General features: G+C 72.6%; 57 protein-coding genes and 2 tRNA genes (2 of these 59 cut by a window edge). 24 read left to right on the top strand and 35 right to left on the bottom strand.

Annotated features, from left to right (window positions below; all coding sequences use genetic code 11):
- The 3 genes from AOM05_RS08045 to AOM05_RS08055 form a co-directional block, all read right to left on the bottom strand.
- Positions 1 to 353: the beginning of a sugar phosphate isomerase/epimerase family protein gene (locus AOM05_RS08045; protein WP_062521083.1), read on the bottom strand. Its footprint begins 541 nt before the window's first position; the window shows 353 of its 894 coding nt (coding positions 1-353); the start codon lies at positions 351 to 353; its stop codon lies beyond the left edge, outside the window.
- 119 nt (positions 354 to 472) lie between these two features.
- On the bottom strand, positions 473 to 1,198 hold the full coding sequence (locus tag AOM05_RS08050; protein ID WP_062521084.1) for a hemerythrin domain-containing protein: 726 nt from the start codon (positions 1,196 to 1,198) through the stop codon (positions 473 to 475).
- Positions 1,199 to 1,361: 163 nt separating this feature from the next.
- Positions 1,362 to 1,865, bottom strand: coding sequence for a GNAT family N-acetyltransferase (locus tag AOM05_RS08055; RefSeq protein WP_062521086.1), 504 nt, complete (start codon positions 1,863 to 1,865; stop codon positions 1,362 to 1,364).
- A 68-nt stretch (positions 1,866 to 1,933) separates the two neighbouring features.
- Here AOM05_RS08055 and AOM05_RS08060 point away from each other — a divergent pair, with 68 nt between their 5' ends.
- Positions 1,934 to 2,818, top strand: a complete 885-nt coding sequence (locus AOM05_RS08060; protein ID WP_062521088.1) for a LysR family transcriptional regulator — start codon at positions 1,934 to 1,936, stop codon at positions 2,816 to 2,818.
- A gap of 93 nt (positions 2,819 to 2,911) precedes the next feature.
- On the opposite strand, the gene AOM05_RS08065 is transcribed toward AOM05_RS08060, so the two are convergent.
- The gene (locus AOM05_RS08065) at positions 2,912 to 3,892 is read right to left on the bottom strand and encodes a Gfo/Idh/MocA family protein (protein WP_062521090.1); all 981 of its coding nucleotides are present in this window, start codon (positions 3,890 to 3,892) and stop codon (positions 2,912 to 2,914) included.
- A complete protein-coding gene (locus tag AOM05_RS08070) occupies positions 3,889 to 4,512 on the bottom strand; it encodes a TetR/AcrR family transcriptional regulator (protein WP_169746736.1) in 624 nt (207 codons plus the stop codon). The genes AOM05_RS08065 and AOM05_RS08070 overlap by 4 nt, the downstream gene beginning before the upstream one ends.
- Before the next feature lie 162 nt (positions 4,513 to 4,674).
- Between AOM05_RS08070 and AOM05_RS08075 the strand changes: the two genes are divergently transcribed.
- Entirely contained in the window at positions 4,675 to 6,138 is a 1,464-nt protein-coding gene (locus AOM05_RS08075) for an MFS transporter (RefSeq protein WP_062521093.1), read from the top strand.
- Positions 6,139 to 6,185: 47 nt separating this feature from the next.
- A complete protein-coding gene (locus tag AOM05_RS08080) occupies positions 6,186 to 8,201 on the top strand; it encodes a tannase/feruloyl esterase family alpha/beta hydrolase (RefSeq protein ID WP_082097371.1) in 2,016 nt (671 codons plus the stop codon).
- An 86-nt stretch (positions 8,202 to 8,287) separates the two neighbouring features.
- Here AOM05_RS08080 and AOM05_RS08085 read toward each other — a convergent pair.
- Positions 8,288 to 8,361, bottom strand: a tRNA-Ile gene (locus AOM05_RS08085).
- A gap of 170 nt (positions 8,362 to 8,531) precedes the next feature.
- On the opposite strand from AOM05_RS08085, the gene AOM05_RS08090 reads away from it, so the two are divergent.
- A complete protein-coding gene (locus AOM05_RS08090) occupies positions 8,532 to 8,732 on the top strand; it encodes a CsbD family protein (RefSeq protein WP_062521095.1) in 201 nt (66 codons plus the stop codon).
- An 87-nt stretch (positions 8,733 to 8,819) separates the two neighbouring features.
- Positions 8,820 to 8,895: transfer RNA gene (locus tag AOM05_RS08095), tRNA-Asn, on the top strand.
- A gap of 66 nt (positions 8,896 to 8,961) precedes the next feature.
- Here the strand turns inward: AOM05_RS08095 and AOM05_RS08100 are convergent.
- The 3 genes from AOM05_RS08100 to dnaG all read right to left on the bottom strand — a co-directional run bounded on the left by AOM05_RS08100 (position 8,962) and on the right by dnaG (position 11,926).
- A complete protein-coding gene (locus AOM05_RS08100; protein WP_062521097.1) occupies positions 8,962 to 9,399 on the bottom strand; it encodes a hypothetical protein in 438 nt (145 codons plus the stop codon).
- Between the two features lie 39 nt (positions 9,400 to 9,438).
- On the bottom strand, positions 9,439 to 9,873 hold the full coding sequence (locus tag AOM05_RS08105; protein WP_062521099.1) for a VOC family protein: 435 nt from the start codon (positions 9,871 to 9,873) through the stop codon (positions 9,439 to 9,441).
- Between the two features lie 73 nt (positions 9,874 to 9,946).
- Positions 9,947 to 11,926 (bottom strand): DNA primase, encoded by a 1,980-nt coding sequence (dnaG, locus tag AOM05_RS08110; RefSeq protein ID WP_062521494.1) that lies wholly within the window; start codon positions 11,924 to 11,926, stop codon positions 9,947 to 9,949.
- 113 nt (positions 11,927 to 12,039) lie between these two features.
- Here dnaG and AOM05_RS08115 point away from each other — a divergent pair, with 113 nt between their 5' ends.
- The 4 genes from AOM05_RS08115 to AOM05_RS08130 are packed head-to-tail and all read left to right on the top strand — an operon-like array spanning position 12,040 to position 14,325.
- Positions 12,040 to 12,495 (top strand): DUF6941 family protein, encoded by a 456-nt coding sequence (locus AOM05_RS08115; RefSeq protein WP_156155814.1) that lies wholly within the window; start codon positions 12,040 to 12,042, stop codon positions 12,493 to 12,495.
- Positions 12,495 to 12,917 carry a hypothetical protein gene (locus AOM05_RS08120; RefSeq protein ID WP_062521101.1) on the top strand — a complete coding sequence of 141 codons (423 nt, stop codon included), beginning with the start codon at positions 12,495 to 12,497 and terminating at the stop codon, positions 12,915 to 12,917. The genes AOM05_RS08115 and AOM05_RS08120 overlap by 1 nt, the downstream gene beginning before the upstream one ends.
- Positions 12,914 to 13,339 carry a hypothetical protein gene (locus AOM05_RS08125; RefSeq protein WP_062521103.1) on the top strand — a complete coding sequence of 142 codons (426 nt, stop codon included), beginning with the start codon at positions 12,914 to 12,916 and terminating at the stop codon, positions 13,337 to 13,339. Before AOM05_RS08120 ends, AOM05_RS08125 begins: the two co-directional genes overlap by 4 nt.
- Positions 13,336 to 14,325 carry a DUF368 domain-containing protein gene (locus AOM05_RS08130; protein ID WP_062521105.1) on the top strand — a complete coding sequence of 330 codons (990 nt, stop codon included), beginning with the start codon at positions 13,336 to 13,338 and terminating at the stop codon, positions 14,323 to 14,325. The genes AOM05_RS08125 and AOM05_RS08130 overlap by 4 nt, the downstream gene beginning before the upstream one ends.
- Before the next feature lie 4 nt (positions 14,326 to 14,329).
- On the opposite strand, the gene AOM05_RS08135 is transcribed toward AOM05_RS08130, so the two are convergent.
- The 5 genes from AOM05_RS08135 to AOM05_RS08155 form a co-directional block, all read right to left on the bottom strand.
- A complete protein-coding gene (locus AOM05_RS08135) occupies positions 14,330 to 15,598 on the bottom strand; it encodes a deoxyguanosinetriphosphate triphosphohydrolase (protein ID WP_062521108.1) in 1,269 nt (422 codons plus the stop codon).
- Positions 15,599 to 15,648: 50 nt separating this feature from the next.
- Complete coding sequence (locus AOM05_RS08140; RefSeq protein ID WP_062521110.1) at positions 15,649 to 16,224, bottom strand: dihydrofolate reductase family protein; 576 nt, start codon at positions 16,222 to 16,224, stop codon at positions 15,649 to 15,651.
- Positions 16,225 to 16,283: 59 nt separating this feature from the next.
- On the bottom strand, positions 16,284 to 17,447 hold the full coding sequence (gene dusB / locus AOM05_RS08145) for a tRNA dihydrouridine synthase DusB (RefSeq protein ID WP_369401116.1): 1,164 nt from the start codon (positions 17,445 to 17,447) through the stop codon (positions 16,284 to 16,286).
- Positions 17,448 to 17,900: 453 nt separating this feature from the next.
- Positions 17,901 to 19,100: a YibE/F family protein gene (locus tag AOM05_RS08150; RefSeq protein WP_062521114.1), complete on the bottom strand. Its 1,200-nt coding sequence runs from the start codon at positions 19,098 to 19,100 to the stop codon at positions 17,901 to 17,903.
- Positions 19,101 to 19,135: 35 nt separating this feature from the next.
- Positions 19,136 to 20,521, bottom strand: coding sequence for a glycine--tRNA ligase (locus AOM05_RS08155; protein ID WP_062521116.1), 1,386 nt, complete (start codon positions 20,519 to 20,521; stop codon positions 19,136 to 19,138).
- Between the two features lie 166 nt (positions 20,522 to 20,687).
- Between AOM05_RS08155 and AOM05_RS08160 the strand changes: the two genes are divergently transcribed.
- Genes AOM05_RS08160 through AOM05_RS08180 form a run of 5 tightly spaced genes read left to right on the top strand, consistent with a single transcriptional unit; the run spans position 20,688 to position 24,222 of the window.
- Positions 20,688 to 21,626, top strand: coding sequence for a metal ABC transporter substrate-binding protein (locus AOM05_RS08160; RefSeq protein WP_062521118.1), 939 nt, complete (start codon positions 20,688 to 20,690; stop codon positions 21,624 to 21,626).
- A complete protein-coding gene (locus AOM05_RS08165; RefSeq protein WP_062521120.1) occupies positions 21,619 to 22,443 on the top strand; it encodes a metal ABC transporter ATP-binding protein in 825 nt (274 codons plus the stop codon). Before AOM05_RS08160 ends, AOM05_RS08165 begins: the two co-directional genes overlap by 8 nt.
- Positions 22,440 to 23,273: a metal ABC transporter permease gene (locus AOM05_RS08170; RefSeq protein WP_267127698.1), complete on the top strand. Its 834-nt coding sequence runs from the start codon at positions 22,440 to 22,442 to the stop codon at positions 23,271 to 23,273. Before AOM05_RS08165 ends, AOM05_RS08170 begins: the two co-directional genes overlap by 4 nt.
- A complete protein-coding gene (locus tag AOM05_RS08175; RefSeq protein WP_369401117.1) occupies positions 23,270 to 23,686 on the top strand; it encodes a Fur family transcriptional regulator in 417 nt (138 codons plus the stop codon). The genes AOM05_RS08170 and AOM05_RS08175 overlap by 4 nt, the downstream gene beginning before the upstream one ends.
- A gap of 8 nt (positions 23,687 to 23,694) precedes the next feature.
- A complete protein-coding gene (locus tag AOM05_RS08180) occupies positions 23,695 to 24,222 on the top strand; it encodes a DedA family protein (RefSeq protein WP_228373239.1) in 528 nt (175 codons plus the stop codon).
- A gap of 6 nt (positions 24,223 to 24,228) precedes the next feature.
- Here AOM05_RS08180 and AOM05_RS08185 read toward each other — a convergent pair whose 3' ends face one another.
- Genes AOM05_RS08185 through AOM05_RS08195 form a run of 3 tightly spaced genes read right to left on the bottom strand, consistent with a single transcriptional unit; the run spans position 24,229 to position 26,476 of the window.
- Positions 24,229 to 24,981, bottom strand: a complete 753-nt coding sequence (locus tag AOM05_RS08185) for an isoprenyl transferase (protein ID WP_082097403.1) — start codon at positions 24,979 to 24,981, stop codon at positions 24,229 to 24,231.
- Between the two features lie 52 nt (positions 24,982 to 25,033).
- Positions 25,034 to 25,765 (bottom strand): DNA repair protein RecO, encoded by a 732-nt coding sequence (recO, locus tag AOM05_RS08190; protein WP_062521123.1) that lies wholly within the window; start codon positions 25,763 to 25,765, stop codon positions 25,034 to 25,036.
- Positions 25,766 to 25,783: 18 nt separating this feature from the next.
- Positions 25,784 to 26,476, bottom strand: a complete 693-nt coding sequence (locus AOM05_RS08195; protein ID WP_062521125.1) for a TetR/AcrR family transcriptional regulator C-terminal domain-containing protein — start codon at positions 26,474 to 26,476, stop codon at positions 25,784 to 25,786.
- A gap of 100 nt (positions 26,477 to 26,576) precedes the next feature.
- Here AOM05_RS08195 and AOM05_RS08200 point away from each other — a divergent pair, with 100 nt between their 5' ends.
- Complete coding sequence (locus AOM05_RS08200) at positions 26,577 to 27,584, top strand: NAD(P)-dependent alcohol dehydrogenase (protein WP_062521128.1); 1,008 nt, start codon at positions 26,577 to 26,579, stop codon at positions 27,582 to 27,584.
- 43 nt (positions 27,585 to 27,627) lie between these two features.
- Positions 27,628 to 28,392: a DUF4386 domain-containing protein gene (locus AOM05_RS08205; RefSeq protein WP_062521130.1), complete on the top strand. Its 765-nt coding sequence runs from the start codon at positions 27,628 to 27,630 to the stop codon at positions 28,390 to 28,392.
- 98 nt (positions 28,393 to 28,490) lie between these two features.
- Here the strand turns inward: AOM05_RS08205 and AOM05_RS08210 are convergent, their stop codons facing one another.
- Positions 28,491 to 29,027 (bottom strand): hypothetical protein, encoded by a 537-nt coding sequence (locus AOM05_RS08210; protein ID WP_156165113.1) that lies wholly within the window; start codon positions 29,025 to 29,027, stop codon positions 28,491 to 28,493.
- Positions 29,024 to 30,763 (bottom strand): 2-isopropylmalate synthase, encoded by a 1,740-nt coding sequence (leuA, locus tag AOM05_RS08215; RefSeq protein WP_062521135.1) that lies wholly within the window; start codon positions 30,761 to 30,763, stop codon positions 29,024 to 29,026. Before leuA ends, AOM05_RS08210 begins: the two co-directional genes overlap by 4 nt.
- Before the next feature lie 412 nt (positions 30,764 to 31,175).
- Between leuA and AOM05_RS08220 the strand changes: the two genes are divergently transcribed.
- Complete coding sequence (locus AOM05_RS08220; RefSeq protein ID WP_062521137.1) at positions 31,176 to 31,523, top strand: helix-turn-helix transcriptional regulator; 348 nt, start codon at positions 31,176 to 31,178, stop codon at positions 31,521 to 31,523.
- The gene (locus AOM05_RS08225; protein ID WP_062521142.1) at positions 31,504 to 32,745 is read left to right on the top strand and encodes a type II toxin-antitoxin system HipA family toxin; all 1,242 of its coding nucleotides are present in this window, start codon (positions 31,504 to 31,506) and stop codon (positions 32,743 to 32,745) included. Before AOM05_RS08220 ends, AOM05_RS08225 begins: the two co-directional genes overlap by 20 nt.
- A gap of 30 nt (positions 32,746 to 32,775) precedes the next feature.
- Here the strand turns inward: AOM05_RS08225 and era are convergent, their stop codons facing one another.
- The 8 genes from era to hrcA are packed head-to-tail and all read right to left on the bottom strand — an operon-like array spanning position 32,776 to position 39,756.
- Positions 32,776 to 33,678, bottom strand: coding sequence for a GTPase Era (gene era, locus AOM05_RS08230; protein WP_062521144.1), 903 nt, complete (start codon positions 33,676 to 33,678; stop codon positions 32,776 to 32,778).
- Positions 33,668 to 34,987, bottom strand: coding sequence for a hemolysin family protein (locus AOM05_RS08235; RefSeq protein WP_062521146.1), 1,320 nt, complete (start codon positions 34,985 to 34,987; stop codon positions 33,668 to 33,670). Before AOM05_RS08235 ends, era begins: the two co-directional genes overlap by 11 nt.
- The gene (ybeY, locus tag AOM05_RS08240; protein ID WP_062521148.1) at positions 34,984 to 35,433 is read right to left on the bottom strand and encodes an rRNA maturation RNase YbeY; all 450 of its coding nucleotides are present in this window, start codon (positions 35,431 to 35,433) and stop codon (positions 34,984 to 34,986) included. The genes AOM05_RS08235 and ybeY overlap by 4 nt, the downstream gene beginning before the upstream one ends.
- Complete coding sequence (locus AOM05_RS08245) at positions 35,430 to 36,512, bottom strand: PhoH family protein (protein ID WP_187327462.1); 1,083 nt, start codon at positions 36,510 to 36,512, stop codon at positions 35,430 to 35,432. The genes ybeY and AOM05_RS08245 overlap by 4 nt, the downstream gene beginning before the upstream one ends.
- On the bottom strand, positions 36,497 to 36,841 hold the full coding sequence (locus AOM05_RS08250) for a histidine triad nucleotide-binding protein (RefSeq protein WP_062521150.1): 345 nt from the start codon (positions 36,839 to 36,841) through the stop codon (positions 36,497 to 36,499). The genes AOM05_RS08245 and AOM05_RS08250 overlap by 16 nt, the downstream gene beginning before the upstream one ends.
- Positions 36,838 to 37,611 (bottom strand): 16S rRNA (uracil(1498)-N(3))-methyltransferase, encoded by a 774-nt coding sequence (locus tag AOM05_RS08255; protein ID WP_062521153.1) that lies wholly within the window; start codon positions 37,609 to 37,611, stop codon positions 36,838 to 36,840. The genes AOM05_RS08250 and AOM05_RS08255 overlap by 4 nt, the downstream gene beginning before the upstream one ends.
- Before the next feature lie 3 nt (positions 37,612 to 37,614).
- Positions 37,615 to 38,748: a molecular chaperone DnaJ gene (gene dnaJ / locus AOM05_RS08260; RefSeq protein ID WP_062521155.1), complete on the bottom strand. Its 1,134-nt coding sequence runs from the start codon at positions 38,746 to 38,748 to the stop codon at positions 37,615 to 37,617.
- Positions 38,749 to 39,756: a heat-inducible transcriptional repressor HrcA gene (gene hrcA, locus AOM05_RS08265; protein ID WP_062521157.1), complete on the bottom strand. Its 1,008-nt coding sequence runs from the start codon at positions 39,754 to 39,756 to the stop codon at positions 38,749 to 38,751.
- Positions 39,757 to 39,977: 221 nt separating this feature from the next.
- Between hrcA and AOM05_RS08270 the strand changes: the two genes are divergently transcribed.
- Complete coding sequence (locus AOM05_RS08270; protein ID WP_082097372.1) at positions 39,978 to 40,370, top strand: DUF4870 domain-containing protein; 393 nt, start codon at positions 39,978 to 39,980, stop codon at positions 40,368 to 40,370.
- 82 nt (positions 40,371 to 40,452) lie between these two features.
- The gene (locus tag AOM05_RS08275) at positions 40,453 to 40,935 is read left to right on the top strand and encodes a DUF4870 domain-containing protein (RefSeq protein WP_062521161.1); all 483 of its coding nucleotides are present in this window, start codon (positions 40,453 to 40,455) and stop codon (positions 40,933 to 40,935) included.
- Between the two features lie 60 nt (positions 40,936 to 40,995).
- Here the strand turns inward: AOM05_RS08275 and AOM05_RS08280 are convergent, their stop codons facing one another.
- From AOM05_RS08280 to lepA, 3 genes are all read right to left on the bottom strand, one after another.
- Positions 40,996 to 42,999 (bottom strand): acyltransferase family protein, encoded by a 2,004-nt coding sequence (locus tag AOM05_RS08280; RefSeq protein ID WP_369401119.1) that lies wholly within the window; start codon positions 42,997 to 42,999, stop codon positions 40,996 to 40,998.
- Between the two features lie 86 nt (positions 43,000 to 43,085).
- A complete protein-coding gene (hemW, locus tag AOM05_RS08285; RefSeq protein ID WP_082097374.1) occupies positions 43,086 to 44,270 on the bottom strand; it encodes a radical SAM family heme chaperone HemW in 1,185 nt (394 codons plus the stop codon).
- Positions 44,271 to 44,321: 51 nt separating this feature from the next.
- On the bottom strand, positions 44,322 to 46,175 hold the full coding sequence (lepA, locus tag AOM05_RS08290) for a translation elongation factor 4 (protein ID WP_439644560.1): 1,854 nt from the start codon (positions 46,173 to 46,175) through the stop codon (positions 44,322 to 44,324).
- Positions 46,176 to 46,337: 162 nt separating this feature from the next.
- Between lepA and AOM05_RS08295 the strand changes: the two genes are divergently transcribed.
- From AOM05_RS08295 to rpsT, 3 genes are all read left to right on the top strand, one after another.
- Complete coding sequence (locus AOM05_RS08295) at positions 46,338 to 48,050, top strand: putative bifunctional diguanylate cyclase/phosphodiesterase (protein ID WP_156165115.1); 1,713 nt, start codon at positions 46,338 to 46,340, stop codon at positions 48,048 to 48,050.
- Positions 48,047 to 48,547 carry a type II toxin-antitoxin system PemK/MazF family toxin gene (locus AOM05_RS08300; RefSeq protein ID WP_062521170.1) on the top strand — a complete coding sequence of 167 codons (501 nt, stop codon included), beginning with the start codon at positions 48,047 to 48,049 and terminating at the stop codon, positions 48,545 to 48,547. The genes AOM05_RS08295 and AOM05_RS08300 overlap by 4 nt, the downstream gene beginning before the upstream one ends.
- A 76-nt stretch (positions 48,548 to 48,623) precedes the next feature.
- Positions 48,624 to 48,884, top strand: coding sequence for a 30S ribosomal protein S20 (gene rpsT / locus AOM05_RS08305; RefSeq protein WP_062289062.1), 261 nt, complete (start codon positions 48,624 to 48,626; stop codon positions 48,882 to 48,884).
- 309 nt (positions 48,885 to 49,193) lie between these two features.
- Here the strand turns inward: rpsT and holA are convergent, their stop codons facing one another.
- The 3 genes from holA to AOM05_RS08320 are packed head-to-tail and all read right to left on the bottom strand — an operon-like array spanning position 49,194 to position 53,192.
- Positions 49,194 to 50,174, bottom strand: coding sequence for a DNA polymerase III subunit delta (holA, locus tag AOM05_RS08310; protein WP_062521173.1), 981 nt, complete (start codon positions 50,172 to 50,174; stop codon positions 49,194 to 49,196).
- A gap of 5 nt (positions 50,175 to 50,179) precedes the next feature.
- A complete protein-coding gene (locus AOM05_RS08315; protein ID WP_062521175.1) occupies positions 50,180 to 52,465 on the bottom strand; it encodes a ComEC/Rec2 family competence protein in 2,286 nt (761 codons plus the stop codon).
- 4 nt (positions 52,466 to 52,469) lie between these two features.
- Positions 52,470 to 53,192 (bottom strand): ComEA family DNA-binding protein, encoded by a 723-nt coding sequence (locus AOM05_RS08320; RefSeq protein ID WP_062521177.1) that lies wholly within the window; start codon positions 53,190 to 53,192, stop codon positions 52,470 to 52,472.
- 156 nt (positions 53,193 to 53,348) lie between these two features.
- Here AOM05_RS08320 and AOM05_RS08325 point away from each other — a divergent pair, with 156 nt between their 5' ends.
- Complete coding sequence (locus AOM05_RS08325) at positions 53,349 to 53,909, top strand: hypothetical protein (protein WP_062521179.1); 561 nt, start codon at positions 53,349 to 53,351, stop codon at positions 53,907 to 53,909.
- A gap of 7 nt (positions 53,910 to 53,916) precedes the next feature.
- Here AOM05_RS08325 and AOM05_RS08330 read toward each other — a convergent pair whose 3' ends face one another.
- Positions 53,917 to 54,768, bottom strand: a complete 852-nt coding sequence (locus tag AOM05_RS08330) for a DegV family protein (RefSeq protein ID WP_062521182.1) — start codon at positions 54,766 to 54,768, stop codon at positions 53,917 to 53,919.
- Between the two features lie 49 nt (positions 54,769 to 54,817).
- Positions 54,818 to 56,016, bottom strand: partial view of a leucine--tRNA ligase gene (gene leuS / locus AOM05_RS08335; protein WP_062521505.1) — the end only. 1,288 nt of this gene lie beyond the right edge of the window; only the last 1,199 of its 2,487 coding nucleotides appear in the window; its start codon lies beyond the right edge, outside the window — the gene reads right to left on this strand; the stop codon is at positions 54,818 to 54,820.

Here is a 56,016-nt window from a genome sequence, read left to right on the forward strand (position 1 = left end):
TCGTCGGTCGTGTCCATCGTCACCGAGGTGTGGAGCGAGCTGGCCTCGAGGCCGTACGTGTCGAGCAGCGCGCGGTACTCCTCCGCGTCGAGCCCCTGGAAGCCCGTGTAGTCCACGGGCTCGACGTTGCGGAAGCCCGCCTCCGCGAGCCGGGCGAGCACCTCCTCCTGGCGGGACTGCGCCGCATCGTCCTCGCCGAAGCCGATGTAGTGGAAGAAGGTGAACATCTGGACGCTGATCTCGTCGTCCGGGATGGACGATGCGCCGGTCACCTCGGTGGGCGCCGTGCCACCGGGCGGCGGCGACGCCGTACAGGCGGTGAGCATGATCGCGGCGGCGAGCACGGACCCCATCAAGGCGCCGCGGTTCGTGCGGCTCTGCGTGCTGCGCAACCTGGCGGCGCTCCTCCCTGCGAGGTCCGCTCGCGGACCTTGAACTGGCAGGCGCCAATCTACGGCCTGTGCCGACGGCCTCAGATCGTGTCGGGGATGGGGCGTCCCGGGAACAGCGTCGCGTACTGCTTGCGGTACATGCGCTTGCCGACCAGGCGGTACGCGACCCGCGCGAACGCCGGGGCCTCCTTGAAGAACTCCCTCTGGTCCTCGATCGGGTTCGCAGCGAGGATCATGCCGAGATAGGCGATGACCACCTTCTTCTCGAACTGGTCGAAGCCGTGCGCGGCGAGCTGTTCGAACTCCTCGTTGGTGAGGACGCGGTCGACCGCCGGCATCACCTCGGTGACCTCGCGCCGCAGGTGGACCTTGAGCCGTGCGGACAGCCGCTCGTAGTGCTGGGCGAGCTCCTCTCCCACCGCCGGGTCGGCCGTGGCGGTCCAACGCTCGCGGATCGGGGCGATCTGGTCGAGCATCGTCTTGACCTCGGCGTGCTGCGCGAGCATCTGGTCGACGTGCAGCGCGCAGGCCGGCGCACGCTCGCGCAGCTGCGGGTACATGAGCTGGTCCTCGCCCTCGTGGTGCACGTGGAGGACCTTGTCGATGTTGGCGAGCACCTCGCCGACGTAACGGGACCGCTCGGTGTCACCCGCCGCAGCCGAGCGCGCGAGCCCGGGCGCCTCGTCGTAGGACCACAGGAACACGCGGTGGATGCGCCGCATCGCCGCGGTGCCGGTGCACAGGACGGGACCATCAGGGACCGGTGCCGCGACCTCGCCCGGCTCCATGGTGAAGAAGTCCGACATCCGAGCCCCCCGGGTCGCCATGCCTACCGGGGCCGCGTCGCCCCCTCAGACGAGGCTACGACCGGCGACGAGGCGCGGCAACGCGAGCGGCAGGCCTGCGTGCCGACGCCTCGGCGCCGGGACGATGCGAGGGCTGGCTCGCCGTGCCCGTCAGGGTCGGGCGTCAGGCCAGGTCGAGCGCCATCGCCACGTCGGCCCGGGCATACGGCCCGGGCTCGTACTCGTCGTGGCCCAGGTGGCGGAAGCCGAGCTCCTCGTAGAGGTGCACGGCGGCATCCAGCTTCCGGTTGCTCTCCAGCTCGATGCGCACCGCGCCCAGCGCGCGCGCCCGCTCGATCGCGGCCAGGAGCAGGCGCCGTCCGGTGCCGTGCCCGCGGTGCCGGGGGTCCACGGCCATCTTCACGATCTCGACCACGCCGTCGTGGGTGCGGGCGATGCCGACGCAGCCGACCACCGCATCGTCCTTCCTCGCCACGAGGACGGCACCGCCGGGCTCCACGAGCTGCCCGACCGGGTCCTCGAGCTGACGGCGGTCCTCGTCCTCGAGCGCGAAGATCTCGGTGATCCACTGCTCGTTGAGCTCGCGGAAGGCCCGCGCGTCCGCGGGGGTGCGAAGGTCGTCGAGGACCACGGGGACGGTGCTGCCGGGGAGGGTTGGAGTGTTCACCCCTTCAGTGTGGGCGGCCCATCCAGTCACGTCCAATAGCGATATGCGCGGATTGATAATCTGAGTGCATGGATAATGCGCCCGACGTCGACCTGCGCCTGTTGCGGTCGTTCGTGGCCGTGGCCGAGGAGCTCCACTTCGGTCGCGCCGCCGAGCGCCTGCACATCGCACAGCCTGCGCTCTCGCAGCAGGTACGCCGGCTCGAACGCGAGCTCGGCGTGGCGCTGCTCACCCGCACCTCGCGCAGCGTCGCAGTCACGCCGGCCGGCGCGGTGCTGGCCGACCGCGCGCGCACCCTGCTCGGACTCGTCCGCGACGATCTCGAGGAGGCCATGCGTGTCGGACGCGGCGAGCAGGGTCGGCTCGACGTCGGATTCGTCAGCTCGGCGCTGCCGTTGGGACCCATCCGGCTGGTGCAGGCGTTCCGGGCGTCCTACCCGCGCGTGAAGGTCGAGCTGACCGAGGGCTACTCCGCACAGCTGCTCGATCTGCTGGCCCGCGGGGCGCTCGACCTGGCCGTGGTCCGCGACCCCGACCCGCGCGACGACATGCACTACGAGGTCTTCCACTCGGAGCCGTTCGTGGCCGCCGTGCCTGCCGACCACCGCTTCGCCGGGAGGAGCTCCGTGCGCGGTCCGGAGTTGGCCGGCGACCCGTTCGTGTTCTTCCGCGCATCGGCCGGCCGCGTCGCCACCGAGCGCAACCTCGCCCCGGTCGTCGAGGGCGGCCAGGTGCCGCACATCGCCCAGATCGGCTCGACGTGGGCCACGATCCTCCATCTCGTGGGCGCTGGGATGGGCGTTACCGTCGCCCCCGAGAGCGCGCTCGGCGGGGCGCCCGATGGCGTGGTCGCGCTGCCGCTCGAGGGCTCCGGCCACCGTAGCGAACTCGCGTGGGCGATGCGCGCGGGCGACGACCGCCCGATGCTGCGCAACTTCGTCGCAAGCGCCTGAGGCGCAGCCCAAGCGCCACGACGCCTCGGACGGAGGTCACGACTCGAAACTGACACGAGGCACCACGGGGACCTGCGGGCCCCGATTCGTTGCTTAACCCAGCGCGAGCCCCGCGGCCGAGTAGGTCGACCGGAGGGCCTCAGCCTGGGCGACAGCGGCGCTCGCATCGGCTGGGTTGGGCCCGCCGCGGGTGGCATCGCGGAACGCCTCGAGCTGGAACACATAACTGGTGCGCCGGGTCACCTGCTCGACGCGGCGCCCCTCACCCGACCGCACGACGATGCGCCCCTTCATCTGCGGGTGATATGGCCAAGCCATGTCGACACTGCCGGCGGTGCCCACCACGCGCAGGTGCGCCTCGATGAGGCGCCGCGACCACATCGAGGACACGATCCCACCCTCAACCCCTCCCGCGAAGGCCAGCCGAGCCTCCACCAGGCGATCCACGTCGCCGCGCAGCCACGCTCGCGCATCGTCCACCGCCTCGACCTCGCCCAGCAGGTCACGGAGCAGTCGCATCGGGTAGTAGCCGACGTCGAGCAGCCCGCCGCCGCCGAGCGCCGCGTTCCAGCGGATGTCCGACCGCTTCGGTATCGGCACGCAGAACGTCGCCCGGGCGCGGACGACGCGACCGATCTCCCCCGATGCGAGGATGCCGCGCAGGGCGGTCAGGTGCGGGTGGAAGCCCGTGTGGTACGCCTCGGTGACCGTCACGGGCAGTCCCTGGACCGCTGCGGCGACCTCGCGCGAAGCGGTCACCGACGACGTGAACGGCTTCTCGCACAGCACGTGCTTCCCCGCCTCCGCGGCGCGCACGGTCCACTCGCCGTGGAGCGCGGCGGGTAGCGGGATGTAGACGGCATCCACATCGGGTGAGTCGAGAACCTCCTGGTAGGACCCCAGCACGGTGCCGATCGCGGCGCGGGCCGCTACCGCCTCGGCTCGCGCGCGATCCCGCGCCGCGATCGCCGTCACCTGCACGTCGGCGACCTCGCGCACGGGGGCGAGCAGCGCATCGTCCAGAATGCGTGCGGCGCCCAGGACGCCGATGCGCAGCCGCGCGGACCCGCTCACGTCATCTCGTCGCGGCGTGCGGCGATGCGCAGCGCCTGGCCCACCTCGCGGGCCAGATCGAAGCTGGGGTCGATCAGCCACTGGGTCTCGAGGCCTTCCCACAGCGCGACCAGCTGTCGCCCGAAGCGCTCGGGATCCACGTCGGGGTGCGCGTAGCCGGCACGCTTGAGGGCGCCCAGGTAGAGCGCGTAGTTCGCGGCGGCGATCCGTTGGTGGTCGCGGACGTACGCGTTGGCGGGGTGCTCGGGGTCGACGGCCGCGGCACGGACCTCGGCGTAAAGGCGTCGCACATGCATCGAGCCCATGCCCGAGCGCACGAATGCGACCAGCTGTTCCTCGACGGCCTCGACCGGGACGGTGAGCACACCCGGGCCGGCGGCGATCTCGCGTGCGCTCACCACCGCATCGGCTCGGTCCAGAGCCGCCATGAACAGGTGGTCCTTCGACGGGAAGTGGTACAGCACCTGCGCCTCGGTGAGGCCGGCGCGCTCGGCCACATCGGTGAAAGAGACCTCGCGATGCCCACGCTCCTCCACCAGCGCGAGCGTCGCGTCCGCGATCGCCTCCAGGCGCCCGCGGGTCTTCGCGTAGGGTCCGCGCTTGGCCGCCGTGCTGCTCACGCCTGCAGTGTACGAGGGCGGACACCATGCGCCGCCAGGCCGACACGCATGCGGGAGGCGAGTTGACACGAGCCAATTTCTAGCGCACTATTTTTTCGATGCGGCAGCCGTCGCAGGGCCTCGCGCCATCGTCGGCGCGACACACATGCTCAAAGGAGAGACATGGCCACCACCGACGCCGTCGAGCCCACCACTTCAGCCGATGCGATCGCCGGCGAGGAAGCACAGGTCCTTGCCCCCGAGGCGCCCGGGATGTCCGAACGGCTCAACGGCGGCAAGCCCTTCCGGAAGTACCTGCTGTGGTACGGCCTCGCGGGTGCCGCCATCACCGCGACGTGGGGCGCTCTCGCGGGCGTGGCGATGCCCAACCACGTGCAGCTGATCGAGATGGCGAACTTCTTCACCGGCGCGGACGCGGGTCTGGACCTTGCGGCGCTGACGGACCTCAAAGCGCAGGTCGACGCCGGCACCGTCACCGCGACCGCCGAGCACGCCCGCCAGCTCGACCTCCTCGCGCAGTTCGAGGCGGCGCGCGCTCAGAGCCTCGCGCTCGTGTCCTCCGTCGGTGTGCTGGTGACCATGTTCGTGCAGCCCATCGCGGGCTACCTCTCGGACCGCACCCGCACCCGCTGGGGTCGCCGCGCCCCGTGGATCGCCGCGGGCGCCGTCATCGGTTCAATCGCACTGGCGGCGATGCGCTTCTCCCCCACCATCGGCGCGCTGATCCTCGCGTGGGCCGTCGCGCAGGCCACCATCAACCTCGCGCAGGGGCCGCTCAACACCACCGTCGCGGACCGCGTGACCGCCGGTAAGGTCGGCACGGCGTCCGCGGTCACGGGCCTGGGCATGATGGTCGGCGGCGTCGCCGGCGGCGTGGGTGCGGGTGTCGCGTTCGCCGCTCTTGGCCTGAACGTGTACTTCCCGTTCGCCATCGCCGTCGCCGCGTTCGCCCTGATCTTCGTGCTGGTCGCTCGCGATCGATCCTCACTCGACCTCGAGGTCGAGCCCGTGCGCCTGGGCCGGTTCTTCGCATCGTTCGTGCTTCCCCTGAAGGACGCCGACTACCGCTGGGTGTGGATCGCCAAGGTGATCATGGCCTTCGGCTACGCCACCTCGACCGCGTTCTCGATCTACATGCTGCAGAGCTACGTCCAGCCGGCGCTCAGCCAGCAGGAGGCCACGCTGATGGCCCCCATGCTGGCGCTCGTGGGGCTGCCCGGCACCATCGTTGCGATGATCGTCGCGGGCCGGTGGTCCGACAGGATCCAGCGCCGCAAGCCCTTCGTGTTCTGGTCCTCCGTCGCCATGGCCGCCAGCTTCCTGCTGCCCCTGCTGTGGCCCGCCGTCCCCGCCATGTTCCTCCAGGCGATCATCGCGGGCCTCGCGTTCGGCACCTTCCTGGTGGTCGATCAGGCGCTGTTCATCGCCGTCATCCCCGACCACAAGGAGGCCGGGCGCGACCTCGGCGTAGCCGCGATGGGCGGCAACCTCGGCCAGGCGCTCGGCCCCATGATCGGCGCGCAGATAGTCGTCATCACCGCCGGCTACCGGATGGTCTGGGTCGCCGCGATCGTCCTCGTCGCCCTCGCGGCCCTGGCCATCCTCCCCGTCAAGCGAGCCCGCTGACTCCCCACCCGACCACCGCATCGTCCCCCTTCACCCCAGGAGACCCCATGCTCAGCACGCTGGCCCCGTCCCCCGCCCTCGACGGCCACGGAACGCCGTACATCGACATCGACGAGCAGCGCACCGATCCCGCCCCGCACCGCTACCTGCACGGCGGCTTCGAAGGCTCCGGGACCCGCTTCTCGCTGTACCTGCCGCCCGCCGATCTCTACCGCGGCCGGTTCTTCCAGCACATCACCCCCGTGGCACAGAGCGAGAACCTCGCTCAGACCGCCACCGGTGAGGAGGACCGGATCACGTTCGCCTCGGAGTCCGGCGCCGCGTACCTCGAGACCAACGGCGGCGGGCACACGTTCCAGCAGGGGGACGATGCGGACCCCACCTTCGGCGCCTACCGCGCCAACGCGGCGTGCGCCGAGGTCGCGAAGCACCTGCTCCGCGAGGCCTACGGAGACCACCGCGTCTACTCCTACTCGTACGGCGGCTCCGGTGGCGCGTTCCGCACCATCGGCGGCGCCGAGAACACCCGCGGGGTCTGGGACGGCTACGTCCCCTACGTGCCCGGCACCCCCATGGCGATGCCCAACGTGTTCGGCGTGCGCCTGCACGCCATGCGTGTCCTGGGTGACGCCCTCGACGGCGTGGACGACGCCCTGGCCCCGGGCGGATCGGGCGACCCGTACGCCCACCTCACCGACGAGGAGGCGGCGGCCTACACCGAGGCCACCCGGCTGGGCTTCCCGCCCCGGTCCTGGTTCGCGCACCGCACCATGGGCGGCCACGCGTTCTCCGTGGTCTTCCCCGCGCTCGGGTTCCTCGACCCGACCTACTTCGACGACTTCTGGACCTTGCCCGGCTACGAGGGCGCCGACCCGTCCTCGAGCGTCCACCGCGACCGCGTGATCCACCCCTGCGAGGTGGCCACGACGCTCACGCGCGCCGACCTGCCCGGGGCACCCGAGGACCGCCACGCGCCCCGCGAGGGCGGGGTCGACGAGTCCTTCCAGCAGCTCGGCGGCGCCGAGGTGGTCGCGATCCGGCTGTCGGAACCGGTGCCGGAGCCCGGGCTGCGGGGCCTCGCGGAGCTCGTGGTGGAGTCCGGTGCCGCAGGCGGCGCACGCCTGGTGCTCGCCTCCGTGGTGGGCGACATCGCCCTGCTCGACTCGGGCGCCAATCCCGACGCCCTCGCGGCCCTGTCCCCGGGCGACCGCATCGTCGTGGACAACTCGAACGTCCTCGCCGCCCAGACCTACCACCGCCACCAGGTCCCGCCCGCCGGCACCTACCCGGCATGGGACCAGTTCCGCGACGCCGCCGGCGAACCCCTGTACCCGCAGCGACCCATGGTGTTGGGCCCGCTGCTCGCGGCCGGTGCCGTGGGGGCCCTGCCCACCGGCGACTTCGACGGCCGCATGATCATGGTCGCCTGTCTCATGGACCGCGAGGCGTTCCCCTGGCAGGCCGACTGGTACCGCCAGCAGGTCGCCGCGCAGCTCGGCGATTCGACGGACTCGCGGTATCGCCTCTGGTACATCGACCACGCCACCCACGGCGACGACGAACTGCAGGCCGAGCCCGAGCGCACCGTCTCCTACCTGGGCGCCCTCCACCACGCCGTGCGCGCGCTCGCCGCATGGGTCGAGGATGGCATCGAACCCGAGGCCTCCACGCAGTACGAGGTGGTCGACGCACAGGTGATCGTGCCCGCTGATGCCCGTGACCGGCTCGGCATCCAGGCCACGGTCACGCTCACCGTCGGCGGCGCGACCCGCGCCGACGTCTCCCCCGGCACCGAGATGGCCGTCGCCCTGACCGCGGCCGCACCTCCGGGCGCGTCGCGCATCGTCCAGGTCGAATGGGACCTCGACGGCGACGGCACCTTCGAGACCGTCGAGGCCGTGGACGCGCGCACCGAGATCGCGCTCACACGGACCGCCATCGCACCCGACGCCAGCACCCGGTTCATCGCCGCCCGCGTCACCGTCCAATGCGAGGGCGATCCCTCACTGCGGTTCGGCCGCCTTGCGAACCTGGCCCGCGCACGGGTGGTGGTTGCCGACTGACCGGCATCAGATCACTCAAAGCTTGGGGTGGCGCGCGGGCCAGAGGTTGCGTCACCGCCCCTCGATCGCCGAGTGCGCACTAGCGGTGGGCCAGGCGGGGCTCGAACCCGCGACCGATGGATTATGAGTCCACTGCTCTGACCTGCTGAGCTACTGGCCCGCGACCTCCGAGGAGGCCGCCGGACAGTCTACCGGCGCGCGCACCGGCGACCCGCGAGCCACCCCGCACACCCACCGCACGGCACACCCGAGGGAATGCCTCGCCAACTATCCACCTTGTACCAAGGGTGACCGCGACCGCGGTCCGTGACGAGTCGATGTGGAGGAGTCATGAGCATGAACGACCGTGCGAGCAACGCCGCCGAGGACCTCAAGGGCAAGGCCAAGGAAGGCGCCGGCAAGGCGACCGGCGACGAGCAGCTCGAGGCCGAGGGCAAGATCGACCAGCTCAAGGCCGGAGCGAAGGACAAGGTGGAGGACGCGAAGGACGCCGTCGCCGCCAAGTTCAACCGGGCCACCGACGAGCACTGATAGGCCCCGTCAGCACCACGACGAGCGCGGAGCGGATGCGAGGTGGTCACCGGACCCCTCCGGGATCCGGTACAGTATTCCTCGCATTCCTCCGTAGCTCAATTGGCAGAGCAGCCGACTGTTAATCGGCAGGTTACTGGTTCGAGTCCAGTCGGGGGAGCCACCGGCCCGGTCCTCATCGAGGACCGGGCCTTCTGCGTTCCCGGGGTCCCGCGGGACGATGCACGGGTCACCGGAGCGCCGTCCCCGGCTCCTCTCCCCACCCGTAGGCGAAGCGGTCGACGCACGCGTCCAGCGCGTCCGCGGCCGCGTTGCGGTACGCGAGGAGCAGCAGCCGCCGCTCCTGCCTCTCGGCGCGGTTGAGCCGCGGTTCGCTCATCCCGCCCCAGATCAGCAGCGCACCACCAGCGATGAACATGAGCGCATTCCCGAAGACCGCGGCGTACGTCAGCGTCAGCGGCGCGACCAGGATCAGCAGCGGCGACCGCGCCCACCAGGCGCGCAGCAGCCCGGCCTCGCGCATGATCCGCGTCACCGCGCGGCGCCCGTGCCGCATCAGCGACGCCAGCTGGATGTCACGCATCACCCTGGTGGTGGGCATGAAGGCGCCCGTGAGCGCGGCGACATCGTGCCGCGCCCGCGCCTGAACCGCGCGCTCCGCGTCCACCCTTCGGACGCTACCCCGCCCGCGCGCGGCGCACCAGGGCTAGGACGCCCCGGACCCCAGCACCACCGACCCGTCCGGCTCCGGTGGCGAGAACGGGTTCATCGCGAGCTCCCAGACGTGCCCGTCCGGATCCGCGACGTAGCCGCTGTACCCGCCCCAGAACACCTTCTCCGGACGCTTGAGCAGCGTCGCGCCGGCCGCGAGCGCGTCCTCGAACACCGCGTCCACCTCGGCCTCGGTCGGGTAGTTCTGCGCGAGCGTCATCGCGCCCACGCCGAGCGCGGCTCCGGGTCGCCCCTGGTCCTTCGCGAGGTCCGCGAGCCCGAACAGCCCGATCACCGTCCCGTTGGCCTGGAAGAACACGATGTCCTCCTGGGCCTGCGCGGCCTCCCAGCCCCATGCCTCGTAGAACGCGCGTGCACGCGCCAGGTCCGCGACGCCCAGCGTCACGAACGACACCCGTGGTGATGCCATGCCAGCCTCCCGAGATCGACCTCTCAGCAGGCTACGCGGACGCTCCGACAGCGGCCTCCGACAACGTGCGGAGTCACTCCACCTCGCGCAGCTGCCGCCGCCGCCCCTCGAGACGGATGATCTCCGCGAACGCCTCGTTCGCCGCATCGGTCCCGGCCCCCGCGCGCTGCATCCGCCCCCGCAGGTCCGCGGTGGTGCGCGTGATCGCAAGGTCGAGCATCCGCGCGAGCACGGACCGTGCATAGACCCCGATCTCGGCCGGCTTGTCGTGCGGCAGCGGCGTCACCGCGAGCTGCGACACCAGCGTCCCGAGGTCCGGCCCGGCCTGCTCCTCCACGGCACCCACCCAGTCGGGACCGGCACCAGCGGGCCCACCGGCGGCGAGCACCGCGTCGAAGATCTGCCCGTACTGCGGCGCCGTGAAGGACGCGCGCGTGAGCTCCGCCACGATCCCCATGGTCATCGCGTCCGCCGCGATCGCCGCGGGCGCCTGCAGCAGCACCCCGAGCGACAGCGCCTCCGCGCGCACCACCGGGTCGCGCGGGTTGGGCCGGGACGCGACCACGGTCGCGATCTGCCCGGTCTCGGGATCCATGGGCGGCGGGCCGTCGTCGGGACGATGCGCGGGCTGGCCCTGTCCCGGACGTCCCGCGGGCGCGCCCCCGAGCTGGGAGCCGCGGCCACCGCCCGACCCCGCACCGCCGCGCTCCCCCGCCCGCGACACCGCGCGCAGCACATCGGCCGGCTCCATGCCCAGCCACCCCGCGAGCCGGCGCGCGTACTCCGGCCGGATCGCGCGGTCACGGATCTGCGCGACGATCGGCGCCGCAGTCCGCAGCGCGGCCACGCGACCCTCGGGGGTCTCGAGGTCGTGCGCCGCGAGCGACGCCTTTATGACGAACTCGAACAGCGGCGCGCGCCGCTCCATCAGCCGCCTCACGGCCTCGTCGCCGTCGCGCTGCCGGATGTCGCACGGGTCGAGCCCCTCGGGGTCCACCGCGACGAACGTCTGCGCGAGGAACTGCTGGTCGAGCGCGAAGGACTTCAGCGCCGCATTCTGGCCGGCCTCGTCGCCATCGAACGTGAAGATCACCTTCGCACCCGTGGACCCCACCTTGAGCTGGGTCCCGCCCGTGTCGCCCATGAGGCGGCGCACCACCTTGACGTGGTCCTCGCCGAACGCCGTGCCGCAGGTCGCGACGGCGTTGGTCACGCCCGCGAGGTGGCACGCCATCACGTCGGTGTAGCCCTCGACCACCACGGTGGTGCGCTCCGAGCGGATGCCGCCCTTCGCGAGGTCGATGCCGTACAGCACGTGGCTCTTCTTGTAGATCTGCGTCTCGGGGGTGTTGAGGTACTTGGGCCCCTGGTCGTCCTCGTGAAGGCGGCGGGCACCGAAGCCGATGACGTCCCCGGTGACCTCGCGGATGGGCCACACCAGGCGGCCGCGGAAGCGGTCGTACACCCCACGCTGCCCCTCGGACACCAGGCCGGACGCCTTGAGCTCGGGCTCGGTGAAGCCCTTCGAGCGAAGGTGGTCGGTGAGATGCGACCAGCCCTGCGGCGCGTAGCCGCATCCGAAGGTCGCCGCCGCCGCGCTGTCGAAGCCGCGCTCGCGCAGGAAGTCGCGCGCGATCCGCGCCTCGGGCGACTCGAGCTGCGCCACGAAGTACTCGGCGGCCACGCGGTGCGCCTCGAGCAGGCGGCGGCGCATGCTCGCCCCTGACTCGGAACCGCGGCGCCCGCCCGCCTCGTAGCGCAGCGTCACGCCCGCGCGGTCGGCGAGGTACTCGACGGCCTCGGCGAACGGCAGCCCGTCCATCCGCATCACGAACTCGATGACGTCGCCGCCCTCGCCGCACCCGAAGCAGTGCCAGCGGCCCGCCGCCGGGCGCACGTGGAAGGAGGGCGAACGCTCGTCGTGGAACGGGCACAGCCCCTTGAGGGAACCGACGCCGGCGGACTTCAGCGCGACGTGCTGGCCCACGATCTCCTCGATGGGCGCGCGCTCGCGGACCGCCGCGATGTCGTCCCTGTTGATCGTGCCCGCCACGCGCACAGACTACCGGCGCACCCCACCCGGCCCGCGCATCGTCCACATGCCAGGTGAGAGCCTGTCACCCGGTCGCGCTACGCTTGAGCAGCACCCCACGAAAGGACGCTGTTGTGAGAGTGGACGCATTCCTCGCCGATTCGGCCGAGGTCGTGCAGAACAAGATCTACGCGCTCGGCGCGGGGTGGAACATCATCTTCGTGCGCGGCTTCCCGGCCGTGCACCGTCGCCTCTCGGTCGGCGCCGTGGTGCACGTCCCCTTCACGGAGACCAACCGCACCCACCAGTTCGAGCTCAAGCTCCTCACCGAGGACGGCGTCGAGTACCCGATCGGCGTCCGCCCCGACGCCGAGGGCAAGCCGGCCCCCGTGCGCGCCATGGGCGGCGAGTTCACCGTGGGCCGCCCCGCCCACCTGGTCGACGGCGACGAGCAGGTCGCGAGCTTCGCCTTCACCATCGACGGCCTCCGGTTCGACAAGCCGCGCCTGTTCTCCTGGGTGATCAGCGTGGACGGCGAGGAGATGACCCGCCTTCCCATGCGCGTCCAGCAGGCGGCTCAGCAGGCGTAGTGGAGCTGTACACGGGGGCGGTCCACCCCCTGGTCCTCGTCGTGTCCGCGCTCCTCGCGCTCACCGGCCTGGCCACGCTCGCGTGGCCACCCGCCCACCGCGTGCTGCGGTGGATGATCCCGGTGACGTACGTGGCGGTGCTCGCGCACGCGGCGACCGTGGTGGTGCTGCTGATCTCGGGCACCGACGCGGACCTGCTCCTCGCGGGCGGCTACCTCATCGCGTCCGTCGCGCTCCTGGCACTGCTGGGGATAGGGCGGCTCGGCACGCCCGAGGCCGCCGCCGCGGATCCGGACCCCAACCGTCCCGTCCTGTCCCCCACCCAGATCGCGCGCGTCGACGCGGCGGCCGCCGTGATCGTCGCGATCGCGCTCGCCGTGGTCGCGTGGCGCATCTACGTCATCATGGAGGCCGCGGCGTGAACCCCATCGCCCGCATCTCGCTGATCGTCGCGTACGCCGTGCTGGCGCTCGCAGCGCTCGGCCGCTCGAGCTACCAGATCTCCACCAAGCTGTCCGAGGCGCCGGTCCCCTACCTGGTCTCCGGCCTGTCCGCCCTGCTCTACGCCGTGATCGCGGTCGCGCTGTGGAAGCGCTGGGCCGGCGTCGCGCTCGTGGGCACCGCGCTCGAGCTCGCCGGCGTGCTGATCGTCGGCACGCTCGGCTACGTCGAGTCCTCGTGGTGGCCCGACGAGACGGTGTGGACCGGCTACGGCTCCGCGTACGGCTGGGTGCCGCTCGCGCTGCCCGCGATCGCGCTCGCCCTGCTGCTGCGCGAGCGTCGCGCGCGCAGGGACGATGCCCCGGTCACCCCCGCGGCACCCTCGCCCGAGAGCGCGGCGTGACCCACGCATCGTCCCCGGTCGAGGCCGGCGAGCCGCAGGCCCGCCGCACCCCGACGCTGATCGCGCTCGACGTGGTCCGCGGCGCCGCGATCGGCACCGCCGAGACCGTGCCGGGCGTGAGCGGCGGCACCGTCGCGCTCATGACCGGCGTCTACGAGACGCTGCTCACCTCCGCAGGGCACCTCATCGCGGGCGTGCGGGCGCCCGTCGCGGACGGCCTCCGCGGGCGAGGCCTCGCGCACGCCCGCGACCAGTTCGCGCGCGTGCGCTGGGGCGTGATCCTGCCGATCGGCATCGGGATGGTCGCGGCGCTGCTCACCATGGCCCACGTCATGGAGGGCCTGCTCGAGGACCACCCCGAGACCATGCGCGGCCTGTTCCTGGGCCTGGTGCTCGCGTCGCTTGCGGTGCCGTTCCGCCACTCGCGCGCCTCGGCCGCCCGCACCGGTCACACCGGCGCGTGGACGGGACGCGAGTGGCTCATCGCCGTGGTCGCGACGGTGGCGGTCGGGATCATCGTGTCGCTGCCCGCCGGCAACCTCTCCCCCGAGCCGTACATCCTGGTCCCCGCGGGCGCGCTGGCCGTGTCCGCGCTGGTGCTGCCCGGCCTGTCGGGATCCTTCCTGCTCCTCACGCTCGGCCTCTACGAACCCACCATCGCGGCGCTCAACGACCGCGACCTCGGCTACCTCGCGTGGTTCGCGATCGGCCTGGTGATCGGGCTCGTCACCATCGTCAAGCTGCTGCAGTGGCTGCTCGAGCACCACCGCCGCCTCACCCTGGTGATCCTCACCGGCGTGATGGCCGGCTCGCTGCTCGCGCTGTGGCCGTGGCAGGACGCGGACGGCGCGCGCATCGCCCCCACCGCGCCGGTGCTCGCGCCCGTGCTCGCGATGGTCGCCGGCGCGGCGCTGGTCGCCGCGGTCCTGGTCGCGGAGCACCGGGTGCTCGCGCGCCGCGAGGGTGCCGAGGCCACCGAGGCCTGAGAGGCTACGACTTCCGCCGCGCGACGTAACGGTGGTGCCAGTCGTACGCCGACTTGTCGGTGAGCGACGCGATCTGGTCGATCACCACCCGCTTGCGCGCCGCATCGTCCCCCGCCTCCCGGTGCATGGCCGCGAAGTGGGGCTCGAGTGCCTCGTCCCCCAGCTCGACCAGCGCGCCCACCAGGTCGGCGAGCCGCTGGCGCTGCTGGCGGTACGCGGGCTTGCGCTCGCGCGGCGCCATGAGGAAGTGGACGGCGATGCCCTTGAGCATGAGGATCTCGTCCGCGAGGTGCTCGGGGATCACCAGGCGCGCGTGGTGGCGCGTGAGCGCGCCGTCGCCGTACTCCGCGCGCGTGGCCTCCCCCACCGTGCCGACCACGCGGCCGATCAGCTGGCTGGTCATGTCCTTGAGGGTCGCGAGCGCGCGGTGCGAGCCGTCGTACTCGTCCATCCACCACGGCTCGGAGCGCAGCCGGTCGAGCGCGGCGAGCAGCGCGTCGGGCTCCCCTCGGCCGTACCACTCGCGGGCGTGGTCGGCGATCTCGCGGGCCCGCGCGGGATCGCGCAGCACGCCCAGCGACACGGTGTGGTGGACCACGGAGTCCTCAACGTCGTGCACCGAGTACGCGATATCGTCGGCGAGGTCCATCACCTGCGCCTCGAAGCTCTGCGCGCGGTCGGGCGCGCCCTCGCGGAGCCACCTGAACACCGGGACGTCGTCGTCGTAGACGCCGAACTTCCTGGTGGGGCTGCCGTCCGCGCGGGTGGGCGTCGCGTCCTCGGTCCACGGGTACTTCACCGCCGCGTCCAGCACGGCGCGCGTGAGGTTGAGGCCCACGCTCTGCCCGGTGACGGGGTCGTAGGTCTTGGTCTCGAGGCGGGCGAGGATCCGCAGCGTCTGCGCGTTGCCCTCGAAGCCGCCGATGTCGCGCGACACCTCGTCGAGCGCGCGCTCGCCGTTGTGCCCGAACGGCGGGTGGCCAAGGTCGTGCGCGAGGCACGCGGCGTCCACCACGTCGGGATCGCAGCCGAGCATCTTGCCCAGGCTGCGGCCCACCTGCGCCACCTCGAGCGTGTGGGTGAGGCGCGTGCGCACGAAGTCCCCGGTGCCAGCGCCCAGGATCTGCGTCTTCGCGCCCAGCCGCCGCAGGGCGCTGGAGTGGACTATCCGGGCGCGGTCGCGCTCGAACGGTGTGCGCTGCGCCTGCTTGGGGGGCTCGGAGACGTAGCGCTGCACGTCCGCTGCGGCGTAGCCGTCGGGTAGGGCGCTCACGCGTCGACTCTAGCGGGGACGATGCGGTGGTCCGGTGACCCCGGGCGGCGTCAGCGGTCCGCGGCCGGGCAGGAGAGGTGGATCTGGACGAAGCCGTCGCCGAACCTCACCACGTGCTCGGCGGTGAGCTCCGCGGGCGCGGCCATGCCGCCGAACAGCGAGGTCCCCTGACCGAGGACGGTGGGGACCACGGTCACCACGAGCTCGTCGAGCACCCGCGAGGCGAGCGCGTCGCGGACCATGGTCGCGCCGTCGACGTAGACGTCCTTGCGCCCGGCGAGCTCCCGCGCCTGGTCGACGATCTCGGCGATGGTGCCGCGCGCCGCCGCCACCGCGGGGTTCGGGTGCTCGAGCGGGCGGTGCGTCGCGACCAGCATGGGCAGATCACGGTACGGCCAGTCGGGGAAGCCCGTGACGATGTCGAACGTGCGCCTGCCCATGACGATGCAGCCCACCCGGTCGAGGAAGTCGCCGAAGTGGAGGGCGTCGTCATCCGAGGAGCTCCACGGCTCGTCCGCGACGGGCGGCGCGCCCTCGGCACGCGGCTCGAGCCAGTCGAGGCCGTCGCCCGGCGCGGCGACCATCCCGTCCAGCGACATCGCGAGGTAGGCACGCACCCGGGTCATGATCACACGCTAGATCACGAGTGCGAGGTTTGTCCGGTGCGATTTGTCACACCGTGCGATCAGCCTCCGGAGACGCTGAGCTCGGCCTCGCGCAGCCGCGCCTCGAGGTCGGGGGTGATGTCCTGGGTGTCGAGCCAGCCGTCCGGGCACGCGGGCACGCGGGGCGAGCCCTGGCGGCCGCGCGGACCCTCCGCCTCGGCACCCGGGTAGCCGGCGTCGAGGTCGAGCGTGTCGAGGATCTCGCGCAGCTCGGCGAGCGTCGAGATCAGGCCGAGCGCACGGCGGGTCTCCCCCCCGACCGGGTAGCCCTTGAGGTACCAGGACATGTGCTTGCGGAGCTCGCGCATGCCCTTGTCCTCGTCGTCGTCGAAGTGGCGGATCATCAGCTCGCCGTGGCGGTAGATGGCGTCCGCGACCGTGCGCAGGCCCGGCTTGACCCGGTCCTCGCGGCCCTCGAACGCGGCCTGCAGGTCGGCGAACAGCCATGGACGGCCCATGCAGCCGCGGCCCACGACCACTCCGTCGCAGCCGGTCTGCTCAACCATGCGCAGCGCGTCCTCGGCCTGCCAGATGTCGCCGTTGCCCAGGACCGGGATGGTGGTGATGGCGTCCTTGAGGCGCGCGATCGCCTCCCAGTCGGCGGTGCCGGAGTAGTACTCGGCGGCGGTGCGGGCGTGCAGCGCGACGGCGGCGACGCCCTGCTTCTCCGCGGTGCGAGCCGCATCGAGGTAGGTGAGGTGGTCCTCGTCGACGCCCTTGCGCATCTTCACGGTGACCGGGATGTCGAACTTGGACGCCTCGCGGACGGCCGCCTTGACGATGTCCTTGAACAGGTCGCGCTTCCACGGCAGCACCGCGCCGCCGCCCTTGCGGGTGACCTTGGGCACCGGGCAGCCGAAGTTCATGTCGATGTGGTCGGCGCGGTCCTCCTCGGCGATCATCCTGACCGCCGCGCCGATGGTCGCGGGGTCGACGCCGTAGACCTGGACCGAGCGCGGGGTCTCGTCCGGGTCGTGGGCGATGATGCGCAGCGACTCGGGGGTGCGCTCGACCAGGGCGCGGGACGTCACCATCTCGGCGACGTAGAGGCCGCCGCCGTGCTCGCGGCACAGGCGGCGGAACGCGGCGTTGGTGACGCCCGCCATGGGCGCGAGCACCACGGGGGTGTCGACCTCGAGCGGGCCGATGCGCAGCGGCGGGAGGAGGCGGGTGGTCGAAGACATGGGGTCCATTGTCTCAGGTGGGGTGCGTGGGGCCAGCGCGTGCAGTCCTCCCCGACCGGCCTCCACACGGATCTCCCGATCCGGGCCGATTCGCCTGCAACTCGCGTCGCATCGCCCGACCAGCTCAGGTGCAGTTGCAGAATCCGTGTGGAACGCGGTCACGGGCGCGCTGGAAGTGCGGCGCGAGATGCGGAGCGGATGACGGACGCTCTCGCGCCCGGGCCGCTGAGGGAAAGCCCGGGCGCGAGGCGCCGCGGCGCAGCGACCAGGCGCGCAGCCACGACGTGCAAGGAGGGACGGGAGCACTCGGCCCTCTTCCCCCAGGGACGCTTCCGCGCCCCGAATGCCCGCCACGACAAGCGTGCGGCCCGCACGCACGGCGAGTCAAGAGGAATACGACAAAAGGGGCGAAATCAGCACGATTCCTTCATTTCCCACGTGTTCTGCCGGGATTCAGGCCGTCGACGGCTCCCCTGGGTCCGCAACCGGCGCCTCGTCGCGCGACCCGGCCGTCGCATCGTCCCCCGCCTCTCCCCCGATCCCGACGATCAGCGCGCCGATCGCGGTGGTGAGCGGCACCGCGAGCACCAGCCCGATGGAGCCCACCAGGGTCCGCACCACCTCGCCGGCGATCTCGGAGGACGTGATGGCGGTGGAGAGCGGGCTGTCGTAGACCGCGATGAGCATGATGAGCGGCAGGGAGGCGCCCACGTACGCGAACGCGATGGTGTAGACCGTCGAGGCGATGTGGTCGCGACCGATCCGCATGCCGCGGCGGAACAGCTGCCACGGCCCGAGGTCGGAGCGCGCGGCGCCCAGCTCCCACACGGCGGACGCCTGGGTGATGGTGACGTCGTTGAGGACGCCCAGGCCGGCGATCATGAGCCCGCAGAGCGCCAGGCCGGAGAGCGACAGGCGGCCCTCGAGGAAGTCGAGGTTGACCTCGGCCTCGGAGGGGACGCCGGGGATCTGCGCCGCGGACACGGCCCACGTGCCCAGCAGCGCCGTCATGAGCAGGCCCGCGATGGTGCCGAGGTACGCGGTGGTGGTGCGGGCGTTGGGCCCGTGCGCGACGTAGAGCAGCACGAACAGCGCGCCGGCGGACGTCACCAGCCCCACGATCGCGGGGTTGGCGCCGTCGAACAGCGCGGGCACCGTGTAGAACCCGATGATCCCGAACGCGAGCACCAGGCCCACCAGCGCGCCGAGCCCCCGCCACCACGCGACGGCGAGGACCAGCACCACGTAGACGATCAGCAGCGCCAGGATGGGCGGGTCGCGTTGGAAGTCGGAGAACACCAGCGGCTGGTCGGGCGCGACCTCCACCGCGACCACCGTGTCGCCGGCCTCGAGCTCGAGCGCGCGGTTGCCGGTGGGCGACATGTCGCGCTCGCCCTCCCACCCCTCGGTGGTGACGTCGACCACGGACGCACCCGTCGCATCGTCCACCGAGACCACGACGCCCTCGACCCGGGTGGCGTCCTCGTAGAGGAGGCTCTCCGACCCGAGCACGTCCCACGAGGACGGCCAGGTGAGGTACGCGCCCACGGCGACCGCCGCGACCACGCCGGCCACGAGCGCCCAGAGCAGGCGCGTGGTGGCGGGCGTGGCCGCGGGACGGTGCTCGGTCAGGTGCGAGTGGCCGGCGCCCATGGGGTGCGTTCCGGTGACCGGGACGGGTCCGGGCCTCAGGCGCCGATCAGGCGCTGCGCGAGGTAGCCCGACACCTGCGAGAGCGACACGCGCTCCTGCTGCATGGTGTCGCGGTCACGGATGGTGACGGCCTGGTCGTCGAGCGTGTCGAAGTCGATGGTGATGCAGTAGGGCGTGCCCACCTCGTCCTGGCGGCGGTAGCGCTTGCCGATCGACTGCGTGACGTCGACGTCGATGTTCCACGCGCCGCGCAGCTCCTTGGCGAGGGCCTCGGCGGTGGGGACCAGGTCCGCGGACTTCGACAGCGGCAGCACCGCGGCCTTGATGGGCGCGAGGCGGTGATCGAGGCGCAGGACCGTGCGGGTCTCGGTGCCGCCCTTCGCGGTCGCGACCTCCTCCTCCTGGTACGCCTCGACGAGGAACGCCATGAGGCTGCGCGAGAGGCCCGCGGCGGGCTCGATGACGTACGGCACGAAGCGCTCGTTGGTGGCCGGGTCGAGGTAGGACAGGTCCTTGCCGGAGTGCTTCGCGTGGGTGCTCAGGTCGAAGTCGGTGCGGTTCGCGATGCCCTCGAGCTCGCCCCACTCGGAGCCCTGGAACCCGAAGCGGTACTCGATGTCCGTGGTGCCCTTGGAGTAGTGCGACAGCTTCTCCTGCGGGTGCGCGTAGAGGCGCAGGTTGTCGTCGGAGATGCCGAGGTCCGTGTACCAGGCCTTACGGGTGTCGATCCAGTGCTGGTGCCACTCCTCGTCCGTGCCGGGCACCACGAAGAACTCCATCTCCATCTGCTCGAACTCGCGGGTGCGGAAGATGAAGTTGCCGGGCGTGATCTCGTTGCGGAACGACTTGCCGACCTGCGCGATGCCGAACGGCGGCTTCTGGCGCGCGGTGCGCATGACGTTCTCGAAGTTGACGAAGATGCCCTGCGCGGTCTCGGGGCGCAGGTAGTGCAGGCCGGACTCGTCCGACGCGGCGCCCAGGTAGGTGCGCAGCAGTCCGTTGAACATCTTGGGCTCGGTCCACTGGCCGCGGGTGCCGCAGGCGGCGCAGGCGATGTCGGCGAGACCGTTCTCCGCGGGGCGGCCCTTCTTCTCCTCGAACTCCTCGAGCAGGTGGTCCTCGCGGTAGCGCTTGTGGCAGCTGAGGCACTCGATCAGCGGGTCGACGAACGCGGCGATGTGACCCGAGGCCTCCCACACCTGCGGGGGCAGGATCACGGACGAGTCGAGGCCCACGATGTCGTCACGCGAGGTGACCATCGCGCGCCACCACTGGCGCTTGATGTTCTCCTTGAGCTCGACGCCCAGCGGCCCGTAGTCCCACGCGGAGCGCGTGCCTCCGTAGATCTCGCCGCAGGGGAACACGAAGCCGCGGCGCTTCGCGAGCGAGATGACGTTGTCGAGACGGCTGGGTGCGGCCACGTGATGCTCCTTGGGAGGGGGTCGGAATCGCTCGCGCAAGTCTAGCGGCGAACCTTCCGGGGACGATGCGCCGGCCGGGTGGGGGGACGATGCGCGGGCGGGCTCGCCTCACCCCGGGACCTTCGCCTTATCGACAATGATTATCAATTGCAGTACAGTGGCGGCCATGCCACTGATCTCCCGTCGCACCGGCACGCTCGTCGCGGCCGCCACCGTGTCCACCCTCGCGCTCGCCGGCTGCTCGGCCGAGCCGCTGATCGGCGGCGAGTCCGCGAACCCGGACGCCGCGCTCACCGTCGCGGCGGCGTTCTACCCTCTCGAGTACGTCGCGCAGCACGTGGGTGGCGACCTGGTGTCGATCGTGTCGATGACCCCCAAGGGCGTCGAGGCGCACGACGTCGAGCTCTCCCCCAACACGGTGCGGCAGCTCGACGCCGCGGACCTCGCGCTCTACCTGTCCGACTTCCAGCCGGCGGTCGACGACGCGATCGCGAGCACCGGCGTCGAGGCGCTCGACGCCTCCGCCACCGTCGAGCTGCATGCGGCCGGCGAGCACGCGGAGGAGGAGGGCGAGGAGGACCACGACCACGGCGCCACGGACCCGCACTTCTGGCTCGACCCCCACCTGCTCGCCGAGTACGGCGACGCCGTGGGCGCCGCCTTCGCCGCGGCGGACCCCGCGAACGCGGACACGTACACCGCCAACGCCGAGGCGCTGCACGCCGAGCTCGAGGGCCTCGAGGAGGACTTCTCCACGGGCCTCGCGCAGTGCGAGCGCGACACCATCATCGTGAGCCACGAGGCCTTCGGATACCTCACCGAGGCGTTCGGACTCCACCAGGAGGGCATCGCGGGCCTCGACCCCGACACCGAGCCCTCCCCCGCTCGCATCCTCGAGATCAAGGACGTCATCGACCAGACCGGCGCGACCACCGTGTTCACCGAGAGCCTGGTGAGCGCCTCCGTCGCCGAGTCGCTCGCCGCGGACGTGGGCGTCGAGACCGCGGTGCTCGACCCGGTGGAGAACGTCGCGGACGGCGACGACTACATTGCTGTCATGACCAGGAACCTCGCAGCGCTGGAGGCTGCGCTCGGCTGTGAGTGATCCCGCCGAGATCCGTGACGTCCCGCCCTCGCTGGTCGAGGCGCGGGACGTCCGCGTCTCCCTGCAGGGCACCGAGATCCTCCACGGCGTCTCCCTCACCGCCCAGCCGGGCGAGGTGGTCGCGCTCATGGGCGGCAACGGCTCGGGCAAGTCGACCTTCGTGCGCTCGATCGTGGGCGCCGTGCCCACCCAGGCGGGGACCATCCGCCTGTTCGGCCGCCCGGCCACCGCATCGTCCCGCGCCCACCTGGGCTACGTGCCCCAGCGCATCAGCGCCGCCGGCGGCGTGTCCGCGACCGCGCTCGAGGTGGTGACGTCCGGGCTGCTCGGCAGCCGCGACGGCGCCGACCGCGTGGGCGCCCGCCTCCGCGGCCTCCTCCCTCCCCGCGACGCCCACGCGCGCGCCCGCGCGGCGCTGCGGTCCGTGGGCATCGAGGACCTGGCCAAGCGCGACGTGTCGCGCCTGTCCGGCGGCCAGCAGCAGCGCGTGCTCATCGCCCGCGCGCTGGTGCGCAAGCCGCGGCTGCTCATCCTCGACGAGCCGATGGCCGGCGTCGACCTCGAGTCGCAGGTCGCGTTCTCCCACACCGTGGGCCACCTCAAGCACGATGGCGTGGGCCTCGTGATCGTGCTCCACGAGCTGGGCGCCCTCGCCCGCCACATCGACCGCGCGGTGGTGCTCGAGCGCGGCTGCGTCACGTACGACGGCCCGCCGCCCAAGGACCTGGGCGTGCACGCCCTCCCCGGCCACGACCACGACCACCCGCACACGGACCCGCCCGCGCGCGACGGCGGCATCGGATTGGAGGGGCCGTGAACCTCCTCGCGGAACCGCTCATCCAGCGCATGCTGCTGGTGGGCCTCCTGGTGGGCCTCGCCGCGCCCGTGATGGGCACGTACCTGGTGCAGCGCAAGATGGCGCTGCTCGGCGACGGGATCGGCCACGTCGCGCTCGCCGGCGTCGCCGCCGGCTGGCTCGCCGGCAGCCTGTTCGACCTCGCGCAGCAGGACGCCCTGGCCATCCCCGGCGCGGTGCTGTTCGCGATCATCGGCGCGGTGCTCATCGAGCGCATGCGCTCGCGCGGCGCCGCCGCGGACGTGGTGATGGCGATCCTGTTCTACGGCGGCATCGCCGGCGGCGTGCTGCTCATCGGGCTGGCCGGCGGCTCGAACGCCAACCTGCTGGGCTACCTGTTCGGCTCCATCTCGACCGTGACGTGGGGCGACGTGTGGATGAGCGTCGCGCTCGCCGCCGTGATCCTGCTGGTCGGGATCGGGCTGCGCACCGCGCTGTTCGCCGTCACCCACGACCAGGAGTTCGCCCGGTCCACGGGCCTGCCCGTCGAGGCGCTCAACATGGTGGTCGCGGTGCTCGCCGCCGTCACCATCACCGTCGCGATGCGCGTGGTGGGCGTGCTGCTGGTGAGCGCGCTCATGATCGTGCCCGTCGCGATCGCGCAGCTCATCACCCGCTCCTTCGCCCGCACCATGCACCTCGCCATGGGGATCGGCGCGGCGCTCACGCTCACCGGCATCTGGATCACCGTGTTCTACGACGTCCAGCCGGGCGCGCTCATCGTCACGCTCGGCGTGCTGGTCTACGGGGCGGTCGCCTCGATCACCACCCTCGCGAGGAGGGGCACGTGAACGCCGCCGACGCGCCGCGCCCCCGGATGACGCGCCAGCGGCGCGAGATCCTCGACGCGCTCGACCTGAGCGAGTTCCGCTCCGCGCAGGCCTGGCATGAGCGCCTCCGCTCCGAGGGCTCCACCATCGGCCTCGCGACCGTCTACCGCGCGCTCCAGTCGCTCGCGGAGTCGGGCGAGGTCGACGCCGTGGTCGCCGAGTCGGGAGAGACCCTCTACCGCCGCTGCGAGGCCGGCGAGGAGCACCACCACCACCTCCGCTGCCGCGTGTGCGGCAAGGCCGTCGAGATCGACGTGCCCGACTTCGAGGCGTTCGCCGCCGCGATCGGCCGCGAGCACGGCTACGGCGACATCCTCCACACGATCGAGCTCACCGGGGTGTGCCCCGAGTGCGCCGCGCGGGCCGGGGCCTGATGCCCGGCGTGCCGTCGTTCATCTCGGACGGCCCGTGGTGGTGGCTGTACCTGTTCCTGTGCGGCGTGGTGTTCCTCCGCACGCAGGCCACGTACTGGATCGCGCGCTGGGCGCGCACCGGCGCCGACGCGGTGGCCGACCGCGCCGAGGAGCACCACAGCCCCCGCGCCCGCCTCGCGCGCCGCTTCTCCGGCCCCGGCATGGAGAAGGCCCGCGAATTCTCCGAGCGCTGGGGCTGGTTCGCGATCCCGCTGTCCTTCCTCACGTTCGGCATCCAGACGCTCGTCAACGGCGCGGCCGGCTACTCGCGCATGCGCTGGGACCTCTACACGCTGGCGATGATCCCCGGCTGCCTCCTGTGGGCGACCGTGTACACGCTGGTGGGGCTGTCGCTGTGGAGCGCGTGGACGCAGTCGCCGTGGCTGCTCGCGGGCGGCGCGCTCGGGATCGTCGCGCTCGCGTTCGGTCTCAACTGGTGGCGGAGGCGACGTCGCCCGGCCCAGCCGGCCGACGCATCGTCCCCCTACGCGTCCTGACCGCCGCTACGCCGCCCCGAAGCGGCGGTTGCGGCGCGCGTACTCCTCGATCGCGGCCCACAGGTGCGTGCGGTCGACGTCCGGCCACAGCGTGTCGCTGAACACGTACTCCGCGTAGGCCGCCTGCCACGGCAGGAAGTTGCTCGACCGCTGCTCGCCGCTGGAGCGCCAGAACAGGTCGACATCCGGCATGTCGGGCTCGTCGAGATGCGCCGCGAGGGTCTTCTCGGTGACCTTCGCCGGGTCGAGCTCCCCCGCCGCGACCTTCATCGCGATCGCCTTGGCCGCGTCGGCGATCTCCGCGCGGCCGCCGTAGTTGACGCACATCGTCAGCGTCAGCGTGGAGTTGTCGCGCGTGAGCTCCTCGGCCTTCTCGAGCTCCGTGATGACCGAGCGCCACAGCTTCGGGCGGCGGCCGGCCCAGCGGACGCGGACGCCCCAGCTGTGCATCTCGTCGCGGCGGCGGCGGATGACGTCGCGGTTGAATCCCATGAGGAAGCGGACCTCGTCGGGGCTGCGCTTCCAGTTCTCCGTGCTGAACGCGTACGCGGAGATGTGCGTGACGCCGATCTCGATCGCGCCCGCGACCACGTCCAGCAGGGACGCCTCGCCGCGCTCGTGCCCGGCGGTGCGCGGCAGCCCGCGCTCCTTGGCCCAGCGCCCGTTGCCGTCCATCACCACGGCCACGTGCTTGGGGACCGCGGCCTGGGGCAGGGCGGGCGGGGTCGCGCCCGAGGCGTGCTTGAAGGGAGGCTGCACTGTCACGGTCGCCAGCCTATCGGCGGACGATGCGCGGGCCGGGCGGGCGCGGTCAGGTCCGGTCCACGTGGCCCAGGCTGCGCACCTTCCGCTCGAGGTGGAACTGCGTGTACGCGGCGATGAGGCCGGCGGCGTCGCGGCGGTTGCGGGTCTCGGAGGCGTCCGCGGTGGGCCAGTCGCCCGAGAGCAGGGCCTCGAGCAGGGAGAACGTCTCGGGCGCGGGGGCGGCGGCGCCGGGCGGGCGGCAGCTCTCGCACACGGCCCCTCCCCCGCCCACCACGAACGCGCGGTGCGGCCCGGGCCTGCCGCAGCTCGCGCAGTCGGAGAAGCTGGGCTCGTACCCCGCGAGGGACAGCGAGCGCAGCAGGAAGCTGTCGAGCACCAGGCCAGGCTCATGCTCGCGGCGGCTGAGCGCGCCCAGCGCGCCGTGCAGCAGGCGGTACTGCTCCCACGCGGGCTCGCGCTCGTGGTCGACCAGCTTGTCCGCGGTCTCCACCATCGCGGTCGCGGCGGTGAACATCGCGTAGTCCTCCGCGATGCGCCGCGCGTAGGGCTCCTTGGTCTCCACCTGGCTCACGATGTCGAGGTTGCGGCCCTCGTACAGCTGGACGTCGACCAGCATGAACGGCTCCATGCGTGAGCCGATGCGGCTCGAGGTGCGGCGCACGCCCTTCGCGACGGCGCGCACCTTGCCGTGCCGACGCGTGAGCATGGTGACGATCCGGTCGGCCTCACCCAGCTTGTGGGTGCGGAGGACGATCGCGTCGTCACGGTAGAGGGGCACGGTCCATTGTCGCCCGCGTCAGGCGCGCTCCTCGCGCGCGGCACGCTCGAGCCCGTCGAGGATGAGGTCGAGGCCGTAGTCGAACGAGGCGCCGAACGAGTAGTCCGGACGCATCGCGTGCTCGACCGTGAAGCGCACGAGCGTCGGGTAGAGCTCCGGGTCGAACGCGGCGGAGACCTTCGCGGCGACCTCCGCCGACTCCTCGCCGCCCTGGACCGGCAGGTTCGCCTCCTGGATCGCGAAGCCGTAGATGAAGCTGTCGAGCACCGCGTAGGCGTGGGCCATCAGGGGGATCGAGAGGCCGCCGCGTGCGAGGGTCGCGAGCACGGCCTCGTGGTGCGCGAGGAGCGAGGGCCCGGGGTGGCGGCGGGACTCGAGCAGCGGCACGGACCAGGGACGCCGCGCGAGCACCTCGCGTGCGGAGCGGCAGCGGACGCGGATCGCGTCGCGCCACTCCAGGTCCTCGGGCGGCAGCTCCATCTCCGCGAACACCTGGTCCGCGATCCCGTCGAGCAGCGCCTCCTTGCCTGCGACGTGGTGGTACAGCGTCATCGGCTTGGTGCCCAGATCCTCCGCGAGCGCGCGGATGGTCAGCGCCTCGAGGCCGTCGCGGTCGGCGAGCGCCATCGCGGCAGCGAGCACCCGCTCGCGTGACAGCCGAGGCCTGCGGGCCGCAGCATCGTCCCTGGTCACCAAGTCTTCCGTCGCCATCCTCGCTCCAGCCCTTGCGCTTCGTACTAAGTACGCCTACGGTCGAGCATAGCAAGTCGTACTAAGTACGAATTGCCACGACACGAGCAGGAGAACCGACATGACCGCCACCGTCCCCACCTCCACCGCCACCACGCAGGCCGCAGTCCAGCGCACTTACGCCGGACCCGAGGCCATCCGCGTCGAGACCGTCGAGCGCCCCGCGCCCGGACCCGGCGAGGTGCTCGTCGAGGTCCACGCCGCCGGGGTCGACCGCGGCGTCTGGCACCTCGCGACCGGCCGCCCGCTGATCATGCGTCTCATGGGCTTCGGGCTCACGCGCCCGCGCCAGCCGATCGCCGGCTCGGACGTCGCCGGCGTGGTCGTCGAGATCGGCGAGGGCGTCACCCGCTTCGCCGCGGGCGACCAGGTCCTGGGCACCGCGACCGGGTCCTTCGCCGAGCACACGATCGCCAAGGAGGACCAGCTGGTCCGCAAGCCCGAGGCGATGAGCTTCGCCGCGGCCGCTGTGGTACCCGCCTCGGGCGTCACCGCCCTGAAGGCCGTCGAGCGCGCCGGGATCGAGCCCGGAGGCCGGGTCCTGGTGCTCGGCGCCTCCGGCGGCGTAGGGTCGTACGCGGTCCAGCTCGCGGTCGCGGCGGGCGCCCGGGTCACCGGCGTCGCCAGCGCGACCAAGGCGGACCTGGTCCGCGAGCTCGGCGCCGCCGAGGTGATCGACTACCGCGCCACCGACGTCACCGCGCTCGCCACCACCTACGACGCGATCATCGACACCGGCGGCCTCACCCCGCTGCGCCGCCTGCGTCGCATCCTCGGCACCGAGGGCACGCTCGTGATCGTCGGCGGCGAGGGCGGCGGCTCGCTCACCGGCGGCGCCGGCCGCCAGCTGCGCGCGGCGGTCCTCTCGATGTTCAGCCGCCAGACGCTCACCGGCATCCTCGCGGCCACCGCGGCGGAGCCGCTCGATGCCCTGACCGCCCGCATCGTCGCCGGATCCCTCTCCCCCGCGCTCACCCGCACCTACCCGCTCGCGCAGGCGGGCGCCGCCGTCGCGGACCTCGCCGCCGGCCGCATCGCCGGCAAGGCCGCCGTGCTCGTCCAGGGCTGACCGCCCTTCCCCACCCGACCACAGACCCACCCGAGGAGCCATCATGACCGCCACCGCCGCATCGTCCACCGCCGCCTCCACCCCCCGGCTGGCCGCCGTCGCCCGCTGGGCCGGCGCCGGCTACGTCGCGATCTTCGTGCTCGCGATCTTCGCGAACTTCGCCGTCCGCACCCGCCTGGTCGTCCCCGACGACCCTGCCGCCACCATGGCCGCCATCGCCGACGACGCGGCGCTGTTCCGGCTCGGCATCGCCGCGTTCATCACCATCGCGATCATCGACATCGGCATCGCGTGGGCGCTCCACGTGCTGCTGCGGCACACCGGCGAGCAGCGCTCGCTCCTCGCGGCGTGGCTGCGCCTGGGCTACAGCGTCGTGTTCGCCGTCACCGTCACCTTCATGGCGGCCGCGCTCCACCTCGCCACCGGCGGCGCCGCCGTCGCCGGCCTGGGGGACGATGCGCGGGCCGCCTGGGTCGGGACCGCCATGGAGGCCTTCGACGTGGCCTGGCTGATCGGGCTGGTCGCGTTCGGGCTCCACCTCATGGTGGTGGGGCGGATCCTCGTGACGTCGCGCCTCGCGCCGCGCATCCTCGGCGTGGGCCTCGCCGTCGCGGGCGGGGCGTACATCGTGGACACGTTCGCCCACGTGCTGGCCGCGGACTACACGGCCATCGCGGACGTCATGCTCGCCGTGGTCGCGGTGCCCTCGATGCTCGCGGAGATGGGGCTGACCGTGTGGCTGCTCGCCCGCGCGCCGCGCGCCGTGGTCGAGCCGCGTCGGGTGCTGCCGGAGGCGGTCCCGGCCTGACCCGACGCACGCGGCGCCCCGGCCCTCCCCGTCAGGAGCGCCGGGGCGCCGTCACGTGCGGGACCCGGCCCGCGCATCGTCCCCCTGCGGGACCGTGCCTAGAGGTCGCCGGTCTCCGAGGAGGCGGGCTCGCTGAACACGAGGACCTCGATCGCGGCGCCGGCGAGGGCGTCCTCGACCTCCGCGTCCGTCGGGCTGTCGGACAGCTCGCCGATCACGGCGGCGGGGTCCTTGAGCGCGAGCACCGCGGAGACCACGGCGCCGTCGCTGGTGCTGCCCACGAGGATGGCGCGGCAGGCGCTGGCCTCCGCGTCGGTGACCGTGTCGGTCCAGCACAGCGCCTCGGTGACGTCCTCGCCGTCCGGGTTGTCGGCGAGCAGCTGCGCGAGCGTCGCGTCCGCGGTGGCGATGAGGCCGTCCTCGGGGCTGCCGGTCCAGCACTCCACCACCGCGTCCGGGTCCTCGGACTCGATCCCGGACATCTGGACCGTGTCCGCGCAGTCCGTCGCGGTCAGGCCCATGCCCGACAGGTCGGACAGCTCGGTGTCCGGCGTCGAGGAGCCGCACGCGGTCAGCGTCGCCGCGGCCAGGACGGCCGCGGCGACGCCGATCACGCGGGTGGGACGACGGATCATCGGCCCTCGCGGTTGACCGCGGAGATGATGGCCTTAAGAGTGGCGGTGGTGATCGACGGGTCGATGCCCACGCCCCACAGGATCTGGTCGCCGATCGCGCACTCGACGTACGCGGCGGCGGTGGCGTCGCCGCCGGTGCTCATCGCGTGCTCGTGGTAGTCCAGCACCTCGACCTTGGCGCCGCGCGTGCCGAGCGCCGCGACGAACGCCGCGACGGGGCCGTTGCCGGAGCCCTCGACCGTGACGGGCGCGCCGCCGTCGGTGATGTCAGCCGCGAGCGTGTCGGGGCCGGCGTCGCTCGACGTCGCGCGGGTGCCGATCAGCGAGAAGCGCCCCCACTTGTCGGCCGGGTCGGTCGCCGGAAGGTATTCGTCCTGGAAGATCTCCCAAAGCTTGTCCGCGGTCATCTCCGCGCCGGAGGCGTCGGCCTCGCGCTGGACCACGCGGGAGAACTCGATCTGGAGGCGGCGGGGCAGATCGAGATGACGCTCCGTCTTGAGCAGGTACGCGACGCCGCCCTTGCCGGACTGCGAGTTCACGCGGATCACCGCCTCGTACGAGCGGCCCACGTCCTTGGGGTCGATCGGCAGGTACGGCACGGCCCACAGCAGGTCGTCGACCTCGACGCCCTGCTTCTGCGCCTTCGCGTCCATGGCCTCGAGGCCCTTCTTGATCGCGTCCTGGTGCGAGCCCGAGAACGCGGTGAAGACCAGGTCGCCGCCCCACGGGTGGCGGGGGTGGACGTCGATCTGGTTGCAGTACTCGACGGTGCGGCGGACCTCGTCGATGTCGGAGAAGTCGATCTCGGGGTCGATCCCCTGACTGAAGAGGTTCATGCCGAGCGTCACCAGGTCGACGTTGCCCGTGCGCTCGCCGTTGCCGAACAGGCAGCCCTCGATGCGGTCCGCGCCGGCCATGTAGCCGAGCTCCGCGGCCGCGATGGCGGTGCCGCGGTCGTTGTGCGGGTGCAGGGACAGCACCACGGAGTCGCGGTAGTCGAGGTTGCGGTTCATCCACTCGATCGAGTCGGCGTAGATGTTCGGCGTGGCCATCTCGACGGTCGCGGGCAGGTTGATGATGACCTTGCGATCGGGCGTGGGCTTCCACACGTCGAGGACGGCGTTGCACACGCGCACGGCGTAGGCGAGCTCGGTGCCGGTGTAGGACTCGGGGCTGTACTCGTAGAACACCCGGGTGTCCGGGATGGTCTCCTCGTACTTCTGGCACAGCATCGCGCCGTGGGTCGCGATGTCGAGGATCTGGTCCTCGTCGGCGCGGAACACCACCTCGCGCTGCAGGATGCTGGTCGAGTTGTACAGGTGGACGATCGCCTGCTTGGCGCCCTTGAGCGACTCGTAGGTGCGCTCGATCAGGTGCTCACGCGCCTGGGTCAGCACCTGGATGGTGACGTCCTCGGGGATCCGGTCCTCCTCGATGAGGGCGCGGACGAAGTCGAAGTCGGTCTGGCTCGCGCTCGGGAAGCCGACCTCGATCTCCTTGTAGCCCATGCGCACCAGGAGCTCGAACATGCGCATCTTGCGCTCGGAGTTCATGGGCTCGATGAGGGCCTGGTTGCCGTCGCGCAGGTCCACCGCGCACCAGCGGGGCGCCTTGGTGATCGTCGCGTTCGGCCAGGTCCGGTCCGGCAGGTCCACCTGGATCTGCTCGTGGAACGGGATGTACTTCTTGACGGGCATGGGGGACGCGGTCTGCGCGCCGCCGGTGTAGTGGCTCATGATTCCTCGCTGCTTGTTCGCTGGGTCCTAGGCCGGCAGGCGAAAGGCCGCGACGAGGGACCGACCTGGGCTAGGCCTCGTCGCGGCACGTAAGCAGCGAGCGTGCACGCATGTAGCCACCATAGCGGGTCCGCGCGGTGGGGCTGCAAGGAGGTCCAGCGGCGCAGTCCGGCGATTGCCGATGACGAATGGGACCAGTGGGACGCATGGGGACGATGCGCCGGTTACATCCTTCACCCGCGAAGACTTTCGTCGCCATCGCCCTTGGCAGTCGACGGGAGCGTGCGGACGAGTCCCTACCCCCGCCGCCCGGCCGGCGGCTCACGAACGGAAGCCGCCTCTTGTCAGAAATACGTGCGATGTAATAGATTGCAACAGTCACCGTCACTACATCAATCTATGGAGTCAAGAGATGGGCCGTCGCGAGATCTCGATGACGCCAGCGGCCGCCGAGGCGGCGCGTCTCCTCGGCCTGCAGATCCGCCTGGCACGCCACGACAAGAGGTGGAGCGCCGCGGAGCTCGCCGATCGTGCCGGCGTGTCCCAGCGCACCGTGCTGTCGATCGAGGCCGGCAAGCCGACCCCGTCCATCGGCAACGTCCTCAATGTCGCAGCGCTCGCAGGTGTCGAACTGTTCGCGATGTCCGACCCCCTCGAACTCGCCCTCGCGCGGCGCCGCGCGGAAGATCGCCTCGCGCTGCTCCCCGCGCTGGTCCGCAAGCTCGACGACAAGGATGACGATGGCGACTACGACTTCTGACCAGGTCTACGTCTGGGCATGGCTGCGCGGCGCCACCGCGCCCGTGCCGGCGGGCGTGCTCGAGCGCCGAGGCGGCTCGACCGACCTGAGCTTTCGTTACGGCGAGCGGTACAAGGCGCGCGAAGGGGCGCTGCCGCTCTACGGCATGCCGTTCGACGGGCCGACCTGGCACGGTGCCACCGAGAACCTCGGTATGCCTGGCGCGCTCCGTGACGCGTCCCCAGACGCCTGGGGACGGCGCGTCATCCTGCAGCGGGTGAAACCCTCGTCCGAGGACACCGGTGACCTCGACGAGGCCACCTACCTCATGCAATCCGGCTCCAACCGCCTCGGCGCGGTCGACTTCCAGGCGAGCTCGCGGGCGTATGCGCCGCGGATCGAGTCGGCGACGCTCGACGAGCTGCTGCGCGCAGCAGACCTCATCGAGTCAGGAGGCGCGTTGCCCGAGCACCTCGAGCGCGCGCTGCTCTACGGCACCGCCATCGGCGGAGCGCGGCCCAAGGCGCTTCTGGCCGACGGCGACCGGCAGGTCATCGCCAAGTTCAGCACGAGCACCGACGCCTACGACGTGGTCGGCGCGGAGGCGACGAGCATCCACCTCGCGTCGAAGCTCGGCATCCCGGTGACACGGGCATCGATCGCCCACTCCCTGGGGCACAAGGTCCTCCTGCTCGACCGCTTCGACCGGGGCGGCGACGGGACGCGGCGGATGGTCGTGTCCGGCCTCACCATGCTGCGGCTCCCCGAGCAGTGGCTGCCCTCGGGCTCCTACCCCGCGTTGCTCGACACGCTGACCAGGGAAGCAGCGTCCGCGAAGGGACTGAACAGGGCGGTCTTCACCAGGGCGGCGTTCAACATCGCGATCGGCAACACAGACGACCACCTGCGCAATCACGCGGCGTTCTGGGACGGCACCCACCTCAAGCTCACCCCGGCGTACGACCTCTCCCCCGTGCTGCGCACCGGCGAGGCCGCCGCTCAAGCGCTGGCGCTCGATTGGAAGGGCAACCGGGACAGCCGGCTCTCCACCCTCGTCGATGCCGCGCCCGACTATCGGCTCGACCGGGAGACCGCGCGGGGCATCGCCGAGGAGGTCACGGACGTGATCCGCGAGCACTGGCAGGACGCGGCTGACTTCGGCGAGCTCCCGCAGGCGCAGCGCGCCCTCATGTGGGAGAGGATGTTCCTCAACCCCGGCTCCGTCCGCGGGATCGCCGGATAGCCCCCGACGGTCACTGAGGACGGGGCACCCCTAGAACCCGAGCCGGCCCAGCTGCTTGGGATCGCGCTGCCAGTCCTTCGCGACCTTGACGTGCAGGTCGAGGAACACCTTCCGCCCGAGCAGGTGCTCGATGCCTGCCCGCGCGGTCGCGCCGACCTCCTTCAAGCGGGACCCCGCCTTGCCGATGATGATGCCCTTCTGCGAGTCACGCTCCACGAACACGTGCGCGCGGATCTCGAGCACCGGGCGGTGCGCGTCCTCGGAGTCGGGCTCGACCATCTCCTCGATCACCACCGCGATCGAGTGCGGGAGCTCGTCGCGCACGCCCTCGAGCGCAGCCTCGCGGATGAGCTCGGCGATGCGGATGTCCTCGGGCTCGTCGGTGAGCTCGCCGTCGGGGTACAGCGCGGGGCCCTCGGGCAGGTACTTCGCGAGCACGTCCACCAGGGTCCCCATCTGGATGTCCTTGACCGAGCTCACCGGGATGATCTCCGCCCACTCCCCCAGCTGCGACACGTCGAGCAGGTGCTCGGCGACGCGCTCGCGGGAGACCTTGTCCACCTTGGTGACGATCGCCACCACGGGGCGGCGCGAGTCCGCGAGCTCGCGCGCGATCCACTTGTCGCCGGGGCCCACCTTCTCGTCCGCCGGCAGGCAGAACCCGATGACGTCGACCTCGGACAGCGTCTCGCGGACCAGGTCGTTGAGGCGCTCGCCCAGCAGCGTGCGGGGGCGGTGGAGCCCGGGCGTGTCGACGATCACCAGCTGGGCCTCGGGCCGGTTGACGATCCCGCGGATCGCGCGCCTGGTGGTCTGCGGCCGCGAGGACATGATCGCGACCTTGTCGCCTACCAGGGCGTTCATCAGGGTCGACTTGCCTGCGTTGGGGCGTCCCACGAACGCCGCGAAGCCGGAGCGGTGGTTATCGGTCATCGTCCTCGTCCTTCCGTGCCCGCCTGCGCGGGACCGTCTCGTTCTCGCCCGTCTGAACCGGCGCATCGTCCTCCACGACGCGCGCCGCGATCACGGACACCAGCGTGCGCCTGCGGCCCTCCGCGCGCTCGGCGAGAAGCTCGATCCCGTGGGCGGTGGCGCGGGATCCGGGGATGGGCACCTTGCCCAGGGCCTTCGCGAGCAGGCCCGCGACGGTCTCGACGTCCTCGTCGTCGATCTCGACGTCGAACAGCTCGGCGAGCTCGTCGAGGCCGCAGCGGGCGGGCACGCGGTAGCGGCCGTCGCCCAGGTCCTCGATCTCGGGGGCGCTGCGGTCGTGCTCGTCGACCACCTCGCCCACGATCTCCTCGAGCGCGTCCTCGATGGTCACCACGCCGGCGACGCCGCCGAACTCGTCGACCACCAGCGCCATGTGGAACACCTCGTCCTGCATGCGGCGCAGCAGGTCGTCGGCCGGCACGGACTCGGGCACGAACACCGGCTCGCGCATCAGCCCGTCGATGGGCTCGTCGAGCCGCTCGGGGTGGTCCCAGGTGGCCCGCACCACGTCCTTGAGGTACAGGATCCCCACCGTGTCGTCGACCTCGCCGCGGATCACCGGCACGCGCGAGAAGCCCGACCGCATGAACAGCAGCATCGCCTTGCGCGCCGCCGTGCCGGCCTGGATGGTGATCATGTCCGTGCGCGGCACCATCACCTCGCGCGTCAGCGTCTCGCCCAGCGAGACCACCGAGCGCAGCATCTCCGCGTCCTCCTGCTCGAGCGCCTCGCCGGCCTGCTCGACCAGGTCCTCCGGCTCCGACAGCTCGCGGATCTGCAGCGCGGGCACCACCGCGCGGATGGGGGTGGTGATGCGGATGAGCGTCCACGCGAGCGGCGCGAGCGCGCGGATCGCAACCTCGGGCGAGCGGCGCGCGACGGCGCGCGGCCAGGCACGCACGAGAACCAGCGACAGGAACGCTGCGACCACCCACGCGAGGATCAGCGTGGGGCCCGCGTCCCAGCCCAGCGCGTCGCCGAGCGCGAGCGCGAGCGCCGTCCACGCGACCATCGCGACGGTCTCGAGGACCGCGTAGGCGACGGAGGACGCGTTGTCGGCGTGGTCGGGCAGCGCCGCGAGCCGGGCGGCGCGGGTGGGGCGCCCGTCGGGGCGCAGCTGGCCCGCCATGCGCCGCTCGTCGGCGTAGGGGATCTGCTCGAACGCGGCGACCACGGCGTGCAGCGCCGCCGCACCCGCGAGTCCCGCGACCACGACCGCCACGAGGAGCGAGACGGCCGAGGAGCTCATCGGCTCGCGAGGAACGTGAGCAGCAGGTTGCGCTGCAGCGCGAACATCTCCTTCTCCTCCTCGGGCTCCACGTGGTCGTAGCCGAGCAGGTGCAGGATGCCGTGCGTGGTGAGGAGCAGCATCTCCTCCTCGGCGCTGTGGCCGGCCGCGGCGGCCTGGCGCTGCGCGACCGACGGGCACACCACGATGTCGCCCAGCAGCCCCGCGGGCGTGGGCTCGTCGGGGGTGCCGGGGCGGAGCTCGTCCATGGGGAAGCTCAGCACGTCGGTGGGGCCGGGCTCGTCCATCCACTGGAGGTGGAGCTGCTCCATCGCCTCCTCGTCGACGAACATGATCGCGAGCTCCGCGCCGTCCGCGACGTGCATCTGCGCGAGCACGTAGCGGGCGAGCTCCGCGAACTCGACCTCGTCGACGGTCGCGTCGGTCTCGTTGTTGACCTCGATCACTGGCGCTCCTCCCGGTCGAACCGGCGGCGCTGGCCGGTGGGGCGAGGGCCGCGGCCCTGCTCCTGCTCGTCGTTCTTCGCGTAGGCGGTGATGATGTCGCTCACCAGGCGGTGACGCACCACGTCCTGGGCGCCCAGGTGGCAGAACGCGATGTCCTCCACGCCCGACAGGATCTCGGACGCCGCGCGCAGCCCGGACGTGGTGCCGCCGGGCAGGTCGACCTGCGTGACGTCGCCGGTGACCACCATGGTGGTGCCGAACCCCAGGCGGGTGAGGAACATCTTCATCTGCTCGCGCGTGGTGTTCTGCGCCTCGTCGAGGATCACGAACGCGTCGTTCAGCGTCCGGCCGCGCATGTACGCGAGCGGCGCCACCTCGATGGTGCCGGCCTCCATGAGCTTGGGCACGGACTCGGGGTCGACCATGTCGTGCAGCGCGTCGTAGAGCGGCCGCAGGTACGGGTCGATCTTCTCGCCCAGCGAGCCGGGCAGGAACCCGAGCCGCTCCCCCGCCTCCACCGCGGGTCGCGTCAGCACGATCCTGTTGACGCGCTTGGACTGCAGCGCCGCCACGGCCTGCGCCATCGCGAGGTACGTCTTGCCGGTGCCCGCGGGCCCGATGCCGAACGTGATGGTGTGGGTCTCGATCGCGTGCACGTACGAGGCCTGGCCCTGCGTCTTGGGCCGGATGGTGCGGCCGCGCGTGGACAGGATGGAGCGGCTGAGGACGCCCGCCGGGCGTTCCGCGGTCGCGGTGGACGATGCGCCGGTCGCCCCGGCGGGCTGCGTCGCCGTCGCGGTGGCGGCACGTAGCATGCGCACGGACTCGCGGGCGACGTCGGGCGTGAGGGGCACGCCCGCGCCGAGCACGTCGCGCAGCTCCTCGACGGCGGCGGCGGCGGCCGCGACGTCGTCCTCGTCACCGGTCAGGGTGATGCGGTTGCCGCGGACCATGATGTCGACCGCGGGGAAGGCGCGCTCGACCTCGCGCAGCACGCCGTCTCCGGAGCCCAGCAGGTCGGGCATGCGCGCCGCGTCCTCGACCACGACCACCCGGGTGACGCTCACGCAGGCTCCCATCCGAGCGCCGCGCCGCCGAGCACGTGCCCGTGCACGTGGAACACGGACTGGCCCGCCGTCGCACCGGTGTTGAAGATGAGGCGGAACTCGCCGCCGCACTCCGCGCCCGCGATCTGCTGCGCGACCTGCGCCATCTCCGCGAGGACCTCGGGGATCTCGGCGGCCGCGGCCGCGACGTTCGGCACGTGGTGCTTGGGGGCGACGAGCACGTGCACGGGCGCCTTCGGGGCGATGTCGCGGAACGCGATCACGCGGTCCGTCTCGACGACCTTCGTCGCGGGGATCTCCCCCGCGACGATCTTGCAGAAGATGCAGTCCGTGGTGCTCATCCCCCCAGCGTAGTGACCGGCGCGGCCCAGTGGCCCCGCAGGGCGCCGAGCGCGGCGAGGGCGGCGGGACCCGCCGAGGAGGCGCGCAGCACGTGCGGGCCGAGCACCACGGCCTCGGCGCCGGCCGCCGTGAGCGCGTCGATCTCCGCGTCGGAGATCCCGCCCTCGGGACCGACCACCAGCCACACCGGGGCGTCCGCGTCCTCCCACGTCAGCGACGCGAGGGGCGTCGCGGCCACCTCGTGGAGGAGCAGCACCCTGACGCCCGAGGCGACCACCTCCGCCACCCGCACCGCGAGCTGCCGGGTGGTCAGCGCATCGTCCACCGCCGGGACCCACGCCCGGCGCGACTGCTTGGCGGCCGCGAGCGCGAGCGACGCCCACTTCTCCCGGCCCTTCGCGGCCTTGGGGCCGCGCCACTGCACGATCGCGCGGTCGGAGGACCACGGGACGATGCGGGTGGCGCCGAGCTCGACGGCCGCCTCGACGGCCTGCTCGTCGCGGCCGCCCTTGGCGAGGGCCTGCACCAGCGTGACCTCGGGGTCGCGGTCGCGGCTCACCGCCTCGACGCGCACCTCCATCCACCGGTCGCCGGTCGCCACCAGCACGCCCGCGGCGCGGGTACCCGCGCCGTCGACCACGTCGATGCGCTCCCCCGCCTGGCGGCGCTGGACGGTCACGGCGTGGCGGGCCTCATCCCCCTCGACGCGCAGGACATCGCCCGCGGCAGCGGCGGCCGCCGCGGGGTCGACGAAGACGGGCGCGGTCACGGCTCAGTGACCCTTGAAGGCGTCCTTGAGGCGCGAGAACACGCCGCCGCCGAGCGGGGCGAGCCTCGCCTCGGGGGCCTGCTCGCCGCGCAGCTCGGCGAGCTGACGCAGCAGCTCCGCCTGCTCGTCGGTGAGGTCCGCGGGGGTGACGATGTCGAGGTGGACCAGCAGGTCGCCGCGGCCCGCGCGCTGGAGCTTGCCGACCCCGAGGCCCTTGAGCTTGACGGTCGAGCCCGACTGCGTGCCGGGGCGCACGTCCACGTCCTGGGCGCCGTCGAACGTGTCGACGGACAGGACCGTGCCGAGCGCGGCGGCGGTCATGGGCACCTGGAGCGTGCAGTGGAGGTCGTCCCCCCGGCGCTCGAACACCGGGTGCTGGCGCTCCCGGATCTCGATGTAGAGGTCGCCCTTATGGCCGCCCGCAATGCCCGCGTCGCCCTGCGCGGTCATCCGGATGCGGGTGCCGGTCTCGACGCCCGCGGGGATGTCCACGTTGATGGTGTGGCGCGAGTGGGTGCGGCCCTGACCCGAGCAGTCGTGGCACGGCGTCTCGATGGTCGAGCCGTAACCGCCGCACGTGGGGCACGGCGCGGTGGTCATGACGTTGCCCAGCAGCGAGCGCGCGACGCGCTGCACCGAGCCGGTGCCGTTGCACTGGCGGCAACCCTGCGGCTGGGTGCCGGGCGCGCAGCAGGTGCCGTGGCACGTGGTGCACACGTCCGCGAGGTCCACCTGGATCTCGCGCGCGACGCCGAACACCGCCTCCTCGAGCGTGACCTCGGTGTGGACCAGGGTGTCGCCGCCGCGCTGGGTGCGCGAGGCCGGCCCGCGCTGCTGACCGCCGAACGGGCCCGCGCCTCCGCCGAAGAACGTCTCGAAGATGTCCTCGAACCCGAAGCCCTGCGGGCCTCCGGCGCCGCCCGAGGCGGCGCGGGGGTCCACGCCGCGGTCGTACTGCGCGCGCTTCTCGGCGTGGCCGAGCACGTCGTAGGCGGCCGCGACCTCCTTGAAGCGCTCCTCGCCCTCGGCGCCGGCGACGTCGGGGTGCAGCTCGCGCGCGAGCTTGCGGTACGCCTTCTTGATCTCCGCCTCGGAGGCGTCCCGCGAGACGCCCAGGACGGCGTAGTAGTCCTTCACCTAGTGCTCCACCACTTTCGACAGATAGCGGGCGACGGCGCGCACGGCTGCCATCGTCCCCGGATAGTCCATGCGTGTCGGTCCGAGCGCACCCACGAGGGACGAGGCGTCGCGGCCGTAGGCCGCGGCGACGATCGACGTGCGCGACAGCGCCTCGAGGTGCGTCTCCGCGCCGATGCGAACCGAGACATCGTCCCCCTCGGCCGCCATCTCGTGCAACAGCCGCAGCAGCACCACCTGCTCCTCGAGCGCCTCCAGCACGGGCGCGATGGTGCCGGCCTCGAGGCCCGACCCGGCGCGTGCCAGATTGGACGCACCGGCGAACACCACGCGCTCGACGGTGCCGCCGCGCGCGGCGGTCACCACGAAGTCCGCGACCGCGCCGGCCCACGGCACCTGGTCGGGCGCCGCGGCCCACACGGTGAGCGCGGTCTCGAGGCGGGCGCCTGTGAGACCCTCCGCCGTGAGGTTGACCTCACGCACCGCCCGCTCGAACGAGTCATCGGACGTCGCTTCGCCCAGCGCGATGGTGCGCTGGTCGACGCGGGCGTCCGAGGACACCACCACCACGAGCGCGTGCTCGGCGCCCATGCGCACCAGCTCGATGCGGCGCACGGCGGACTCCCGCAGCGACGGGTACTGCACCACGGCCACCTGGCGGGTGAGCTGGCTGAGCAGACGCACCGAACGCTCGACGACGTCGTTGAGGTCGACGGCGTCGGACAGGAACGTGCCGATCGCGCGCTTGTGCGCGTCCGGCAGCGCGGCCGCCGCGAGCTGATCCACGAACGACCGGTAGCCCAGGTCCGTGGGGATGCGCCCCGCGGAGGTGTGAGGCTGCGCGATGAGCCCCTCCTCCTCGAGGATCGCCATGTCGTTGCGGATGGTCGCGGAGGAGACGCCTAGCGACTGGGCGTCCGCGAGCGCCTTGGATCCCACGGGCTCGTGGGTGGACACGTAGCCCTCCACGATCGCGCGGAGCACGGCGCGCCGGCGTTCCTCGCTCACGTGACCTCCTGGCACTCGGACTCGACGAGTGCTAATCCTATCGCGGCCCTCCGACCGGCTTCGGGGCCGGGCTCGGGGCAGGGCGCGCGGCACGTCCCCGCGGCGGCGACGTGCGACATCGGCGCGCCGCGAATCCCGGGCGTAGCGGGCATTCCTGGATAGATTGGACGGGCGGCCGTGCCACGCGCGACCGCCCTGGTCCGTATCCGAGGGAGAGAGCCATGACCGACTACCCGCCGCCCCCGCCGCAATCCCCGCCCCCGCCGCAGCAGCCCTACGGGGCCCAGCCGATGACCCAGAGCGACGAGCGCATGTGGGCCATGCTCGCGCACCTCGGCATCATCCTGTTCGGCTTCCTGCCGCCGCTGATCATCTGGCTCGTCTTCCGCGAGCGCAGCGCGTTCATCGACGACCAGGGCAAGGAGGCGCTCAACTTCTCCATCCTGGTGACCATCGCGCAGATCGTCTCCGCGATCCTGTGGATCGTGCTGATCGGGATCCTGCTGTCGTTCGTCGTCGGCATCGCCGCGCTGATCCTGTGCATCATGGCCGGCCTGGCCGCCAACCGCGGCGAGAGCTACCGCTACCCGTTCAACTGGCGGATCGTGAAGTAAGGGTCGCACCCCGACCCGAATCAGGGCCCCGCTCCCCCTCGTGGTGGATGCGGGGCCCTGTCATTCCTGCGAGCCTGAGGACATGAACGACACCACCGAGCCTCAGACGCCTGCGGACGGCACCGTGCCTCCCGAGGCCGCCGCGCCGCAGCAGCCCCAGGCGGCGCCCGCGCCGCCCGCCTACGCCGCCCCCGCACCCATGCTGGAGAGCGACGCCCGCACCATCGCGATGCTGGTGCACATCCTCGCCGCCGTGGCCCTCGTGGTCACCGGAGGAACCCTCGCGTTCCTGGTGCCGCTGATCATGTGGCTGATCTACCGCGAGCGCTCCGCGCTGGTCGACTGGCACGGCAAGACCAACCTCAACCTGCAGCTCACGTCGCTCGTCGTCATCGTCGGCGGGTTCATCCTGGGCCTCATCACCCTCGGCATCGGGCTGTTCGTGACCGTCCCGCTGATGGTCGCCTACGCGATCTACGCGCTCGTCATCTCGATCGTCGCGGGCGTGAAGGCCAACAACGGCGAGTACTACCGGATCCCGCTGGTCATCCCGTTCATCAAGTGACGCGTCCGACCACGGCCGGGTCCCGGGGCAGCCCGGGGCCCGGCCGTTCGCGCGTCCGGGTCAGCGGACCACGCTGGCGCGGGTGAGCGCGTCCGCCACCACCCGCGCGAACACGTCCATGCCCTTCGCATCGGGATGGATGCCGTCGGGGCCCAGCACCGAGGGGTCGCGGAGGACGGCGCTCTGCCAGTCCGCGAGCACCACCGTCGTGTGGTCGCGCACGGCCGCGCGGACCTCGCGCTGCGAGTCGCGCATCCACGTCCGGTCGCCGAACGGCGTCACCATCACCACCGGCCGCCCGCCCGCCGCCTCGAGCAGGCGGTCGACCTCGCCGGCGGGCACCGCGCCGTTGGTGCCGAGCGCCACCACCACGTAGTCGCGCAGCCGCCCGCGGTCGGCGAGCCGCTCGACCCGGTCGACGCCGTCCGCGAACTGCCGGCCCACCTCCGCGTCGATCGAGACGCCGGGCAGCGCCTTCGCGAGGGCCGGCGCGGCGCCCAGCGCCACCGAGTCGCCCACCAGCGTCACGTCCCGACCCGAGGGGAGCTCGGGCACGGGCGCGGGACGCGCGCCCGGCGGCGGCACCCGCGCCGGCAGCGCCGGCTCCTCGGTCCCCAGGAGGGACGATGCGCGGGCGCCGGGCGTCGGGACGGCCCCGGGCGTCGGCGCGGGCTCGGGCAGCACGGCGGCCGCCTGCGCGGCGATGCGCTCCCCCTCCTCCAGCTGGGTCTCGAGCGCGGTGCGCTCGGGCGCGTGCACCATGCCGAGCACGACGGCCGCCGTGAGCGCGGCCGCGATCCCGCCCGCCGCCACGGTGCGCCGCCGCCACGCCATCCGGGCGGCGCGACGGAACCCGACGCGGCGGACCGGCAGCTCGATCCAGCGGTACGAGGCCGCCGCCGCGACGAGCGTGACCACCACCGTGATCGCGATCGCGAGGCCGGAGGCGTCACGCACCCGACCCCCGTCGAGCGCGGTGACCGCGATGACGAGCACCGGCCAGTGCCACAGGTAGATGCCGTAGGAGCGATCCCCGAGCCAACGCAGCGGCCGTGCGTCGAGCACCTCGCCCAGCGCAGGCACCGCGACCAGCATGTGGATGATCGCGGCCGTCGCGAGCGACGCGAGCACCAGGCCGCCGCGGTAGGTCCACGCGGAGTCCCAGGGCAGGAAGGCCGCGATCCCGACCAGGCACGCCGCGCCCACGAAGCCGAGGCTGATCGCCCGCGGCCGCCGTGCCGCCGCGAGCGCCGGCGAGTCGGGACGGGCCCACCAGAACGCGAGCGCCGCGCCGATCATGAGCCCGAACGCGTGCGTGTCGGTGCCCATGTACACGCGGGTGGGGTCCCCGCCCGCCGGGACGAGCGCGGCCATCGCCGCACCCGACCCGAGCGCGAGGACGGCGGCCGCCCAGGCCGCCCGGCGCATCGTCCCTCCGAAGGCCACCACCGCCAGGACCGCGAGCGGCCACAGCAGGTAGAACTGCTCCTCGACCGCGAGCGACCACAGGTTCTCGAGCAGGTGCGGCGTCGCGGCGGCGGCGTAGCCCTGGCCGGAGGCGATGAGCAGCCAGTTGCTCGTGAAGGTGGCGGCGCCGGCGACCTGCCCGCCGATCCCGACGAGCAGGTCGCCCCACGGCCCGGCCGCGAGCGGCGCGCCGGCCAGGGCCGCGATGCCGCCCGCGAGCGCGACCGCGGCGACCGCCGCGACCACCACGAGCGCGAGCGCGGGCAGCAGCCGTCGCGCGCGATGCGTCCAGAAGCGGCGCAGGGACACGCGCCCGTCCCGTGCGCGCTCGCGCAGCAGAATGGTGGTGATGAGGAAGCCGGACAGCACGAAGAAGACGTCGACGCCCACGTACCCGCCCGGCAGGCTCGCGGGCGCGAGGTGGAACGCCACCACCAGGACCACGGCGAGCGCGCGCAGGCCGTCCAGGCCGGCGATCCGTCCCCGCGGGGCGCCGCGGCCGGCGGTCTCCTGCGCGGGTGCGCGCGTGAGGGTGTCGAGAGCGATGATCGTGTCCGGCGGCGTGCCCGGCCGCCTCTCCTTCCCGGGAGTGTCCAGCCGTCAAGGGTAGGCCGTGGCGCGGACATCCGGAACCTCGCCGGCGACCGCCCAGGTCGCCGCGGCGAGTCGCGCGCGGGGCCCGCCTAGAAGGCGAGCGCGCGCACCGCGAGGTCCGCGAGCAGGCGGCCGCGACGGGTGAGCTTGAGGGTACCGCGGAGCGCGGCGGCGCCGTCGAGCAGGCCGTCGGCGATGAGCGTCGAGACCGCCTCGGCGCGTCCCTCGATCAGCTCCGCGGGGATGCCCTCGGACAGCCGCAGGCGCAGCATCACCTGCTCGAGGCGGAGGTCCTCGGGGTCGAGCGACTCGCCTTCGGCCTCGGGGCTCCCGCCCTCCGCGAGCCGCGCGGCGTACGCGCGCGGGTGCTTGACGTTCCACCAGCGCCTGGCGGGAACCTGCTCGCCGTCGGGGTGCGCGTGCGGTCCCAGGTAGGAGTGCGCGCCGGGGCCCACGCCCCACCAGTCCTGGCTGCGCCAGTACGCCATGTTGTGGCGGCACCGGTCGCCGGGCTCGCGCGCCCAGTTCGAGACCTCGTACCAGGAGTAGCCCGCCTCGGACAGCAGCGTGTCCGCGAGCTCGTACATGTCCGCCTGGGTGTCCGGGTCGGTGGGCTGCACCTCGCCGCGGCGCAGCTGCGCGCCCATCCGGGTGCCGGGCTCGATGACGAGCGCGTAGGCGCTCACGTGGTCGGGCTCGAGCGCGATCACTGCCTCGAGGCTGGCGCGCCAGTCGCTCAGCGACTCGCCCGGGGTGCCGTAGATGAGATCGAGGCTGACCTTGAGGCCGGCGTCGCGGGCCGCCGCGACCGCTCGCGCGACGTTGGCGGGGTTGTGCGTGCGGTCGAGCGTGCGGAGCACGTGCGGCACGGCGGACTGCATGCCCAGGCTGACGCGCGTGAAGCCCGCGCGGGCGAGCGCGTGCAGCGACTCCTTGGTGACCGAGTCGGGGTTCGCCTCGGTGGTGACCTCGGCGTCCGCGCTCAGGCCCCACGTGCCGCGGATGCCGTCGAGAAGCGCGATGAGCGCCGACGAGTCGAGCATGGTCGGCGTGCCACCGCCGAAGAACACCGTGCGCGCGGCGCGGGTGTCACCCGGCATGGCGGCGCGGGCGAGGTCCATCTCCCGCAGCGCGGCCTCGACGTAGCCCTCACGGGTCGCGCCCTCGACCTCGCCGGGGGCGTACGTGTTGAAGTCGCAGTAGCCGCAGCGCACCGAGCAGAACGGCACGTGCACGTAGACGCCGAAGTCCCGCGCCCCCACAGCGGTATTCATGTGCTCATCATGCCTGGTGAGGGCATGATCCGTCGCGTCGGACGGGAGCACCTACTTCTTCTTGCCCTTGTCGGAGCCGTCGTCGGACGTCGACAGCGCCGCGATGAAGGCCTCCGGCGGCACCTCGACCGAGCCGATGTTCTTCATGCGCTTCTTGCCGGCCTTCTGCTTCTCGAGCAGCTTGCGCTTGCGCGAGATGTCGCCGCCGTAGCACTTCGCGAGCACGTCCTTGCGGATGGCGCGGATGGTCTCGCGGGCGATGATGCGCGAGCCGACGGCGGCCTGGATGGGCACCTCGAACTGCTGGCGGTCGATGAGGTCCTTGAGCTTGCCGACCATCGACAGGCCGTACGAGTACGCCTTGTCCTTGTGGACCACCGCGCTGAACGCGTCCACCTGCTCGCCCTGGAGCAGGATGTCGACCTTGACCAGGTCCGCCACCTGGTCGCCCGCGGGCTCGTAGTCGAGCGAGCCGTAGCCGCGCGTGCGGGATTTCAGCTGGTCGAAGAAGTCGAACACGACCTCCGCGAGCGGCAGCGTGTAGTGCATCTCGACGCGGGTCTCGCTGAGGTAGTTCATGGTGCCCATCACGCCGCGGCGCTCCTGGCACAGCTCCATGACGGTGCCGATGAACTCGCTGGGCACCAGGATGGACGCCTTCACCACCGGCTCGCGGACCTCGTGGATCTTGCCGCCGGGGAACTCGGACGGGTTGGTGACGGTGTGGACCTTGCCGTCCTCCATCTGGACCTCGTAGACCACGTTCGGGGCGGTCGAGATGAGGTCGAGGCCGAACTCGCGCTCGAGGCGGTCGCGCACGATCTCGAGGTGGAGCAGGCCCAGGTAGCCGCAGCGGAAGCCGAAGCCGAGCGCAACCGAGCTCTCGGGCTCGTAGACCAGCGATGCGTCGTTGAGCTGCAGCTTGTCGAGCGCGTCGCGCAGGATCGGGAAGTCCGAGCCGTCGAGCGGGAACAGGCCCGAGTAGACCATGGGCTTGGGGTCGCGGTAGCCGCCGAGCGACTGCTCGGCGCGCCGGCCCGCGAGGGTGACGGTGTCGCCCACCTTGGACTGGCGCACGTCCTTCACGCCCGTGATGAGGTAGCCGACCTCGCCCACGCCGAGCCCCTTGGTGGGCACCGGCTCGGGGCTGATGACGCCGATCTCCAGGAGGTCGTGCGTCGCGAGGGTCGACATCATCGCGATCTTCTCGCGCGGCTTGAGCGAGCCGTCGACCACGCGGACGTAGGTGACCACGCCGCGGTACGTGTCGTACACGGAGTCGAAGATCATGGCGCGCGTCGGCGCGTCCGCGTCGCCCACCGGGGCGGGGATGTCGCGCACCACGCGGTCGAGGAGCTCGGGCACGCCCGCGCCGGTCTTGCCCGACACGCGCAGGACGTCCTCGACCTCGCAGCCGATCAGCTGCGCGAGCTCGGCCGCGTAGCGGTCCGGGTCCGCCGAGGGCAGGTCGATCTTGTTGAGCACCGGGATGATCGTGAGGTCGTTCTCCATCGCCAGGTACAGGTTGGCGAGGGTCTGCGCCTCGATCCCCTGCGCCGCGTCGACCAGCAGGATCGCGCCCTCGCAGGCCGCGAGCGAGCGCGAGACCTCGTAGGTGAAGTCGACGTGGCCGGGGGTGTCGATCATGTTGAGCGCGTGCGGCGCACCGTCGACGGACCACGGCATGCGCACGGCCTGCGACTTGATGGTGATGCCGCGCTCGCGCTCGATGTCCATGCGGTCGAGGTACTGCGCCTTCATCTGCCGGGGCTCCACCACGCCGGTGAGCTGGAGCATGCGGTCCGCGAGGGTCGACTTGCCGTGGTCGATGTGCGCGATGATGCAGAAGTTGCGGATGAGCGCCGGCTGGGTCGAGGCGGGCTCGATGCGGGGATCTGCGGACACGGTGATGACGGTTCCTCGGTTCGTGCTGGTGGGTGCGGGATATTCTCCCACGAAGTCGGGCGGCACCGCGGCGGCCCTCGCCCTCATGACCGGCGCCGACGTGCCGATACAAGGGACGGAACCTCGTGCGACGTGCGCGGGGCCACGATCGAGGAGGCGAGCATGACGGAGTCCAGCCTGTTCCGTCCCGCGTTCGACGGCTCGCCCATCGGCATGGTGGTGCTGGGCTCGGACGGCGTGGTGCTCGACGCCAACGGCGCGTTCGGCCGGATCGTCGGCCGCACCGTGGCGGGGCTGCGCACCTACCGGCTGCGCGACCTCACCCACCCGGACGACGTGTCGCACCACGAGGAGCTGCGCTCGCAGCTCGACCAGGAGGAGCTGCCGTACTTCCAGGCGCAGACCCGCCTGCTGCACCGCAACGGCGACGCGGTGTGGACCCGCATGACGGTCTCCCCCGCGCCCGAGGGGCACAGCCTCGGAGAAGGCCGCGGCGAGGCGCGGTACTTCGTGCATGTCGAGGACATCACGGAGATCCGCCGCGCCAAGGACCTGCTCGAGCGGCGCGCGATGTACGACCACCTCACGGGGCTCGCGAACCGGACCAACCTGCTCGAGCGTCTCGAGGCGGCGCTCGAGTCGCGCCGCACGGACGCGCACACCGTCGCGTGCATCTTCCTCGACGTCGACCACTTCAAGGTGGTCAACGACTCGCTGGGCCACGAGGCCGGCGACGCCCTGCTGCAGGAGATCGCTCGCCGCATCAAGGGCGCCGTGCGTCCCGGCGACACCGTCGCCCGGCTGGGCGGCGACGAGTTCGTGGTGATCCTCGAGTCCGTCGCGACGCAGGCGGCCGCGGAAGCGCTCCTCACGGTGATCGCGTCGGACGTGCAGATCCCCTTCACCGTCGGCGGGCACGAGGTGGTCCCCACCGTGAGCGCCGGGCTCGCGCTCGCGGAGCCGGAGATCACCGCCGAGAGCCTGCTGCGCAACGCCGACACCGCGATGTATGCGGCGAAGCAGCGCGGCCGCGCCCGCGTCGAGGTGTTCACCAGCGAGCTGCGCTCGCACGCCCTCAACAAGCTGTCCATCGAGTCGGAGCTGCGCGCCGCGATCCGCGAGGGCGAGCTGGTGGTCCACTACCAGCCGATCGTCCGGCTCGACACCGCCGAGGTGGTCGCGTACGAGGCGCTGGTGCGCTGGAACCACCCCAACCGCGGCCTGCTGCTGCCCGAGGAGTTCATCGAGGTCTGCGAGGAGGCGAACCTCGTGGTGCCGCTCGGCGCGTTCGTGATCTCGCAGGCGTGCGAGTTCATCGCCGGCCACCCCGAGTTCGCCGGACGCGTGTTCGTCAACGTCTCGACGCGGCAGATCGGCTCGGCCGACCTCACCCGCGTGGTCACCCAGGCGCTCGAGGCGACCGGGATCGACCCGCGCCGCCTGGGCCTCGAGATCACCGAGTCCGGGATGCTCATCGCCACCCAGGCCGCGCGCTCCGACCTCGAGGGTCTCACCGCCCTCGGCGTCGACCTCATCATCGACGACTTCGGCACCGGCTACTCGGCGCTCAGCTCCGTGCTGCTCAACCCCGTCTCGGGGCTCAAGCTCGCCCGCGAGTTCACGCTGCGCCTGGGCGACCGGGGCACCGGCGACCGCATCTCCACCACCGTCGCCGCGCTCACGCGCAGCCTCGGGATGTCCGGCGTGATCGAGGGCGTCGAGTCCGAGGCGCAGCGCGCGATCGCCCGCGAGCACGGCTGGACGCTCGGCCAGGGGTTCCTGTTCGGCCACGCGAAGCCCGTCGAGGAGCTCGACCTGCGCGGTCCCTCCCCCGTGGCGGAGCCGCACGAGGGGCCGGTACCGTCGGCGGGGTGAGCTCCCTGTTCGACCTGTTCCGGCGCATCGTCCGGGCCGTCCGCACCACCCCGCGACCCGGCGCATCGTCCTCTCCCACCTCGACCGCCACGGGCTACCCGGGCGACTTCACGGGCGTGCCGCGCGTGTCCTACTCGCCCACGCTGGACGGCACCCCCGACCCGGGCGAGGTCGTGTGGACGTGGGTGCCGTTCGAGGAGGACCACTCCCAGGGCAAGGACCGGCCGGTGCTGCTGATCGGACGCGACGGGCGGTGGCTGCTCGGGCTCATGCTCACCAGCCAGGATCACGACCTCGACGCCGCGCAGGAGGCGCGCTGGGGCCGCTACTGGATGGACATCGGCGCCGGTCCGTGGGATTCTCAGGGGCGGCCGAGCGAGGTCAGGCTCGACAGGATCCTGCGGGTCGACCCCGGCTCCGTGCGCCGCGAGGGCGCGATCCTCGACCGCGCGACGTTCGATCGCGTCGCCGGTTCGCTCAAAGAGCACCATCGCTGATACAATTTCCGTTCGTGTGTGAGCGCCTGCTCGCGCTCCACCCCCTGAATTTTCACCAAGACGCAGAAGGAACGCTGTGGCAAACATCAAGTCGAAGATCAAGCGCATCGGCACCAACGAGAAGGCTCGCCTGCGCAACGTCGCCGTCAAGTCGGAGCTCAAGACCAACGTCCGCAAGGTGCGCGAGGCCATCGCCGCCGGCGACAAGGCCACCGCCGAGACCGCCCTCAAGACCGCCTCCGTCAAGCTCGACAAGGCCGTGTCCAAGGGTGTCATCCACAAGAACCAGGCCGCGAACCGCAAGTCGGCGCTGGCCAAGCAGGTCGCCGCTCTCTAAGCGACCTCCACGCACCTACGCCCCGCATCGCTTCGGCGATCGGGGCGTTCGTGCTTTCCGGGGTAAGTGGTCCGGCGCCTCCGGGCGTGGGCCTCCCATCCCCGGCGCGTGCCTCGTATGGGGAGCTCAGCGACGGTTCCGCGGGATCGCCGCGCGCTGCGGGGAGATCAGCGACGCCCGGCCGATCGCGCGGGACGGACGTCGCTCAGCTCCCCATGGGAGCCCGCGACCTCGCGAGACCGTCGCTCACTTCCCCACGGCGTGCCGGGCGGTGCCGGAACCGCGTCGGCACCCGCACCCCCGCCCGCCTCAGGCGGCGAGCTCGGCGACGGTGCGCACGCAGCGCTCGAGCGCGAAGCCGGGCGCGCGCGATGCGCCCTTGATCTCCGCGTCCGCGCGCGCAACCGCCTGGACGGCGAGCGCGAGGGTGTCCGCGTCCCAACGGCGCAGGTCGCGGCGGGCGCGATCCTCCTGCCACGGCTGGATGCCCAGCTCCTTGAGGCTCACCCCCCTGCCGCGCGCCGCACCCACCTTGATGAGGGTGCGCAGCTTGGAGGCCAGGGCGGCGACCAGCGGCACGGGATCCGTGCCGGTCGACAGCGCGTGACGGACCAGCGCGATCGCGTCCGCCGTGCGGCCCGCGATGGCAGCGTCCGCGACCGCGAAGCCCGTCGCGTTGACGCGCGTGCCGTAGTAGCGGGCCACCGCCGCCTCGTCGATCGAGCCGTCGACGTCGCTCATCAGCTGCGCGCACGCTGCGGCCAGCTCCGGGACGTCCTCGCCGATCGCGTCCACGAGCGCGCGGATCGCGCGCGCGGGCGCCGGGCGCTTGGCGCGCTCGAACTCCCCTGTCACGAAGTCGACCAGCTCCGCGTCCTTCTTGATGGCGGGGCAGGTGTACTCGGGCGTCCCGCCCTTGCGCAGCGTGTCGAGCAGCTTCTTGCCGCGCACGCCGCCGGCGTGGAGCATCACCACCACGCACTCGGGATCCGGCTGCGCGACGTACGCGAGCGCGTCCTGCAGGAAGTCGTCGTTCATCGCCTCGAGCGACTCGACCACCACCAGCCCGGGGTCCGCGAACAGCGAGGGGCTGGTGGCGCCCGCGAGCCCGCCGCGCACGTAGGCGCTGGCGTCGAGCCTGCTCACCTCGATGTCTCCGGCCTTGCGCATGATCGCGGTGACGCGCTCTACGGCCCGGGAGGCCAGCAGCTTCTCCGGACCCGAGATCAGCAGCACCGGCGCGGGCGCGGCACGGTACCAGGTCGCCTGAGGTGCCTGCCGTCCCGCCATGGGCACTAGCCTCCCACGGCGGTCCGACACTCCCTGACCAGCGCCACCTCGCCGGCGAGCGTCCCCAGCACCACGTCCCCGCACAGGTCCGTCCGGAGCACCGCCGCGCCGTCCGCCCCGTAGAGCGCGAGCGCCTCCGGCGACGGATGGCCGTAGTCGTTGCCCTCCCCCACGGACACGAGCGCGACCGGCGCGCCCACCGCTCGCACCAGCGCGGCCTCCTGCGACGCCGAGCCGTGATGGGCGACCTTCACCACGTCCACCGCGCCCAGCAGGCCCGCGACGCGCTCGAGGCGCCGCTGGCCCTCGACCTCCAGGTCGCCCAGTGCGACGGTCACGATCCCGTCCGCGGTCAGCCGCAGCACCGTCGACGAGTCGTTCACCTCGGTCCCGTCCCTCGACGCGGGCGGCGGACCCGTCTGGAGCACCTCGACGTCGACCCCGCCCACCCGCACGGCCTCGCCTTCGACCGGCAGGCGGGCGTCGACGCCCGCGAGGGACGATGCGGTGGCCGCCGACGCGGCGGGCGGCAGCCAGGCCTGGCTCACCTCGACGGCGGCGAGCACGTCCTCGAGCCCACCCGTGTGATCCGCGTGCTCGTGCGAGAGGACCAGCAGGTCGACGCGGTCGACGCCGAGGCGTGCGAGACAGCCGGCCGCCGCGTCGCCGGCCGGGCCCACGTCGACCATCACCACGGCGCCTTGTCCTTGCACCACCAGGGCGTCGCCCTGGCCCACGTCGCAGGCGACCACGCTCCAGCCGTCGATCGCGCCGCCGAGCGCCGAGGGGAGCCACCGGGGCGGCGCGTGCACGAGCAGGCCGATCGCGGAGGCGGCGACCGCGCCCGCCAGCCACCACGGGCGCGGCGCGCGGGCGGCCACCGCGACCGCCACCACGAGCGCCAGGCCGAGCACGATCCCCCTCGTCCCGATCGCGGACGTGAGCTCTCCGCCGGGCGCCGCCGTGAATGCGCGCGCGGCTGCGACCACGGGCCATGCGCAGGCCGCGGCCGCCTCCGCGAGCGCGTGCGCGACCGCGGGGAGCGGGCCGGCGGTCACCAGCGCCGCCACGCCCAGCAACGTCACCGGGATCGCGGCCGGCGTCGCGACGGCGTTCGCCGCCACCGCCCACGGCCCCACCCCGGCGTCGAACGAGGCGAGGATCGGCAGGCACGCCGCCTGCGCGACCACGGTGAGCGATGCCGCGTCCGCCAACGGGGCGGCGAGCCATCGCCGCAGCAGCGTCGACAGCCCGGGAGCGAGCAGCGCGATCGCCGCCACGGCCGCGACGGACAGCGCGAGGCCCGCGTCGCGTGCGAGCTCGGGGCGCGCCACGATGAGCACCACCACCGCGGCCGCGAGCGCGGGCGCGGTCTGCCCCCGCCTGCCCGCGACCAGCGCACCCGCCGCGATCGCCGCCATCGTGAGCGCGCGGAGCACCGACCCGCCGCCGGACACGGTGGCGGCGAACGCGACGCAGGCGAGCAGTGTCCCCAGCGCGACCAGCACCGGCGATGCCCGCGCGCGCCGCAGTCCGGCCCCGACCGCGGCGGCGAGGATCGCGAAGTGCGCGCCCGAGACGGCGGTGAGGTGCGCGAGGCCCGTCACGCGCATCTGCGCAACCAACGCGGGGTCCATCGCCGAGGTGTCCCCGATCACCATGCCCGCCACCACGGGCGCGGTGACCGGGTCCACGCCCACGAGCGCCGCGCGGAGGTCCTCGCGCGCGCCCTCGGCGACGGCCCTCCACCCCGTCGGCGGCGTCGACGCGACCAGGCGACCCGCGACCAGCGCGTCCACGGTCCCGTGGGTGGACGGCGCGGTGGTACCCGCAAGCGTCGCCTCCCCGCCACGCGCGGGGGCGTCCGCCGCGTCCACGAGCAGCACCACCAGCCCGGCTCCGCGCTCCCACGTCGCGTCGCCCGGCTCGCGCCACGCCCCGACGTCCACGCGGACCGCGACGCGCGGCTCCGCATACGCCGAGTCCACCGGCCTCACCTCGACCACGCGTCCGCGCGCCTCGACCATCGCGTGCTCGTGCGCAGGGATCCACGCCCGCGCCCGCACCGCCGCGCCGGCGGTGGCCGCCGCGGCGCCGCCCGCGACGGCGGCCAAGAGCAGCAGCGGCACCAGGCCGGACGGGGTGCGTGCCGCCACGGCGGCGAGCGCCGCCACGCACCACGCGATCGCCACCAGGAGCCCGCCGCGCGGCCCCGCGGACCAGGCGCCGAGCGCGACGGTCCACACGGCGGCGGCCGCGGGGACCAGCCGCAGGTCGCCCCATCCGCCCACGGGGTCACGTGGTCGCCACGCCGGCGAGCGAACCGACGATCGACGGACCCACGCCGGAGACGCGCTCGAGATCCTCGAGCGTGAGGAACGGGCCGTTGGCCTCGCGGTCCTCCACGATCCGTGCGGCGAGCACCGGGCCCACGCCCGGGATCTCCTCGAGCGCCGCGGCGTCCGCGGAGTTGAGGTTGATGAGCGCGGAGCCGCCCGTCGCCTCCCCGCCCTCCGCGCCCGCGCCCGCGGCCACCGCCGGTCCCGCGCGCGCCACGACGATGTGCTCGCCGTCCACCACGGGTCGCGCGAGGTTGATCGAGGACTCGTCGGCGCGACGCCCCAGGCCGCCCGCGAGCTCGATCGCGTCCGCGACCCGCGAGCCGGCCGCGACCTCCACGAGCCCCGGGCTGCCCACCGCGCCGCTCACGTGCACCACGAGCGCCGCCGTAGACGTAAGCGCGAGCCCCGGCGAGGCCCCGGTCGACGGGCCCGCGGACACACCCGGCGAGGCGCCGGCCACCAGCGGGCTCATCGGCTCGGCGCGTAGCCCCCACCACGCGACAGCGGCGATCACCGCCACCACGGCGGCCGCCGTGAGGGCCGTCCGAGCGTCGAGCCGCCAGCGTGTGGGGTGGGGCGCGGGCGGCTCGGCGCCGTGGCCCGCGGCGTACGCGCGCGACGCGGCGTCCCGCAGCCCGGCCGACCACCGGGCCCGCACATCCTCGGAGGAGTCCATGCCTGTCACGCTAGGAATCCCGCCCCGTGCGCGACACCGCCACCGCCGCATCCGTGGACAACGGCCGTCCTGCGCGGACCCGTGGACATCACCGCGCGCGCACGCCCCCAGAAGTGGGGTCTTGGCCGATAGCAGGAGCGTCGTCAGGATGGCCGTATGGCCCAGACCGTCGCGCCCGCACAGCGGCGCACCCTGGTGATCGCGTGCACCGCGGCCCTCGCGGTCCTCGCGGGCGGCGCCGCGTACGCGCTGGCGGACGGTCCGCTCGACACCGATGGTGGGCTGGGTGTGTGCGCGCCGCAGCGCCCGGACGGCGTCACGCTGTACTACGCCGTGCTGCTGCCGAACACGGGCGCCAACGCGATCGATGTCTGGTCGGTGACCGCGACCGGCACCAACCTCGGTTCCGTCGAGTTGCTCATCGATCCGACAGGCCCGGACGTGGGCCAGGCCATGGGGACCATGGAATGGCCCGCGGACAACGCCGACGACGCGGCGCAGGACATCATGGCCCGCGCCGTCGCTCCCGGCGACGCCGCCATCGAGCCAGGCGGGATGGGACAGCTGCTGGTCGCGTTCACGCCGCAGGACGCCGCCGCGCACGCCTGGGTGGACCGCATCGAGATCCGCTACGCGAGCGGGTGGCGCGACTACACCGAGACCTTCGACGGCTACCGGCTCGAGTTCACCCCGAGCGACTCCTGCACGCTGGGCTGAGAACGGGTCAAACGGCCGCGAGGTCCGCGACCACCGCGGCCAGCGTGCCGGGCCCCACGTGCACGGCCAGCACCGCGCTCACCTCCGCCACCGTGACCGGGGCGACGTCGGGATGGCGCGCCTCGATCTCGGCCGCCACCGACGCGGCCTGCTCCGCCGCGCCCACGCCCATGACCGCCACCGCGGGCCTCGCGCACCTGGCCAGCGCATCGTCCACCGCGGCGTGAAGGGCCGCCCGCGCGCGGGCGAGGCCCCGCACGCGCGACGCGAGGACCACCTCGCCGTCCCTCACCTCGAGCACCGGGCGGATGCCCAGCACGCGCCCGACCGCCGCGACCGCGGGGCCCACGCGGCCGCCGCGCCGGAGGTGCTCGACGGACTCGACCGTGAACACGCAGCGCGAGCCGGCGGACACGGCGCGCGCGACCGCCGCAACCTCGGCGGCCTCCGCGCCGGCGGCCGCGGCCTGAGCGGCCGCGATCGCCGCGAAACCCGACGCCATCGCGACGGTCCTGGTATCGACCACCTCGACGGGCACGGCCGCCCGGCCGGCGGCCGCCCGAGCGGCCTCGCAGGTCCCGGACAGCGCGCCGGACATGGCCAGCAGGACGATGCGCCGGGCACCGGCCGCGACGGCCGTCGCGATGGCCTGGTCGAAGGCCGCGGGGGTGGGCTGGGAGGTCGAGACGTCGGTGCCGGCGCGGAGGTGGTCGACCACCTCGGCGGGTCCGATCTCGACGCCCTCGGCGCGCGCGTCGCCGTCCACGACCACCTGCAGCGGCACCACCCCGATGCCCCACCGCTCCGCGAGATGCGGCGGCAGCGAGGCGGCGGAGTCGGCGATGACGGCGACGGTCATGGCGTCACCCTAGCGACGGTGGCGACCTGCGAGGCGCTGCGGCGCGGGATCAGCCGATGACGATGTTGACCAGGCGCGGCGCCTTCACGATCACCGTGCGGATCGACGCATCCCCGATCGCGCGCTTGGCGCCGTCCGTCTCGAGGGCGAGCGAGCGCAGCTCGTCCTGACCGATGCCCGGGGGCACCTCGAGGCGGTCGCGCACCTTGCCCATCACCTGGACGATGCACGTGACGGTCTCCTCGACCAGCAGCGACCGGTCGACGGCCGGGTAGGTCGCGAGCGCCACGTCGGAGTGGCCGAGCATCGACCACATGTCCTCCGCCGTGTACGGAGCGAACAGGCTCAGCAGGATCGCGACGGCCTCGGCGGCCTCGCGCACCGCCGGGTCGGCCGGGCCGGCGCCCGAGTCGATCACCTTGCGGGTGGCGTTGACCAGCTCCATGGTGCGGGCCACCACGACGTTGAACTTGAAGCCCTCGACCAGCTCCTGCGACTCCGCCAGCGCCTTGTGCGTGACGGCACGCAGCGCGGCGTCGCCGGTGGCGGCGTCGACCCCCGGCGCGGACTCGACGTCGCGCGCCAGGCGCCACGCACGGGCGAGGAACTTCTGCGAGCCGGCGGGCGAGACGTCCGCCCAGTCGATGTCGTCCTCCGGCGGGCCGGCGAACGCCATGGTGAGGCGCACGGCGTCGACGCCGAACTCGTCGAGCTGCTCGGACAGGCGCACCAGGTTGCCGCGCGACTTCGACATCGCGGAGCCGTCCATGAGGACCATGCCCTGGTTGAGCAGCGCGGTGAAGGGCTCGCCGAAGTCGATCATCCCCATGTCGCGCAGCGCCTTGGTGAAGAAGCGCGAGTACAGGAGGTGCAGGATCGCGTGGGTCACGCCGCCGACGTACTGGTCGATGGGCGCCCAGCGCTTGGCCTCCTCCACGTCGAACGGGCCATCCGTCTTCCCGGGCGACAGGTAGCGCAGGAAGTACCAGGACGAATCCACGAAGGTGTCCATGGTGTCGGTGTCGCGCAGCGCCGGCGCGTCGCAGCGCGGGCAGGTGGTGTTGACCCAGTCCGAGGCCGCCGCGAGCGGCGACTGGCCCTTGGGCTTGAGGTCGAGACCCTCGGCGTTCGGCAGCTTCACGGGGAGCTGGTCGTCGGGGACCGGGACCTCGCCGCATGCCTCGCAGTGGATGATCGGGATGGGCGTGCCCCAGTAGCGCTGGCGCGAGATCAGCCAGTCGCGCAGGC

Origin of the sequence: Demequina silvatica, assembly GCF_000971215.1 — a bacterium.
Classification (GTDB): Bacteria; Actinomycetota; Actinomycetes; order Actinomycetales; family Demequinaceae; genus Demequina; species Demequina silvatica.

Excerpts from the sequence above, each read along its gene's own strand:
- AOM05_RS08080 (WP_082097371.1), top strand. The coding sequence starts at position 6,186 with ATGCTCAGCACGCTGGCCCCGTCCCCCGCCCTCGACGGCCACGGAACG.
- leuA (WP_062521135.1), bottom strand. The coding sequence starts at position 30,763 with ATGAGCCACTACACCGGCGGCGCGCAGACCGCGTCCCCCATGCCCGTC.
- AOM05_RS08295 (WP_156165115.1), top strand. The coding sequence starts at position 46,338 with ATGACGGAGTCCAGCCTGTTCCGTCCCGCGTTCGACGGCTCGCCCATC.
- AOM05_RS08105 (WP_062521099.1), bottom strand. The coding sequence starts at position 9,873 with ATGGCATCACCACGGGTGTCGTTCGTGACGCTGGGCGTCGCGGACCTG.
- AOM05_RS08075 (WP_062521093.1), top strand. The coding sequence starts at position 4,675 with ATGGCCACCACCGACGCCGTCGAGCCCACCACTTCAGCCGATGCGATC.
- AOM05_RS08140 (WP_062521110.1), bottom strand. The coding sequence starts at position 16,224 with ATGACCCGGGTGCGTGCCTACCTCGCGATGTCGCTGGACGGGATGGTC.
- era (WP_062521144.1), bottom strand. The coding sequence starts at position 33,678 with ATGACCGATAACCACCGCTCCGGCTTCGCGGCGTTCGTGGGACGCCCC.
- AOM05_RS08275 (WP_062521161.1), top strand. The coding sequence starts at position 40,453 with ATGAACGACACCACCGAGCCTCAGACGCCTGCGGACGGCACCGTGCCT.
- dusB (WP_369401116.1), bottom strand. The coding sequence starts at position 17,447 with ATGTCTTCGACCACCCGCCTCCTCCCGCCGCTGCGCATCGGCCCGCTC.
- AOM05_RS08330 (WP_062521182.1), bottom strand. The coding sequence starts at position 54,768 with ATGACCGTCGCCGTCATCGCCGACTCCGCCGCCTCGCTGCCGCCGCAT.
- AOM05_RS08160 (WP_062521118.1), top strand. The coding sequence starts at position 20,688 with ATGCCACTGATCTCCCGTCGCACCGGCACGCTCGTCGCGGCCGCCACC.
- AOM05_RS08060 (WP_062521088.1), top strand. The coding sequence starts at position 1,934 with ATGGATAATGCGCCCGACGTCGACCTGCGCCTGTTGCGGTCGTTCGTG.
- AOM05_RS08090 (WP_062521095.1), top strand. The coding sequence starts at position 8,532 with ATGAGCATGAACGACCGTGCGAGCAACGCCGCCGAGGACCTCAAGGGC.
- AOM05_RS08210 (WP_156165113.1), bottom strand. The coding sequence starts at position 29,027 with ATGATCCGTCGTCCCACCCGCGTGATCGGCGTCGCCGCGGCCGTCCTG.
- AOM05_RS08245 (WP_187327462.1), bottom strand. The coding sequence starts at position 36,512 with ATGGGAGCCTGCGTGAGCGTCACCCGGGTGGTCGTGGTCGAGGACGCG.
- AOM05_RS08225 (WP_062521142.1), top strand. The coding sequence starts at position 31,504 with ATGGCGACTACGACTTCTGACCAGGTCTACGTCTGGGCATGGCTGCGC.
- AOM05_RS08270 (WP_082097372.1), top strand. The coding sequence starts at position 39,978 with ATGACCGACTACCCGCCGCCCCCGCCGCAATCCCCGCCCCCGCCGCAG.
- AOM05_RS08205 (WP_062521130.1), top strand. The coding sequence starts at position 27,628 with ATGACCGCCACCGCCGCATCGTCCACCGCCGCCTCCACCCCCCGGCTG.
- AOM05_RS08050 (WP_062521084.1), bottom strand. The coding sequence starts at position 1,198 with ATGTCGGACTTCTTCACCATGGAGCCGGGCGAGGTCGCGGCACCGGTC.
- AOM05_RS08150 (WP_062521114.1), bottom strand. The coding sequence starts at position 19,100 with ATGGGCGCCGGCCACTCGCACCTGACCGAGCACCGTCCCGCGGCCACG.
- hemW (WP_082097374.1), bottom strand. The coding sequence starts at position 44,270 with ATGAATACCGCTGTGGGGGCGCGGGACTTCGGCGTCTACGTGCACGTG.
- AOM05_RS08235 (WP_062521146.1), bottom strand. The coding sequence starts at position 34,987 with ATGAGCTCCTCGGCCGTCTCGCTCCTCGTGGCGGTCGTGGTCGCGGGA.
- AOM05_RS08200 (WP_062521128.1), top strand. The coding sequence starts at position 26,577 with ATGACCGCCACCGTCCCCACCTCCACCGCCACCACGCAGGCCGCAGTC.
- AOM05_RS08195 (WP_062521125.1), bottom strand. The coding sequence starts at position 26,476 with ATGGCGACGGAAGACTTGGTGACCAGGGACGATGCTGCGGCCCGCAGG.
- AOM05_RS08320 (WP_062521177.1), bottom strand. The coding sequence starts at position 53,192 with ATGGACTCCTCCGAGGATGTGCGGGCCCGGTGGTCGGCCGGGCTGCGG.
- AOM05_RS08250 (WP_062521150.1), bottom strand. The coding sequence starts at position 36,841 with ATGAGCACCACGGACTGCATCTTCTGCAAGATCGTCGCGGGGGAGATC.
- AOM05_RS08220 (WP_062521137.1), top strand. The coding sequence starts at position 31,176 with ATGGGCCGTCGCGAGATCTCGATGACGCCAGCGGCCGCCGAGGCGGCG.
- holA (WP_062521173.1), bottom strand. The coding sequence starts at position 50,174 with ATGGCGGGACGGCAGGCACCTCAGGCGACCTGGTACCGTGCCGCGCCC.
- AOM05_RS08325 (WP_062521179.1), top strand. The coding sequence starts at position 53,349 with ATGGCCCAGACCGTCGCGCCCGCACAGCGGCGCACCCTGGTGATCGCG.